At 57.3% G+C, this 56,924-nt stretch carries 59 protein-coding genes and 1 pseudogene (1 of these 60 running past the window's edge); 48 read left to right on the top strand and 12 right to left on the bottom strand.

Annotation, left to right across the window (positions count from 1 at the left end):
• The 17 genes from U1140_RS02830 to U1140_RS02750 form a co-directional block, all read left to right on the top strand.
• Positions 1–124, top strand: partial view of a hypothetical protein gene (locus U1140_RS02830; RefSeq protein WP_369845963.1) — the final stretch only. Its footprint begins 374 nt before the window's first position; the window shows 124 of its 498 coding nt (coding positions 375–498); its start codon lies off the left edge, out of view; it ends in the stop codon at positions 122–124.
• Between the two features lie 365 nt (positions 125–489).
• Positions 490–885 (top strand): 30S ribosomal protein S8, encoded by a 396-nt coding sequence (gene rpsH, locus U1140_RS02825; protein WP_369845962.1) that lies wholly within the window; start codon positions 490–492, stop codon positions 883–885.
• A gap of 18 nt (positions 886–903) precedes the next feature.
• Complete coding sequence (gene rplF, locus U1140_RS02820) at positions 904–1,440, top strand: 50S ribosomal protein L6 (protein ID WP_306515401.1); 537 nt, start codon at positions 904–906, stop codon at positions 1,438–1,440.
• A gap of 3 nt (positions 1,441–1,443) precedes the next feature.
• Entirely contained in the window at positions 1,444–1,839 is a 396-nt protein-coding gene (gene rplR, locus U1140_RS02815; protein WP_369845961.1) for a 50S ribosomal protein L18, read from the top strand.
• A 40-nt stretch (positions 1,840–1,879) separates the two neighbouring features.
• Complete coding sequence (gene rpsE / locus U1140_RS02810) at positions 1,880–2,494, top strand: 30S ribosomal protein S5 (protein WP_369845960.1); 615 nt, start codon at positions 1,880–1,882, stop codon at positions 2,492–2,494.
• 3 nt (positions 2,495–2,497) lie between these two features.
• Positions 2,498–2,683: a 50S ribosomal protein L30 gene (rpmD, locus tag U1140_RS02805; RefSeq protein WP_306515404.1), complete on the top strand. Its 186-nt coding sequence runs from the start codon at positions 2,498–2,500 to the stop codon at positions 2,681–2,683.
• Positions 2,684–2,690: 7 nt separating this feature from the next.
• A complete protein-coding gene (rplO, locus tag U1140_RS02800; RefSeq protein WP_369845959.1) occupies positions 2,691–3,143 on the top strand; it encodes a 50S ribosomal protein L15 in 453 nt (150 codons plus the stop codon).
• A 638-nt stretch (positions 3,144–3,781) separates the two neighbouring features.
• A complete protein-coding gene (secY, locus tag U1140_RS02795) occupies positions 3,782–5,107 on the top strand; it encodes a preprotein translocase subunit SecY (RefSeq protein WP_369845958.1) in 1,326 nt (441 codons plus the stop codon).
• Positions 5,107–5,652, top strand: a complete 546-nt coding sequence (locus tag U1140_RS02790) for an adenylate kinase (RefSeq protein ID WP_369845957.1) — start codon at positions 5,107–5,109, stop codon at positions 5,650–5,652. Before secY ends, U1140_RS02790 begins: the two co-directional genes overlap by 1 nt.
• A 66-nt stretch (positions 5,653–5,718) precedes the next feature.
• Complete coding sequence (locus U1140_RS02785) at positions 5,719–6,465, top strand: L,D-transpeptidase (RefSeq protein ID WP_369845956.1); 747 nt, start codon at positions 5,719–5,721, stop codon at positions 6,463–6,465.
• A gap of 260 nt (positions 6,466–6,725) precedes the next feature.
• The gene (gene infA, locus U1140_RS02780) at positions 6,726–6,944 is read left to right on the top strand and encodes a translation initiation factor IF-1 (protein WP_018121277.1); all 219 of its coding nucleotides are present in this window, start codon (positions 6,726–6,728) and stop codon (positions 6,942–6,944) included.
• Between the two features lie 210 nt (positions 6,945–7,154).
• Complete coding sequence (gene rpsM / locus U1140_RS02775; RefSeq protein WP_369845955.1) at positions 7,155–7,523, top strand: 30S ribosomal protein S13; 369 nt, start codon at positions 7,155–7,157, stop codon at positions 7,521–7,523.
• A 3-nt stretch (positions 7,524–7,526) separates the two neighbouring features.
• Positions 7,527–7,928: a 30S ribosomal protein S11 gene (gene rpsK, locus U1140_RS02770; protein ID WP_306515410.1), complete on the top strand. Its 402-nt coding sequence runs from the start codon at positions 7,527–7,529 to the stop codon at positions 7,926–7,928.
• 21 nt (positions 7,929–7,949) lie between these two features.
• Positions 7,950–8,555: a 30S ribosomal protein S4 gene (rpsD, locus tag U1140_RS02765; protein WP_369845954.1), complete on the top strand. Its 606-nt coding sequence runs from the start codon at positions 7,950–7,952 to the stop codon at positions 8,553–8,555.
• Between the two features lie 78 nt (positions 8,556–8,633).
• On the top strand, positions 8,634–9,641 hold the full coding sequence (locus tag U1140_RS02760; protein ID WP_369845953.1) for a DNA-directed RNA polymerase subunit alpha: 1,008 nt from the start codon (positions 8,634–8,636) through the stop codon (positions 9,639–9,641).
• Between the two features lie 143 nt (positions 9,642–9,784).
• Entirely contained in the window at positions 9,785–10,282 is a 498-nt protein-coding gene (gene rplQ, locus U1140_RS02755) for a 50S ribosomal protein L17 (protein WP_369845952.1), read from the top strand.
• Between the two features lie 162 nt (positions 10,283–10,444).
• Positions 10,445–10,648, top strand: a complete 204-nt coding sequence (locus U1140_RS02750) for a YgaP family membrane protein (protein WP_369845951.1) — start codon at positions 10,445–10,447, stop codon at positions 10,646–10,648.
• A 132-nt stretch (positions 10,649–10,780) separates the two neighbouring features.
• On the opposite strand, the gene U1140_RS02745 is transcribed toward U1140_RS02750, so the two are convergent.
• The 4 genes from U1140_RS02745 to U1140_RS02730 all read right to left on the bottom strand — a co-directional run bounded on the left by U1140_RS02745 (position 10,781) and on the right by U1140_RS02730 (position 14,415).
• On the bottom strand, positions 10,781–11,647 hold the full coding sequence (locus tag U1140_RS02745; RefSeq protein ID WP_369845950.1) for a metal ABC transporter permease: 867 nt from the start codon (positions 11,645–11,647) through the stop codon (positions 10,781–10,783).
• Complete coding sequence (locus U1140_RS02740) at positions 11,644–12,516, bottom strand: metal ABC transporter permease (RefSeq protein WP_369845949.1); 873 nt, start codon at positions 12,514–12,516, stop codon at positions 11,644–11,646. The genes U1140_RS02745 and U1140_RS02740 overlap by 4 nt, the downstream gene beginning before the upstream one ends.
• Positions 12,517–12,521: 5 nt before the next feature.
• Positions 12,522–13,307: a metal ABC transporter ATP-binding protein gene (locus U1140_RS02735; protein ID WP_369845948.1), complete on the bottom strand. Its 786-nt coding sequence runs from the start codon at positions 13,305–13,307 to the stop codon at positions 12,522–12,524.
• An 88-nt stretch (positions 13,308–13,395) separates the two neighbouring features.
• Positions 13,396–14,415, bottom strand: a complete 1,020-nt coding sequence (locus U1140_RS02730) for a metal ABC transporter substrate-binding protein (RefSeq protein ID WP_369845947.1) — start codon at positions 14,413–14,415, stop codon at positions 13,396–13,398.
• Between the two features lie 170 nt (positions 14,416–14,585).
• Between U1140_RS02730 and U1140_RS02725 the strand changes: the two genes are divergently transcribed.
• From U1140_RS02725 to eccB, 3 genes are all read left to right on the top strand, one after another.
• Positions 14,586–15,488, top strand: coding sequence for a metal-dependent transcriptional regulator (locus U1140_RS02725; RefSeq protein WP_369845946.1), 903 nt, complete (start codon positions 14,586–14,588; stop codon positions 15,486–15,488).
• On the top strand, positions 15,478–16,359 hold the full coding sequence (gene truA, locus U1140_RS02720; protein ID WP_369845945.1) for a tRNA pseudouridine(38-40) synthase TruA: 882 nt from the start codon (positions 15,478–15,480) through the stop codon (positions 16,357–16,359). Before U1140_RS02725 ends, truA begins: the two co-directional genes overlap by 11 nt.
• Positions 16,360–16,556: 197 nt before the next feature.
• Entirely contained in the window at positions 16,557–18,119 is a 1,563-nt protein-coding gene (gene eccB, locus U1140_RS02715; RefSeq protein ID WP_369845944.1) for a type VII secretion protein EccB, read from the top strand.
• A 21-nt stretch (positions 18,120–18,140) separates the two neighbouring features.
• Here the strand turns inward: eccB and U1140_RS02710 are convergent, their stop codons facing one another.
• Both U1140_RS02710 and eccD read right to left on the bottom strand, forming a co-directional pair.
• Positions 18,141–19,610 (bottom strand): S8 family serine peptidase, encoded by a 1,470-nt coding sequence (locus U1140_RS02710; RefSeq protein WP_369845943.1) that lies wholly within the window; start codon positions 19,608–19,610, stop codon positions 18,141–18,143.
• Positions 19,610–20,977 carry a type VII secretion integral membrane protein EccD gene (gene eccD, locus U1140_RS02705; protein ID WP_369845942.1) on the bottom strand — a complete coding sequence of 456 codons (1,368 nt, stop codon included), beginning with the start codon at positions 20,975–20,977 and terminating at the stop codon, positions 19,610–19,612. The genes U1140_RS02710 and eccD overlap by 1 nt, the downstream gene beginning before the upstream one ends.
• Positions 20,978–21,163: 186 nt before the next feature.
• On the opposite strand from eccD, the gene eccCa reads away from it, so the two are divergent.
• The 7 genes from eccCa to U1140_RS02670 all read left to right on the top strand — a co-directional run bounded on the left by eccCa (position 21,164) and on the right by U1140_RS02670 (position 29,130).
• The gene (gene eccCa, locus U1140_RS02700) at positions 21,164–25,153 is read left to right on the top strand and encodes a type VII secretion protein EccCa (RefSeq protein ID WP_369845941.1); all 3,990 of its coding nucleotides are present in this window, start codon (positions 21,164–21,166) and stop codon (positions 25,151–25,153) included.
• Entirely contained in the window at positions 25,150–26,442 is a 1,293-nt protein-coding gene (locus U1140_RS02695; RefSeq protein WP_369845940.1) for a type VII secretion-associated protein, read from the top strand. The genes eccCa and U1140_RS02695 overlap by 4 nt, the downstream gene beginning before the upstream one ends.
• A gap of 157 nt (positions 26,443–26,599) precedes the next feature.
• Entirely contained in the window at positions 26,600–26,917 is a 318-nt protein-coding gene (locus U1140_RS02690) for a WXG100 family type VII secretion target (RefSeq protein WP_306515426.1), read from the top strand.
• A 151-nt stretch (positions 26,918–27,068) separates the two neighbouring features.
• Entirely contained in the window at positions 27,069–27,356 is a 288-nt protein-coding gene (locus U1140_RS02685) for a WXG100 family type VII secretion target (protein ID WP_306515427.1), read from the top strand.
• Between the two features lie 286 nt (positions 27,357–27,642).
• Positions 27,643–28,086, top strand: coding sequence for a 50S ribosomal protein L13 (gene rplM, locus U1140_RS02680; RefSeq protein WP_306515428.1), 444 nt, complete (start codon positions 27,643–27,645; stop codon positions 28,084–28,086).
• Complete coding sequence (rpsI, locus tag U1140_RS02675) at positions 28,086–28,625, top strand: 30S ribosomal protein S9 (RefSeq protein ID WP_369845939.1); 540 nt, start codon at positions 28,086–28,088, stop codon at positions 28,623–28,625. Before rplM ends, rpsI begins: the two co-directional genes overlap by 1 nt.
• A gap of 325 nt (positions 28,626–28,950) precedes the next feature.
• Positions 28,951–29,130: an antitoxin gene (locus U1140_RS02670; protein WP_369845938.1), complete on the top strand. Its 180-nt coding sequence runs from the start codon at positions 28,951–28,953 to the stop codon at positions 29,128–29,130.
• Positions 29,131–29,134: 4 nt separating this feature from the next.
• Here U1140_RS02670 and U1140_RS02665 read toward each other — a convergent pair whose 3' ends face one another.
• Positions 29,135–30,514 (bottom strand): MFS transporter, encoded by a 1,380-nt coding sequence (locus U1140_RS02665; RefSeq protein ID WP_369845937.1) that lies wholly within the window; start codon positions 30,512–30,514, stop codon positions 29,135–29,137.
• Between the two features lie 109 nt (positions 30,515–30,623).
• Between U1140_RS02665 and glmM the strand changes: the two genes are divergently transcribed.
• From glmM to U1140_RS02645, 4 genes are all read left to right on the top strand, one after another.
• On the top strand, positions 30,624–31,967 hold the full coding sequence (gene glmM / locus U1140_RS02660; protein WP_369845936.1) for a phosphoglucosamine mutase: 1,344 nt from the start codon (positions 30,624–30,626) through the stop codon (positions 31,965–31,967).
• A gap of 227 nt (positions 31,968–32,194) precedes the next feature.
• Positions 32,195–32,521, top strand: coding sequence for a hypothetical protein (locus tag U1140_RS02655; RefSeq protein WP_369845935.1), 327 nt, complete (start codon positions 32,195–32,197; stop codon positions 32,519–32,521).
• A complete protein-coding gene (locus U1140_RS02650) occupies positions 32,505–34,091 on the top strand; it encodes a hypothetical protein (RefSeq protein ID WP_369845934.1) in 1,587 nt (528 codons plus the stop codon). The genes U1140_RS02655 and U1140_RS02650 overlap by 17 nt, the downstream gene beginning before the upstream one ends.
• Complete coding sequence (locus U1140_RS02645; RefSeq protein WP_369845933.1) at positions 34,091–34,453, top strand: hypothetical protein; 363 nt, start codon at positions 34,091–34,093, stop codon at positions 34,451–34,453. Before U1140_RS02650 ends, U1140_RS02645 begins: the two co-directional genes overlap by 1 nt.
• 31 nt (positions 34,454–34,484) lie before the next feature.
• Here U1140_RS02645 and U1140_RS02640 read toward each other — a convergent pair whose 3' ends face one another.
• The gene (locus tag U1140_RS02640; RefSeq protein WP_369845932.1) at positions 34,485–35,324 is read right to left on the bottom strand and encodes a dienelactone hydrolase family protein; all 840 of its coding nucleotides are present in this window, start codon (positions 35,322–35,324) and stop codon (positions 34,485–34,487) included.
• Positions 35,325–35,625: 301 nt separating this feature from the next.
• Here U1140_RS02640 and glmS point away from each other — a divergent pair, with 301 nt between their 5' ends.
• The 11 genes from glmS (at position 35,626) to U1140_RS02585 (ending at position 46,313) form a co-directional block, all read left to right on the top strand.
• Positions 35,626–37,503, top strand: coding sequence for a glutamine--fructose-6-phosphate transaminase (isomerizing) (gene glmS / locus U1140_RS02635; RefSeq protein ID WP_369845931.1), 1,878 nt, complete (start codon positions 35,626–35,628; stop codon positions 37,501–37,503).
• 26 nt (positions 37,504–37,529) lie between these two features.
• On the top strand, positions 37,530–38,642 hold the full coding sequence (gene alr, locus U1140_RS02630; RefSeq protein WP_369845930.1) for an alanine racemase: 1,113 nt from the start codon (positions 37,530–37,532) through the stop codon (positions 38,640–38,642).
• Positions 38,643–38,674: 32 nt separating this feature from the next.
• A complete protein-coding gene (gene tsaE, locus U1140_RS02625) occupies positions 38,675–39,196 on the top strand; it encodes a tRNA (adenosine(37)-N6)-threonylcarbamoyltransferase complex ATPase subunit type 1 TsaE (RefSeq protein WP_369845929.1) in 522 nt (173 codons plus the stop codon).
• Positions 39,197–39,298: 102 nt separating this feature from the next.
• Positions 39,299–39,769 (top strand): hypothetical protein, encoded by a 471-nt coding sequence (locus U1140_RS02620; RefSeq protein ID WP_369845928.1) that lies wholly within the window; start codon positions 39,299–39,301, stop codon positions 39,767–39,769.
• Positions 39,770–39,771: 2 nt separating this feature from the next.
• Positions 39,772–40,647 carry a tRNA (adenosine(37)-N6)-threonylcarbamoyltransferase complex dimerization subunit type 1 TsaB gene (gene tsaB, locus U1140_RS02615; protein WP_369845927.1) on the top strand — a complete coding sequence of 292 codons (876 nt, stop codon included), beginning with the start codon at positions 39,772–39,774 and terminating at the stop codon, positions 40,645–40,647.
• A complete protein-coding gene (locus U1140_RS02610) occupies positions 40,644–41,246 on the top strand; it encodes a GNAT family N-acetyltransferase (protein WP_369845926.1) in 603 nt (200 codons plus the stop codon). The genes tsaB and U1140_RS02610 overlap by 4 nt, the downstream gene beginning before the upstream one ends.
• Complete coding sequence (gene tsaD, locus U1140_RS02605; RefSeq protein WP_369845925.1) at positions 41,243–42,298, top strand: tRNA (adenosine(37)-N6)-threonylcarbamoyltransferase complex transferase subunit TsaD; 1,056 nt, start codon at positions 41,243–41,245, stop codon at positions 42,296–42,298. The genes U1140_RS02610 and tsaD overlap by 4 nt, the downstream gene beginning before the upstream one ends.
• A 233-nt stretch (positions 42,299–42,531) precedes the next feature.
• Positions 42,532–42,831: a co-chaperone GroES gene (groES, locus tag U1140_RS02600; protein ID WP_306515692.1), complete on the top strand. Its 300-nt coding sequence runs from the start codon at positions 42,532–42,534 to the stop codon at positions 42,829–42,831.
• Positions 42,832–42,847: 16 nt separating this feature from the next.
• Positions 42,848–44,467, top strand: a complete 1,620-nt coding sequence (gene groL / locus U1140_RS02595) for a chaperonin GroEL (RefSeq protein ID WP_369845924.1) — start codon at positions 42,848–42,850, stop codon at positions 44,465–44,467.
• A gap of 302 nt (positions 44,468–44,769) precedes the next feature.
• A complete protein-coding gene (locus tag U1140_RS02590) occupies positions 44,770–45,339 on the top strand; it encodes a sigma-70 family RNA polymerase sigma factor (RefSeq protein WP_369845923.1) in 570 nt (189 codons plus the stop codon).
• Positions 45,340–45,341: 2 nt separating this feature from the next.
• Positions 45,342–46,313 carry a hypothetical protein gene (locus U1140_RS02585; protein ID WP_369845922.1) on the top strand — a complete coding sequence of 324 codons (972 nt, stop codon included), beginning with the start codon at positions 45,342–45,344 and terminating at the stop codon, positions 46,311–46,313.
• 35 nt (positions 46,314–46,348) lie between these two features.
• Here U1140_RS02585 and U1140_RS02580 read toward each other — a convergent pair whose 3' ends face one another.
• Positions 46,349–46,759, bottom strand: a complete 411-nt coding sequence (locus tag U1140_RS02580; RefSeq protein ID WP_369845921.1) for a DUF5319 domain-containing protein — start codon at positions 46,757–46,759, stop codon at positions 46,349–46,351.
• Between the two features lie 87 nt (positions 46,760–46,846).
• Between U1140_RS02580 and guaB the strand changes: the two genes are divergently transcribed.
• Together guaB and U1140_RS02570 are read left to right on the top strand one after the other, a co-directional pair.
• Entirely contained in the window at positions 46,847–48,364 is a 1,518-nt protein-coding gene (guaB, locus tag U1140_RS02575) for an IMP dehydrogenase (protein WP_369845920.1), read from the top strand.
• 61 nt (positions 48,365–48,425) lie between these two features.
• Positions 48,426–49,547 (top strand): GuaB3 family IMP dehydrogenase-related protein, encoded by a 1,122-nt coding sequence (locus tag U1140_RS02570; RefSeq protein WP_369845919.1) that lies wholly within the window; start codon positions 48,426–48,428, stop codon positions 49,545–49,547.
• On the opposite strand, the gene U1140_RS02565 is transcribed toward U1140_RS02570, so the two are convergent.
• Positions 49,544–49,969 (bottom strand): EamA family transporter, encoded by a 426-nt coding sequence (locus tag U1140_RS02565; protein ID WP_369845918.1) that lies wholly within the window; start codon positions 49,967–49,969, stop codon positions 49,544–49,546. The genes U1140_RS02570 and U1140_RS02565 overlap by 4 nt on opposite strands.
• A 257-nt stretch (positions 49,970–50,226) precedes the next feature.
• Between U1140_RS02565 and guaA the strand changes: the two genes are divergently transcribed.
• From guaA to U1140_RS02550, 3 genes are all read left to right on the top strand, one after another.
• Positions 50,227–51,801, top strand: a complete 1,575-nt coding sequence (gene guaA / locus U1140_RS02560) for a glutamine-hydrolyzing GMP synthase (RefSeq protein ID WP_369845917.1) — start codon at positions 50,227–50,229, stop codon at positions 51,799–51,801.
• Between the two features lie 142 nt (positions 51,802–51,943).
• Positions 51,944–52,786, top strand: a complete 843-nt coding sequence (locus tag U1140_RS02555; RefSeq protein ID WP_369845916.1) for a flagellar biosynthesis anti-sigma factor FlgM — start codon at positions 51,944–51,946, stop codon at positions 52,784–52,786.
• A complete protein-coding gene (locus U1140_RS02550) occupies positions 52,787–54,475 on the top strand; it encodes a Y-family DNA polymerase (RefSeq protein WP_369845915.1) in 1,689 nt (562 codons plus the stop codon).
• 22 nt (positions 54,476–54,497) lie between these two features.
• On the opposite strand, the gene U1140_RS02545 is transcribed toward U1140_RS02550, so the two are convergent.
• Positions 54,498–55,313 (bottom strand): AMIN-like domain-containing (lipo)protein, encoded by an 816-nt coding sequence (locus U1140_RS02545; protein WP_369845914.1) that lies wholly within the window; start codon positions 55,311–55,313, stop codon positions 54,498–54,500.
• A 114-nt stretch (positions 55,314–55,427) separates the two neighbouring features.
• Between U1140_RS02545 and U1140_RS02540 the strand changes: the two genes are divergently transcribed.
• Positions 55,428–56,363: a sucrase ferredoxin gene (locus U1140_RS02540; protein WP_369845913.1), complete on the top strand. Its 936-nt coding sequence runs from the start codon at positions 55,428–55,430 to the stop codon at positions 56,361–56,363.
• A 56-nt stretch (positions 56,364–56,419) separates the two neighbouring features.
• On the opposite strand, the pseudogene U1140_RS02535 reads toward U1140_RS02540, so the two are convergent.
• Positions 56,420–56,924, bottom strand: a pseudogene (locus U1140_RS02535) (hypothetical protein); the annotation flags it as partial.

Below are 56,924 nucleotides of genomic sequence, written 5' to 3'. Positions count from 1 at the left end.
CACCGGGCTAATCGCTCTAGACCAGCAGGATCGCATCTCGGGTGCACTGCAGGACCGCAAGATTGCTAAGGCAGAAAAGAAAGCTGCCAAGAAGGCGGCACGGAAGGCTAAGAAGAACTCCTAAAGGTAGTTTCCCAGTGAAATCGGCATGTGGAGTCGGCTAGTCGTTCTCGAGGTTGGCCGAATCGCCTCAACCCTGCTAGGGTTGGGGCGTCTTGTGCTTTTTGGGATACGTGTGCCTAAAGCCGCGGTCCGAGAACAGATAACACGTCAATGTGATATCTCATTCTGGCGTTTATCCTGTGTGCACAGACTTGCAAGTTTTTCCTACGTTTGTTGTAGGCCCCTCGCCATCATGGCGACCGAGCTTCATCGAGGTAGCGAGCGAACATGCTATTGAGCATGCGAGCGTCGAGTTGCCCAAAACAGCCCGGTAACGCTTTTAAGGTGAGTTTGGGAACCGCAACGAGAAAGGTTCAAGGTCACCACATGACCATGACTGACCCGATTGCAGACATGCTCTCACGGGTGCGTAATGCTAACCACGCGCAGCACGACACCGTGTCCATGCCTGCATCCAAGATGAAGGCGAACATCGCTGAAATCCTGAAGCAAGAAGGCTACATCACCGACTACTCCGTGGAAGGTGAGAAGGCAAAGAAGACCCTCTCGCTGGACCTGAAGTACAACAACCGCGAGCGCGCTCTGTCTGGTCTGCGCCGCGTTTCCAAGCCTGGTCTGCGTGTCTACGCCAAGGCAACGGAACTTCCTAAGGTCCTGGGCGGACTGGGTGTTGCTATCATCTCTACCTCCCACGGCCTGTTGACCGACCGCGAGGCTGAGCAGAAAGGCGTAGGCGGAGAAGTCATCGCCTACGTCTGGTAAAGGGAAGGGTGATTATCAATGTCACGAGTTGGTTTGGCACCAATCGCCGTCCCTAGCGGCGTCGAGGTAAAAATCGATGGCCAGAACGTTTCCGTCAAGGGCCCTAAGGGCACCTTGGAAGTTGACGTTCCAGAGCCAATTTCCATCGTCCAGGAAGACGGCGAACTGCGCGTCTCCCGCCCAGATAACCACCGCAAGAACCGTTCTCTGCACGGTCTCGCACGTTCCCTGGTGAACAACTGCGTTGTCGGTGTAACCGAGGGCTACGAAATCAAGATGGAAATCCACGGTGTTGGTTACCGTGTGCAGCAAAAGGGCAAGGACCTTGAGTTCTCCTTGGGCTACTCCCACTCTGTCCCAGTGAAGGCTGATGAAGGCATCACCTTCGCTGTAGATGGCAACACCAAGTTCTCTATCTCTGGTATCGATAAGCAACAGGTTGGCCAAGTTGCGGCGAACATCCGTCGTCTGCGTAAGCACGATCCTTACAAGGGTAAGGGCATCCGCTACGTCGGCGAACAGGTACGTCGCAAGGTCGGAAAGACGGGTAAGTAAGCAATGTCTAATTCTGCAAACACCAAGCGCACTCCAGTCGGTAAGGATATCTCGTCCCGCCGTCGTGAGGCACGTGCCCGCCGTCATTTCCGTATTCGTAAGACGCTGCGTGGAACTCCAGAGACCCCACGTTTGGTCGTTCACCGCACGGCGCGCCACCTGCACGCGCAGCTGATCGACGACAAAGCTGGCCACACCCTGGCTGCGGCTTCCACCATGGAAATCCGCGATGCCGAGGGCGACAAGAAGGCACGTGGTGCTGAAGTCGGCAAGCTCATCGCTCAACGCGCCAAAGACGCAGGCATCGAAGCAGTAGTATTCGACCGTGCTGGTTACAAATACCACGGCCGCGTAGCTGCTTTCGCTGATGCTGCACGTGAAGGTGGTCTGAAGTTCTAATGATCAACGCAGTTGCAAACACCAACGGAAAGGACGCGTAATGTCGGATCGTGATCAGCGCGACGGCGGACGCTCCGCCGACAACAAGAAGAACGATCGCAACAATCGTCGTAACGATCGTCGCAACCAGGACAACGACCGCGATAAGTACATCGAGCGCGTTGTCGCCATCAACCGTGTTTCCAAGACCGTCAAGGGTGGCCGTAACATGAGCTTCACCGCTCTGGTCATCGTCGGCGACGGCGAAGGCATGGTTGGTGTTGGCTATGGTAAGGCCAAGGAAGTTCCAGCCGCTATCCAGAAGGGTGCCGAAGAAGCACGCAAGAACTTCTTCCGCGTCCCAATGATTGGCGGAACCATCACTCACCCAGTACAGGGTGAAGATGCAGCTGGCGTCGTGATGCTGAAACCAGCAGCTCCAGGTACCGGTGTTATTGCCGGTGGTGCTGCTCGCCCAGTTCTCGAATGCGCTGGCGTGCAGGACATCCTGTCCAAGTCCCTGGGCTCGGACAACGCACTAAACGTCGTCCGCGCCACCGTGGATGGCCTGAAGCAGCTGGTACGTCCTGAGGAAGTTGCCGCTCGCCGTGGCAAGTCCGTCGAAGAGGTTACTCCAGCACGTATGCTGCGCGCACGCGCAGGACAGGAGGCATAAACCATGGCTCTGAAGATTACTCAAACACGTGGTCTGGTTGGCACGACGCCGAACCAAAAGGCCAACATGGAAGCACTGGGCCTCAAGCGCATTCGCCACTCTGTTGTCCAGCAGGACACCCCGGCGATCCGTGGCATCATTCAGAAGGTGCGCCACCTGGTCACCGTCGAAGAAGTGGCAGGGGAGTAGATACACCATGAGCGATATCATCAAGTTGCACGATTTGCGCCCAGAAAAGGGTGCAAACAAGGCAAAACGTCGCGTTGGCCGCGGTGAAGGCGGAAAACGCGGTAAGACCGCCGGTCGTGGTACCAAGGGTACTAAGGCACGTAAGCAGGTAGCAGCAAACTTCGAAGGTGGGCAGATGCCTATCCAGATGCGTTTGCCAAAGCTGCGCGGCTTCAAGAACCCGAACAAGGTTGTTTTCCAGGTTGTTAACGTTTCTGACTTGGAAAAGGCATTCCCACAGGGCGGCGACATCACCGTTGCTGACCTCGTGAACAATGGTTTGGTTCGCAAGAACCAGCCAGTCAAGGTCTTGGGCAACGGCGAGATCTCTGTGAAGCTCAACATCACTGCACAGAAGTTCTCCAAGTCTGCAGTCGAGAAGATCGAAGCCGCTGGCGGAAGCACCACCGCGGCTAAGTAATCGCACATACGGTGGTGTTCTGACCGAACTGAATCGCCAGTTGGTCACCGCCACCGCAGGCGTTTCGAAAGACCCTTCGTCCCGGATAAACCGGGACGAAGGGTCTTCGTGTATGTAAAAAGATATGCGCAATGCCGAAGCGCTAAGCAATGACGTGCTGTGACTATAGATCCCAAGAGTTTCTGGATTAAGCCGACTCTGTTACCGCGTAGCATTTCCTGCCTGGCGATGAATACGTCGTTAAGAATATGCTGTTAGGGTGCGTTGCTTGGGTGCATTGCAAGGCTCGCACAATTTCGCCTGCGACTTTATAAAAAATTGCCAGCGTTTCGGTCTACTGGTGTTCTTGCGCAGGATAAGACTGTTATCCCAGCTTGTGACGAAACACAGATTTACCTGCAAAACATTAAGGTTGTCCTATCACACAGTCGCTTAATATGTCTTAGCGTTGGAATGGCTGGTAGGCTACTAAGGTCACTCGTGCATGCGCGCGTCGGTGAGCACCTCACGCTTGCTGCGTTTGAGTTAACGCCCAGTTAGCCATCCAGCACACGCGCTGGGGTGCGCTCGAATTCAGAAATTATCGGTTGCCTAAGCGTCACTACATACGGTGGCAGTGAATAGGCTAGGAGGCTTTAGTGTCTGCCATCATTCAGGCATTTAAGGATGCGGATCTTCGGCGCAAGATTTTCTTTACCATCTTGCTCATTGTGCTGTACCGCATCGGTGCGCAGATCCCATCGCCAGGTGTGGACTACCAAAACATCTCCGGACGGCTCCATGAGCTGACCCAAGAAGATGACAGCCTGTATTCCGTCATCAACTTGTTCTCCGGTGGCGCACTGTTGCAGCTGTCGATCTTCGCAATTGGAATCATGCCGTACATTACGGCCTCGATTATCACCCAGCTGCTGACGGTTGTGATTCCGCACTTTGAGCAGTTGAAAAAAGAAGGCCAGTCCGGGCAAGCGAAGATGACGCAATACACGCGCTATCTGACATTGGGCTTGGCGTTGTTGCAGTCGGCTGGCATCGTTGCCCTGGCGGACCGCAACCAGTTGCTGGGGCAAGGCGTTGAGGTACTGGATCCTGATCGCACCGTCTTCGATCTCATTTTGCTGGTTACGGTGATGACTACCGGCGCTATTTTGGTGATGTGGCTCGGTGAGCTCATTACAGAAAAAGGCATCGGCAACGGCATGTCTTTGCTCATCTTTGCGGGCATCGCTACGCGTCTGCCTACCGACGGTTACAACATCCTGCAAGACAACGGTGGGGTAGTCTTCGCAGTGGTCTGCGCTGCCGTCGTAGCATTGGTCGTTGGCATTACCTTCATGGAGCAAGGTCAGCGCCGGATCCCGGTCCAGTACGCCAAGCGCATGGTTGGACGTCGTCAATACGGTGGCTCCTCGACGTATTTGCCGTTAAAGGTCAACCAGGCTGGTGTTATTCCGGTCATCTTCGCGTCATCGCTGATCTACATGCCGGTATTGATCACGGAGATCGTGAACTCATCCAGTTCTACGCCTCCAGATAACTGGTGGATGCGCAACGTCATTGCCAACCTGCAATCGCCGTCGTCGTATGTCTACATCATTGTCTACGTCACCCTGATCATCTTCTTCTCGTATTTCTACACGTCGATCCAATACGATCCGAACGAGCAAGCCGAAAACATGAAGAAGTACGGCGGCTTCATCCCAGGTATCCGCCCCGGACGACCAACCGCGATGTACCTCAGTTTTGTGATGAACCGGTTGCTGTTCGTCGGTTCGATCTATTTGGCATTCATCGCGATCCTGCCGAACCTTGCTTTGGATTTCGGTGTCGGCTCGCAAGGCTCTGCCGGTATGACAGCTTTCGGCGGTACTGCTATCCTGATTATGGTATCTGTGGCTCTGACCACAGTGAAACAGATCGAATCCCAACTTCTGCAATCCAACTATGAAGGGCTGCTCAAATAATGCGATTGGTACTCCTTGGCCCAGCCGGTGCCGGAAAAGGCACCCAGGCTGAAATCCTCAGCGAAAAGCTCAATATTCCGCACATTTCCACGGGTGACTTGTTCCGTGCCAACATTTCCGAAGGCACTCCGTTGGGGGTCGAGGCCAAGGAATACATCGACGCCGGCAAATTAGTGCCCACCGACGTTACTGCCCGCATGGTTGAGTCACGCCTCGAAGAGCCTGACGCAGACGCAGGCTTCCTTCTCGATGGCTTCCCTCGGACTGTGGAGCAAGCGGAAATTCTGGAAGCTTTACTGGCGAAAAAGAATCTGCAGTTGGATTACGTCGTCAACTTTGAAGTATCCGAAGATGTGGTTATCGAACGCATGAAGGCCCGGGGCCGTGCCGACGATACGGAAGAAGCTATTCGCACACGCCTCGATGTCTACCATGACGAGGTCGTACCTTTGATTAAGCACTATGGTGAGGATGTCATCAACATCCAAGCCGAGGGCGAGATTGATGAAATTAATCAACGCGCGATGTCCGCGTTGGGTAAATAAAACGGCTATAGTCAATAGACGTCACATGCAGTGGCGTTAATAAATGCTAAAGGACGCACAACATCCATGAACTCTCGCTCACTCCTCGCCGGCTTGGTTGCAAGCTTGGCGATGATCGCCTCCGTAATTTTCCCAGCTGCCACCGCGAATGCCCAACAGTTGCCGAGTTCTTCGGATATTACGGATCGGATTCAGGCCCCGCAGTTGCCTGACTTCAATCAGCTTGTTCGCGAGTTTGACCAGCGCAACCGCGAGGGTGCGTGGCAGATGCGTAATCAACTTGTGGAGCAGGCTCGTACCCTTAATCCACAGTATGGTGCAGGGGTTGCACAAACGATTGACCAAGCTCTGAACTTTGTTTTCCCAGGTTTGGTTGCAGAAAAAGAGCAGGCAGAACGAGCTGCTCGTGGCCCTGCGGAACCGCTAACTCCTGCTCCAGCTCGTGGACCGCACATCGACACGGGTGCTTGCCCGGCCGATGCGCGAGTATGCGTCGACATTGACGGCCGTCGTACTTGGCTGCAGGACGGCCGTGGAAACGTGCAACACGTCGCCACGGCTATGTCGCCCGGTAAACCAGGCCAGGAAACCCCACGCGGTACATTCCACGTTAACCGTAAGGTCAAAGATGAAATCTCTTGGGAGTTTGGTAACGCCCCAATGCCTTACGCGATCTACTTCACTAACCGTGGGCATGCCTTCCACGAAGGATCCCCTGCTTATGATTCCGCGGGTTGCGTCCGTCTGCCGCACAACGACGCGGTAGCTTTCTGGAACCACCTCAATATCGGAGATAAGGTCTTCATTTACTAATTAATCTCGTCAGCTTTAGCTGCCTCATCACCTAGCTAAGACGGCTCCGAGATCCGAATTGCAAAAAGCTGCGAAAAGTTTGTTTTTGCAGTTAGTGCTCTGTATAGTTGGATTTTGGTCTGTCAAAGCTTGCATAATGCACCGACACCGGCCACGGCCGGTGTTTTGCTTTTTGTGCACTTGCATAACCGCTGTATAGGCCACCGAAGTAATAGATAAGCGATCGGCGCAGTAAAAGCTGTGCCAGGAAGCCGGAGGATATGGCTAAGGAAGGCGCAATTGAGGTCGAAGGTCGGGTTACCGAACCTTTGCCAAACGCAATGTTCAAAGTCGAGCTAGACAACGGACATGAGGTGCTTGCTCATATTTCGGGTAAGATGCGCCAGCACTATATCCGTATTCTTCCGGAAGATCGGGTTGTCGTGGAGCTTTCTCCATATGACCTGAACCGCGGTCGCATCGTCTATCGCTACAAGTAAAGACTGTAAGCCTCCCTACTCAAAACACTGTTTTTGCCCCAACGATTTGCAGGCACAGTGTTCGTTCACCTCAGGCTACGGTGGCTTGAGCCTGGCATCAGTAATCATCTACTCGTTGCAGCACGCGCTGCTCAGTGGCGTGAAGGTGAGCTGATGTATCAGGGCGGGTAGGGAGAAAACCACCGTGCATACCCCGAAAGGACTCGCCTTATGGCACGTCTCGCTGGTGTGGATCTCCCACGCAACAAGCGTATGGAGATCGCTCTCACCTACATCTACGGCATCGGCCCAACCCGTGCCCACGAGTTGCTGGAAGCTACCGGCATCTCTCCTGACTTGCGTACCGACGACATCACTGATGATCAGGTGTCCTCGTTGCGTGACCAGATCGAGGCTCAGTACACCGTCGAAGGTGATCTTCGTCGCGAGGTACAAGCCAACATCCGTCGCAAGATTGAGATTGGAAGCTACCAGGGCCTGCGCCACCGTCGTGGCCTGCCTGTCCGTGGTCAGCGCACCAAGACCAATGCACGTACCCGTAAGGGTCCAAAGAAGACGATCGCAGGAAAGAAGAAGTAGTTTATGCCTCCAAAGACTCGCCCTGGCGCACGTCGTGGCCGTCGCGTCGTAAAGAAGAATGTGGCCCACGGCCACGCCTACATCAAATCGACCTTCAACAACACCATCGTGTCCATCACCGACCCAGCTGGTGCGGTAATCGCATGGGCTTCGTCCGGTCACGTTGGTTTCAAGGGCTCACGTAAGTCCACTCCATTCGCCGCACAGATGGCCGCTGAAAACGCTGCCCGCAAGGCAATGGATCACAACATGAAAAAGGTTGACGTATTCGTTAAGGGTCCGGGCTCAGGCCGCGAGACCGCCATTCGTTCCCTGCAGGCAGCAGGCCTTGAGGTCAACTCGATCACGGATGCAACGCCGCACCCATTCAATGGCTGCCGCCCACCGAAAAAGCGTAAGTTCTAGGGGAAGGAAGAGGTTTAAAACATGGCTCGTTATATTGGCCCCGCAACCCGCGTATCCCGCCGTCTGCGCGTCGACCTAGTCGGCGGAGACTTGGCATTCGAGCGTCGTCCTTACCCACCAGGACACGCTGGACGCAACCGCATCAAAGAATCTGAATACCTGCTGCAGCTGCAGGAAAAGCAGAAGGCAAAGTACACCTATGGTGTTCTGGAGCGTCAGTTCCGTCGCTACTACACCGAGGCGAACCGCCTGACCGGCAAGACCGGTGACAACCTGGTTATCTTGCTGGAATCCCGCCTGGACAACGTTGTCTACCGCGCTGGCCTGGCAAAGACTCGTCGTCAAGCACGTCAGCTGGTTTCTCACGGACACTTCACCGTGAACGGCAAGAACATCGACATCCCGTCCTACTCGGTTACCCAGTACGACATCATCGACGTTCGTCCACGTTCGCAGAAGATGCAGTGGTTCGAAGAAGCCCAGGACTCCCTGTCCGACGCCGTAGTACCGGCGTGGCTGCAGGTCGTTCCTGACACCTTGCGCATCCTCGTGCACCAGCTGCCCGAGCGCGCTCAGATCGACGTTCCGCTGCAAGAACAGCTCATCGTCGAGCTTTACTCGAAGTAATCCAGCTTCGTTTCTTCAGCTTTTCTTTCCTTGTTGTCCTAACCGGCGTCAAATAGCGGGCGCCAAAGGAGAAAATTCATGCTTATTTCACAGCGTCCCCAGCTGACCGAAGAATTCATTGATTCTTCCCGTTCCAAGTTCGTCATTGAGCCACTGGAGCCGGGTTTCGGTTACACCCTGGGTAACTCGCTGCGTCGTACGCTGCTGTCCTCGATTCCAGGCGCTGCGGTCACTTCTGTGAAGATCGACGGTGTTTTGCACGAGTTCACCACCATCAACGGTGTGAAGGAAGACGTTTCGGAAATTATCCTCAACGTCAAAGACCTTGTGCTGTCATCCGATTCCGACGAGCCAGTCGTCATGTACGTATCCCAGCAGGGTGCAGGAAACGTCACCGCCGGTGATATCCAGCCACCAGCTGGTGTGGAGATCCACAACCCGGATCTGCACATCGCATCGCTGAACGACGACGCTCGTTTCGAAATGGAACTCGTCGTAGAACGCGGCCGTGGCTACGTTCCTGCCGCTCCTACCTCCGGTGACATCGGACGCATCCCGGTAGACCAGATCTACTCGCCGGTGCTGAAGGTCTCTTATAAGGTGGAAGCGACCCGTGTTGAGCAGCGTACTGACTTCGACAAGCTGGTCATCGACGTGGAGACAAAGAACTCGATTTCTGCCCGCGACGCCCTGGCTTCGGCCGGTGGCACTCTGGTTGAGCTTTTCGGCCTCGCCCGCGAGCTCAACAACCAGGCAGAAGGCATCGAGATCGGGCCGTCCCCACAGGAATCCGAGTACATCGCTGCTTACGGCATGCCAATCGAGGACCTGAATTTCTCCGTGCGCTCGTACAACTGCCTGAAGCGTCAGGAAATCCACACCGTCGGTGAGCTCGCAGAGTGCACCGAATCGGACCTGCTGGATATCCGTAACTTCGGCCAGAAGTCGATCAACGAGGTCAAGATTAAGCTGGCGAACCTGAATCTGACCCTGAAGGATGCTCCAGAAGATTTCGACCCAACTGTGTTGGAAGGCTACGACGCAGAAACCGGCGACTTCAAGGATCCTGCAGAAGATTCCGAGTAAAGCGCATATGTTCCGGCAGAAACGCTAACGCCCACGTGAATCTAGCTTTGGTGCAGCCCTTATGGTTTAGCCCAAGCTTTGGATCACGGCGTTGCAGCGCTTTTGCCCACGCGCTCACTTAAATAAACACGAGGAGAAACACTATGCCTACTCCAAAACGAGGCGCCCGAATTGGTGGGTCGGCTCGCAACCAGCGGCACATCCTGTCGAACTTGGCTGCAGCGCTGTTCGAGCACGATTCCATCAAAACCACCGATGCCAAGGCGAAGCTGCTGCGTCCATACGCAGAAAAGCTGATCACCAAGGCTCGCTCCGGCACCCTGGCCGACCGCCGCGAGGTTCTCGCACAGGTTCCACAGAAGGAAGCTGTTGCCCGTCTGTTTAACGAGCTGGCTCCACAGTTCGAAAAGCGCGACGGTGGCTACACCCGCCTGGTTAAGCTGGAAAATCGTACCGGTGACAACGCTCCAATGACCCAGATTTCTCTGGTCCTGGAAGAAACCGTCACCGCTTCGGCAGAACGCACCACTCAGGCTGCTGCTGCGAAGGCTGATTCCGACGTCACCGATCCATCCGACGAATCCAACATGGATTCCGAAGGTGCCGCTGCTGCCACCGAAGCAGATTCTGACGAGAAGTAATCTCGCGTCTTTCTAGCGGTGGGCTAGTGGTTGGTCTTTGACCATCCACTAGCCGACGATTAACCATCTGCCCACGCACGCAAGATTGTGTGTAGTAAAGATCACTAAGCTCTATTTCCTCCACCTCGAGGAAATAGAGCTTTTGTGCATTAAAGTGAAATTATGAAACGCAACGAATCTAACCAAGACCGTGGAATCCGTGCTGTAGTTGGCCTTATTGCTTTGCTCGTTGGGCTGTTCGCAGCCGGCGGTTTCCTCCGCGCACTGTTGATCATCGTCGGCCTCGTTCTGGTCATCACCGCAGCAGTGGGCTTCTGCCCGCTGTACCGCCTGCTGGGAATCAACACCTGCAAAGTTCGGCATTAACATAGCCCGGCATTAACACAGTGCGCCATTAACATAGCCCGCCATTAACACAGTCGGGCGTTAAAACTCAGGAATTAAAACACTGTGGCGCGTTCACCTAGCGACGATTCAGTCACCTGGCGACGATCCCACTTAGGCAAAAGCGGGCGCACGCCTGCGCCCGCGTCGCCGCAGAGACATTGCGCCGAGCGCCGCCACCAATAGCAGGGCATAAGCGATGGTGATTGCCACAGCCGCGGGGACGTCGATGCGATACGCGCTCCAGAATCCCACTAAGCTGCCAAGCAGAGCAACCACAACAGCCGTGAGCAAGATTTGGCTGAGCATGCTCAGACCTGGGATTCGCACGGACAGGGCGAGTATACGGCCGGTCGCTGCAGGCAAAACCATCATCGCGATCACCAGCATGACACCGGCGGCATAAAACGAGGCGGTGACGGTCAGCGAAGTCAGTGCCAGCATCCCCATTCGTAGAGCATTCACGGGCACGCCGGCTACGTGGGCTGCACGTTCGTCGAAAGCACACGCCCCCAGTAGCGGCAACAACCAGCCGACGAACAGCATGTTGAGCACCATGATGGGCACCAGCGTCCATAAATACGACGGCTGCTGCAGCGCTGCGAGGTTGACGTTACCCACCAACACCGTGTGCACGTCGAAATGTACGTTAGAGAAATTAAGACTCAACAGCACGACGCCAACGGCGAACATGCTCGGGAAAACCAGCCCGAGTGCGCCGCCCTCTGCGATCAGGCCTGTGTTAGCCAGCCACCGGGTGCCTAGCGCCACCAAGAACGCGGCTGCGCCCGCAAAAAAGATCAAAATCGGCGAGTTGATTGTGCCCGCGAGAAGAGCACCAACGACAATGCCGGGCAGCACTGCGTGCCCCATGCCGTCGAGCAGCATCGCGTCTTTGTTGGCGACGACCACCACTCCCGGAATTGCGCACGTTACGGCGGTGACAACGGCCAAAATGCTAACGGTAACTGCAAAACTCATTGGGCGAACACCAACCCCCGCTTCGGTGCGAAAACGATAGAAAACAGAGCAATGACGGCCTGCACGACGGCAATCAGCGGGCCGGTGGGGATCGATCCGATCACGACGGCAAGGTAGACACCGATGAAGCAGCTAGCGGCACCAAGCAGGGCCGCCAGGACGGTGACTACGCCGAGCTGATTCGACCATTGCCGTGCAGCCACACACGGTGCGATCACAAACGAAACCATCAGGATCACGCCGACTACTTTGATGCCATTGACGACGACCAAAGCAAAAGCGGTCATCGCGATGACGTGCAGCAAACGACCGCGAACACCAGAGGTGGAAGCGAAGGTGGCGTCGAAAAGCCAGCACTTCAACACGGGGAACCACCAGATAAGCCCGGCCAAAATGATGAGGGTGAGAACCACCGAAATTTTGAAGTCCGCGATGGTGATGGACGAGGCGTTGCCCAGCAAATAGTCCTGAATTCCACCTTTGCCGGGCAGTGGTTGCCGCGTAATGATGAATAGCCCAAGCATTCCCAGGGCAAAGGACACGCTCAGCGAGATCGCCATCCCCGTATCAACGGATAGTGGGGTGTGGTGAAACAGCCAATGCGAAACGCCCACCGCCAACAGCGAGGTAATGAGGGCCCCGGCTGCCAGTACCAAGGGGTTGCGCGTCGGCAGATGCAGGTACGCGGCGATGAGGAAGGCAATGGTGATTCCCGGCAGGCTGGCATGTGAGATCACATCGGAGATCAGCGCTTGCTTGCGGAAATAGACCACGGGCGATAGAGCCCCAGCGGCGATACCGATGATCATCGTGCCGAGGACCGCCATGAGATAAGTGTGAGTGGTGAATAATTCCCAGGGCATGATCATGGCGGTCACCTACGATTCGGTTGCGTCAGACCGCTGAAGGTGCCAGGCAGGTTATAAGCGGCACTGATGGCATCATCGGTCAAAGTCTTGTCGGTAGGCCCGTTGGCCGAAACCTTGCCGTTGTTGAGCAGCGTTACGTGGTCGCAGTATTGCGCGACTTCGGCGAGATTGTGGTGGACCATGATGATCGTTGTTCCATTGCGGTGTAATTCGCGCAGAATGTCGACGATGGTTTCTTGACTGAAGGCGTCGATGCCCTGAAAAGGCTCGTCGAGGACCAACAGTTCCGGGTCATTGACCAAGGTTCGAGCCAATAGAGCACGCTGGCGCTGTCCACCCGAAAGCGCGCCGATAGCCGCGTGGGAATATTTCGTCAGCCCGACGGACTCGACGGCTTCGCGTGCAGCCTTTTTATCTGCGGCGTTCGGCCACGGCCACCAGCTGCGGGCGCTGGCAGTACGCCCCATGACCGCGACATCGAGCACGGTGGCAGGGAAATCCCAGTCCACTTGTTGGCTTTGCGGCATATAGCCCAGCTTATGGCGAATGCCGTCTAAAGGCTTCCCGAAAAACTCTACGGTGGCACCGCCGCGGGTGGCTTTCGGCAAAAGCCCTAAACAGGCTTGTAACAGCGTGGATTTACCGCTTCCGTTGGCGCCGACGACGCCGGCAAAGCTGCCACGGGGGATGTCCACGTCGAGCTGATCCAGGATGGTGCCCGTGCCGTAGTTTACGGTCAGGTTGCGCACCGAAAGTGCCGCGGTAGCGGTGGGGGAAGGGGCAAGCATCATGGTCTCCTCGGGGGTATGGGAAAAGTGTGCTGCGATCACCGGGATTGGTGTCGCAGCGGGAGCCTGGAATTGCTGATGCAGCGCTGAATTACTTCAGTGCGGCAGCGATCGCTTCAAAGTTATGGCGGAATGCTCCCAAGTAGGTATCGACTGGGGCTTCGGCGCCTAGGCTGTCGGCGAACAATTCTTCATCAGAAATGGTGACTTTCCAGCCGCGGGCAGACACTGCTTCACTCAGAGCGTTGATCGCCTGTGGGTTGACCTGGTTATCGTAGAAGATGGTCGGAACCTTGTTGTCAGCGATTTTTTCCGCGAGCTCGTCAAGCTCGGTAGCCGATTTTTCAGCCTCAGTGGACACGAAGTCGGTTGCTTCTACGTCGAGGTCATAGGTATCGCCCAAGTAGTTGAAAGCATCGTGACCAGTGACCAGGAAGCGGGAGGACAGTTCGCTGAGTGCTTCTTCGGCTTCCTTGTGCAGCGCGGCGATTTCCTCGTTGTATTTGTCGGCAGCTTCTTGGTAGGCGTCAGCGCCACCAGGGTCGATCTCGGAGATGTGGTCAGCGACGATGTCGACGACTTCTTGCCACAGTTCAGGGGAGTTCCAGATGTGTGGGTCGAATTCCGGCTCGCCTTCTTCCTCAGCTTCTGGCCACGGCAGCAGCTTCGATTCGTCAAGCTGATCGCCCACGGCAACCTGCTTATCGCCGAGAGATTCTAGTTGCTGGTCCATCTGCGCTTCTAGGTGGAGTCCGTTCCACAGCACGACGTCAGAATTGCGCATGGTGTCGATGTCTTGGGTGGTTGGCTGGTAAGTGTGTGGGTCACCGCCAGGGCCGACCAGGGTGATGATTTCTGCATCGGGTGCGATCTGTTTTGCGGCATCAGCCAAGTAGCCGGTGGTAGCGAACACCGTGAGCTTGTCGTCGTCTCCGCCAGTGCCATTCGCGCTGCCTGCGGTATCGCCGGATTCGTCAGCGCAGGCGGCGAGACCACCCAAGCAGGCAAGGGCAGTAGCAGCGGTCGCTGCGGTGCGCAGGATGGTGCGGCGTGCTGGGCGTGCGGCGCGTGGTGAACGAGTGGATTCTGCCTGGGTGATCGAGTCTGACATCAGGGTTGCCTTTCGTGGATGAATCATGTTTTATGAAAGTGTGCGCAAAAAAGTTCAGCAAGTTGGATAATTAGAATCCTAGACCTTGATTTTTGATTCTTCAACTGCATTTATTACACCCATGACCCCAACCGTGCTAAGGCCTGTGACAGGCCGCTAAAATGAATCGCATGCATATTGGTGAGCTTCCGCAACGCACACAGGAATATCTGAAATTGCTGTGGGGAATTTCCGAGCGTTCGGGAGAATCCGGTGGCCAAGCATCGGTCAGTCTGTCGGATTTATCGCGCCGCGCCAAACAGAAAAATTCGACAACCTCCGAAGCCATTAAGCGTTTGCAGGCGCGTGGTCTGGTCGAACACGAACCGTATTCCGGGGTCAAGCTCACCGAACTCGGAGCTCAGCTCGCGGTCATGATGATTCGACGGCACCGTTTGATTGAGACTTTTCTCGTCGAAACCCTGGGCTATACCTGGGACGAGATCCACACCGATGCCGATTTGCTCGAACATGCGGTGACCGACCGCTTCATCAACCGAATTGATGCACTGTTGGATTTTCCGACGCGTGACCCGCACGGAGACCCAATCCCATCGATCGACGGCAGCGTCGAAGACCTTGGCGTGATGAGCTTGGCGGAATGCGTTCCGGGGGTTACCCCTGCTGCCAAGCGCGCCGCCAATGCCAACGCCGACGCCAACACTGCCAACACTGCCAATACTCCCAACACTGCGAACGCCCCCAAATCCGCTGACGGCTCAGGGCCACTAGAGCCTGGCTCGACGGATGTTGCCGCCGGCATTCCCGTGGTGATTGAACAGGTCAACGACGAAGACCCAGAGCTGCTGCGGTACTTGGCTGCCAACGACATCGCGCCGGGCTCTCGCGTCCGCGTCGCCAGCCCGTCGGTGGCTGGATTGGTCTACGTGCAGGTGCTGTCGCCGTCGACAAACGAGCCTGTGGGAGAACCCGTAGCGTTGGCGATGAAAGCGGCAGCCGATGTGAAAATCAGCGTGGATACCGGCGCGCTTGCCGACGGACCAGCCGACGGTGGCACCACCGATGGACGCTAATTCGCACACCACCGCATCCCAGCAGGTCCGGCTGCGCATCGATCTTGCCTATGATGGCACGGATTTTCACGGCTGGGCACGACAGAAACCGCAGCACGACGGACGCGAACTGCGCACCGTGCAAGGGGTTGTTGAAGATAATCTATCGCTGGTGTTGCGCGCGCCGTTGCAGCTGACGGTCGCCGGACGCACCGACGCTGGGGTGCACGCGGCGGGCCAGGTGTGCCACGTTGATGTGCCTGCAGAATCGTTGCAGCAACGTTCCATCGACGGTGAACCACACAAATTGGTGCGTCGTCTTTCGCGCTTGCTTCCCGACGACATTCGCATCAACGCCGTAGCGTTTGCCCCTGCTGGTTTTGATGCCCGGTTTTCGGCATTGCGGCGTCATTACGAATACCGGGTGAGTGCGCACCCGGGCGGGGTTTTGCCGACCCGTGCGCGCGATACCGCAGCTTGGGCTGCTCCGGTTGATTTCACCGCGATGCAAGATGCTGCCGACGCGTTGGTGGGATTCCACGATTTTGCTGCGTTTTGTAAAGCAAAACCGAACGCCACGACGGTGCGCGATCTGCAAGTGTTTCGGTGGGTGGACGTATCAAGCGCTAGCGAGCCGTCGACGTATCTCGCACACGTGGTTGCTGATGCGTTTTGTTGGTCAATGGTGCGCAGTCTCGTCGGCACGTGTTTGCAGGTAGGCGCCGGTAAACGCGAGGTCGATTTCGCTGCTGCGTTGCTTGGGGAAGCCTCGCGAAGCTCGAAAATACAAGTGGCACCCGCGAATGGTTTGAGCCTGGTGCGCGTGGACTACCCCGCTGATGCGGAATTGGCGGCGCGCGCCAGCGAAACCCGGCAGCGTCGAAGCCTCTAATCGGCCTGTCTGTGTTCTTTACGGCGGCGTATATTGTGGTATAGGTTACTAGGCTATTAAGGTATTAAGCTGCGATAGTAAGTTGCTCATCGACTTAGCTGCTAGCACACCAAGCTGCTGGGGCATATGCTCGCAGCGACATAAGCTCTCAGCGTTTCTGGGGGAGAAAATTTCGGGGGAGGAGATTGTCTGTGGCTATGGGGGATAGCAACAGTACGAACACGAGCAATAGGCGTGGGCGCGCACCACAAACCATGCTGCCGACGACAAAGGCGCAGGTGAGTGGTCATAAATTCCTTCGGCGCCGTGTCGAACACGGGGTGGTTACCGGCGATATTCGGATGATCCACGATCCGTTAGCCAGCCGTCGTCGCGCGCTGATCTTCGGCACGGTCGCCACTGCGCTCATCGGTGCTGGCGCGGGCGTGCTTGCCTGGTTGTCGCCAGAGCCGGACCCTGGAGAGGCGAGGATCGTGCGTGGTGATCACGGCCAGTTATATACCTTGCTGGATGGACGGTATCACCCGACGGCGAATTTAGCTTCCGCGCGGTTGTTGGCCGGAAGCCCGGAAGATCCAGTTGCTGTCGGTGCCGCTCATCTTGCCGAACATCCGCACGGCATTCCAATCGGGATCGAAGGCGCACCGGATAACCTGCCCACTGCGGATGATCTAACCGGAGACTTACTACCAGCGGGTGCAGCAGATTCCGTCGACCCAGCCCCTGCCTGGGCTGGTTGTGTCGACTATGACACTGCTGCTGTGAGCGTCGTTGCGGATAATCCCCAGGAGACTTTGTTGTTGGATCCTGCCGACGACGATGCGGCTGCCCTCGTCGAAGCCGCCGGGAAGCAGTGGTTGGTTACTGCCTCTGGCCGCGTGGAAATCCCCAACGATGACAGCAGCTTCTCTCGTGCTTTACGACGCGGGCTGGGCATTACTCAACAGACCCCGGTGTGGGCGGCGCCCGGAGAGCTAGTCGCGAGTTGGTCACAGCTACCGGCTTGGCGGATTCCGGCTTCCCCAGATCGACCAGAATTGTTGGAGATCGATGCTGCTGGGGAAAACCAGTGGTGGGCGGTCGTGGCGGCGCCAGGCGATGCACGGGAAACAGTCGTGCCGATTACACAGACCCAAGCACAGATTTTGCAGGAAGTTGGGGCCACGACCAGCCAGGCCAAGCCAGCGGTGTTGAATGATTATGCCGATGCAAATACAGGTGCGGGTGCTGCCGAGCTGCCATGGCATCTTCCGGAACAGGCTCCAGAATTTCTGGCCGCGGCCGACGGGCAGATCTGTGCCGACGGCGCCGGTGATACCGACGACGGTGCCGCCAAAACAGGCACTCCCGAAACAGACATTTCCGAAACAGCTGCCGCCGGTGAACTACTAGTGCTTGCCACCAGCGATTCTGGCAGCGATGCACAAAGCGGTAGTCACGGTCGTACTGGCAGTGATGGCGAGTCTGTAGATGACGAGCTGCTGAGTGCCAGCACCGTGGAACTGCCTGGTGATGCACCCGCAGATTATTTCGTGACCACCAGGACTTTCAGCCACGGCATTGCCAGCGAACACGGTTACCACCTGCTGACTCCGGCGGGCACGGTACATGATGTTGCCAGTGCAGAAAATCTGCAGGCCCTCGGTGCTGCGGTGGCTGACGATGAGATCGCTGTAGAAGAAATCTCGTGGGATATTTTGCGTCTACTGCCGAAAGGGCCGGGCTTAGACGAAGAATCTGCCCGGCAGGTCCGGCACTAGGAATAGGCATAAGCATAGACATTATTTCCGGGATTTTCGCAGTCCACAGCTGCTGAAGACCACCGCAGTAATGAAAATCGCTACCGCGAATACCACTCTGCTGCGCACGCTCACGGTGTCCTCAGCCTGCGCCACTTCTCCTGCCACTAGCCGGGGCTTCGCTTCCTGGTCATCAGTTGTGCCTGGTGTATCTCGCGTGGGGTCCGGCTCTAAAACCGGTGCCGGATGGCTAATCACCCGCGCCGGGTCGATCACACCGTGTTGTGGATAAGCAGCGGTGTGCAAAAAATCGCGGATCGCAGCTGCGCTGGCATGCGGATAGCGCTCGCGCATGAGAGCAACGGTTCCGCTTACCACCGGTGCCGCAAAACTCGTGCCCTGTAAGGCTGCTGGTTGACCATTTCGTATAGTTCCTGCCACCCATGCCTGCGAACTGGGTGATAAGCCGACGTGCACACGACCCGGCGCGGCAAACGCGTTTCCTTCGGGTTGCGGCATGGAATATTCTGCGTGCTGATGCGGGGTGGCAATAGCGCCGACGGTGATCACTGTGTCGCTATTTCCCGGGAAAACCACCGAGTCCGGTTCGCACCCGTCTCCAGCGTTTCCTGCGGCAGCGATAATGGGAACGTTGGCTGCTTCGGCGCGGGCCAGGGCGTCGTCAAGCACTTCTGTGTTTAAAATCTCTGCTTGCTCGGGTGGGATGCATGATACGACCGAGGCATTGATGACCTGCGCATCGTGGTCGAGCGCGGTATGTATGGCATGCGCAAAACTCCCCAGCGTGCCGGTTAGTGAGGTCTCTGGCGCAGCAGGATTGTCCGGGCCGGATTCGTCGTCAAGCGCGCCGCCGGGTTCGTTCGAGCTGTAGTGCGCGGAGGACTGCCGAATCGACAAGATTTCTGCATCCGGCGCCACTCCAGCATGGTTTGCACTAATAATGCCAGCGACGATGGTGCCGTGCCCGTCGCAATCGTGCAGGGGATCGTTTTCTGCGGGGGAGACCAGGTCAGCGATGGGTTCTACAGTGAGCTGTTCGTGGGCGAAAACGCCGGTATCAATCACGGCAACGCGCACCCCAGCGCCAGTGGCGAAACGGTGTGCGCTGCGGTAATCCGTCTCGATGGGTGCGGGGAGTCCTGCTGCTTCTGCTTGCTGCGAAGGCTCCGGCTGGGATGACGTGTTGTCGGCATAAGCCTCGTGCCAGGGCTGAGAAAACTCTGCGGCAGGTGGCAGCTCAGTAGGCGCTGGGGCCAGTATTGGCTCGACGCACTCTACGGTTTGGCGAACGGTATGTTCACCGGCGGTTTGCGCTTGCGCTTGCGCGAAAGGCGGGTGGGCTAGCGCTAGCGCAATCCCGACGACGAGTCCTGGACCACCGGGCAGGCCGGAAAACACGTTGGTGGTGGTGTTATCGGAATCGGAGACTTGGTGTCCGCGCTGTCGACGCAGCAGCGGGTGCACAGCCAAGTTGTGCGCTGTTGTCATCATCAACCCAACCCCCGAATCATTGCGAACACTCCCATTACCTGCAACGCGAGCGGCAAACATGCCGCGACCGCGAGTGATTCGGCGCGCTCCAACCACACCATCGTCGTGGGCTCAATATCCCTGATCCGCGGCACCCACAACGGGCTGGCAGCAGCGGCCAATCCCACGACGGTAGCCACGCCGATCGCGAACGGCTGCTGCAACCCTGCCCACACGCTGATTCCCACAGCTACTACGGCGGCAGCAACGACCAGCAATAATGCCCACACCGCCACGTTGTGGTGATGACGAGCAGCGTGTAGACAGACCGCACCGGCGACGGCTAAACACACCATTTGCGCAAAGATATCGCCAGTGCTTGCCACACTGAGCAGCGCTGGTACCACTAAGCACGCAATTCCGCTGACGATGCCGGCATGCACGTCGTGGGTGCGACGTGCGAGCGCCAATGACTTTTCTTCGGCAGATCGACTACGCGCTCCGTGCTGATCACTCACTGAAAGTTCTTGTCCAGCGGTCGGTAAACGTGGGATTGGGATCCCGGAAAATTTCGTCGCCAACATGGGCGCGAGCGCCAAGCCGAGTATCGCCAGGGCAATGATGGCTCCGGCAAAACTGCTGCGCATGCTTGCCGACGGCAGTGCCAGGCCAGAGCTTGCCAGCACCAGCAACACCGCCGCGGTAAGCAGTCCAGTGGTCGAATGCGTGGTCAGTGCCCGATAGAAGGCCATGAGCACCAGCACCAAGACTGCGACAGCTACACCTGCCAGCAGCGCCCAGGCAGTGTTAGCCGCAGTAAGCTCCGCCCATAACTTCGTCGGTGAACCTGCAGGTTGTAGCCCCCACGCCACCGCGCTGCCCGCCGTGAGCCCAGCAAAAAGCACCGAGGCTATCGCCACGGCATGGAGATTGCGTTGCCACGGGACGAGCACCGCACCGAGTACTGCCGCTAGCGCGAAGGCGAGCCACCACCAGGACAGCCCTGCGACCACAAAAGCGATTCCCAGCTGTGCGGCCAGTACCACGGTGGTGAGTTGACGCTGCGAATGCGCACCATGGGCGGTAGCGGCTAATGATTCTGCGGAATCACGCACAATCGGAGCGCGGAGCTCTTCTCGTGGATGTACTACGACGGTATCGCCGTCGGCAAGCCCAATTTCACTGACTGGCGAGCCCATATCTAATGGTTGTCCCACCACGGTGGAAGCTTGCCAGGGTTTGCTGATCCGCGGTGCTTGGCACAACTGCGCACAGCGCGGCAACAATTCCAACAGTGAGGCTTGCCGCGGGACCGCCACATCGACCTCGCGGGAAAACTCCCCCACCACAAAACATAAAGAAACACGCAAGCACTGCGTGAGAGACATGAAAATTCCCCTCCCGAAAATTCCCCTCCCGATGTGCGCACGCATTTGCTAGGGGACGTGCACACTGAATTCCTTACCCCCGTAATGTTATTGTGACCTACAATGTGGCGTGTGTCTAATGATCGGGGAGGGATCATGAACTGGGGAGGGACACGCTAAGGGGGAATTGATGCTCGGGGAGGGAATATGAGCACCACACATACAGCAAGTAACGCACCTGCGATCAACGACATCTCACGTGCGGCGGGTTCTGCAGCAGCCGGGCCGGCCGGGCCCCAAGAATTCACGATTGAACCCATCACGGCGAGTCAACGCGATCCACTGCCACCGCTTCCACAGGGAAGTTTGCAGATCGACGCCGTGCCCGCAGCACAAAAACCACAAGCGGTGCCCATGCTGCGAATTTTACTACCAGTGGTGATGATCGCCGTGTTGGTGCTGCTGGTCGGAGTGATGTTTTTCGGTGGCGGTTCTATCAACGGGGTGGGCATGTCGCCGATGCTGTTGATTTTTCCTTTGATGATGGTGATGTCGATGGCGATGATGTTCATGCCGCAGGGCCAGCAAGCAGATGCGGACGATACCCGACGCACCTACCTGCGGCACCTCGACGTCATCCGTGACAAAGCAGAAACTCATGCCGACGAGCAACGCAGACACCAACTGGCCCGCCACCCACACCCGGCCGATTTGTTTGCGCGGTTGCAGTCCAGACGCCTGTGGGAGCGAGCAGCTGACGACGAGGACGCGTTACAAGTTCGCTTGGGGCTAGGCGAGGCGGATCTGTGTACCCCGGTGGAAGTCAGTGAATCCGGTGCTCCGGAAGACCTGGACCCGGTGTGTGCCGTGAGCGTGCGTCGTACCGTCGACCAGATCTCGCAGGTAGCGGAGCTGCCGATCGTCGTCCAGCTGCAGGCATTTAGCTGCATCGGCATTTCCGGGGTGCATGCTCGCAAGCTGGCGCGGGCGTTATTAGCGCAGCTCGTGGTGCATCACGGGCCGGAGACCGTAGGCATCACCGTGATCGCTGACGAGGAAGCTGACGTTTCGCACCACGAACACACTCGCGGTGCGAGCGCACGGAGCCAGGAGTGGGATTGGTTGAAGTGGTTGCCGCATACTCGTGCCCCGGAAGACGCGCGCTACCGCATCGTGCTTGTCGACGAAGTACCGACCACGGGAACCGAGCCTTTCTTGGTTGACGACGAGGCGACAACCATCATTGACATTGGCTCGCGCAGCACCACTGCACTGGGAATCCGCGCAGACATGGAAGGCCTGGTGCTGTTTGCTGATGATGAGCTAGCCGTGCACACCGAAGCGGGCATGGAAACGCTAGGGCGCACCGATACGCTTGCCGCAGGTGAGCTGCGCGCCTTAGCGAAAGCACTCGCGCGATATTCTCGCCCTTATGCCACGACTGGTGGTGGCGAGACGAGACGCAACGAACTCGGCGCCCTGTTGGGGGTTGATGACCTGCGAGAATTGGATAACTCCACGATGTGGCCTGAGCGGCAACGCGATGACCGCCGTCTGACCGTGCCCATCGGATTAGGGCCGGAGAAAACTCCAGTGCAGCTGGATTTAAAAGAGTCCGCTCACGGTGGCATGGGGCCACACGGTCTGTGCATCGGCGCAACCGGGTCCGGCAAATCAGAGCTGCTCAGAACACTAGTCACTGCATTGGCAGCCACTCACAGCCCAGAAGAATTGAACTTCGTATTGGTCGATTTCAAAGGTGGCGCAACATTTCTAGGATTGGATACGCTGCCGCATACCTCGGCGGTGATCACCAACTTAGAAGACGAAGCCGTGCTGGTAGACCGCATGTTTGATGCGCTTTCCGGCGAGATGAATCGTCGCCAAGAAGTGTTGCGCAAGGCCGGAAATTTCGCCAACGTCAGTGAATACAACAAGGCGCGCCGGGACGGGCGCAGTGATTTGCAGCCGCTGCCTGCCTTAGTAATCATCGTCGACGAATTTTCGGAATTGTTGGGCCAGTTTCCCGATTTTGCTGATCTGTTCGTTGCGATCGGCAGGCTCGGACGCTCGTTGCATGTGCATTTACTTCTTGCCTCGCAGCGATTGGAAGAAGGTCGTCTGCGTGGTTTGGATTCGCACCTGTCTTATCGGATCGGGTTAAAAACGTTTTCGGCGATGGAATCCCGGCAGGTGCTGGGAACATCTGATGCGTATCATCTGCCGAATCAGCCGGGCGCAGGTTATGTAAAAACCGATGCCGAACAGCTGCAGCAATTTCAAGCGGCGTATGTCTCTGGGCCTGTCGAAACCGCACGCGCCGGTCGTGGTGGAAGTGTTGGTGCCGGGGGCGAAGGCAGTGGCGGCGGCAGTGGCGGTGGCGCCGAAGAGTTTCTGGTGCGTGAATTCACCAGCTGGGACGATATTGCTGAGCTTGGCGGTGAAACCGGCACCCCCGAACTAGCTGCAGGCACTGAGCTGGCTGAAGTGGGGCACGACAGCGATCGTGGGACCACGATGGATGCCGTCGTCACAGCCAGCATTGCAACAGCTCAGACGCGTGAACAGTCTGCCCACCAGATTTGGTTGCCGCCGCTACCGAAGTCCATCGAATTGGCGGCTGTGGCAGAACGTTCAGGTGCGCTGCGTACCGGCATTGGTATCGTCGATAAGCCTTATCACCAGCGCCAAGATGTGCTCGAGATCGATTTTTCTGCCCACGGCGGCCACCTTGCTATTTGTGGAGGCCCGCAAATGGGCAAGTCAACCGCGTTGCGTACGATGGTGGCTTCGTTAGCTGCCACGCATTCCACCGCAGAAACCCGCTTCTACGTCATCGACCTGGGTGGCGGCCAGTTGGAAACGCTGTCACGGTTACCGCATGTCGCCGGGGTGGCAGGGCGCTCGCAACCAGAGCGGGTGCGGCGCATCGTGGATGAAGTGCGCGGACTGATCACTAAGCACAATGGTGCTGGTCATGATGGCGCCGCTTCTACTGATCAGCACACATTCTTGATCGTCGATGGGTGGCATAACATCGGAACTTCGACCGCAGAATTTGAAGATCTCGCCGAACCGATTACCCAGATTGCAGCCGATGGCCCGAGCGCCGGGATCCACGTGATTGTTGCGACGCCACGGTGGAACACATTGCGGCCAGCGATTCGCGACCTCATCGGCACCAGGTTGGAGCTGAAACTCGCTGAATCCATGGATTCACTGTGTGATCGAAAGCTGCAAGAAAAACTTCCTGCACTGCCAGGCCGCGGGGTTGGAACAGACAAGAAATATTTGCTGATCGCGCAAAGTTCGAATCAGGATTTAGCGCACATCGCAGCTGTGAGTGCAGAACGTGGAGATCGACCAGTCGACAGTTTGCGAGTGCTGCCTGCTGCGGTCAGTCAAGCTGAGCTTATCGACGGCGAATTTGCAGAGACTACGGTGCACAGTGAACACGGGAGCAGTGTGTCCGGCTTGCCTGCGGCAGCTGGCTTCCCGTTGGCTTTGGGCGGGCCGCAGTTGGCACCACTTGCCTGGGATCCGTCGACAAGCGACCACTTCGTGTGCGTCGCCGCGCGAGGAATGGGTAAGACCACGACGTTGCGCTCGATTATCGCCGGGATCACCAAGCTCGGGAGTCAGCGGGCCCGCATGGTAGTCGTTGATCACCGTCGCGCGCATTTGGGACGCATTGACCAAGAAATGTTGGCGGCGTATGCACATTCGGCACCACAGACCGAAACGACTTTGGCCGACACGGTGACCACCTTGCGCCAGCGTTTACCGTCGGCAGAGATCACCCCGGAACAACTTGCGCGGCGCGATTGGTGGGAAGGCCCGGAGATATTCCTTGTCATTGATGATTATGACTTGGTTGCCGATAACGTGTTGCACCCTTTGGTCGAGTTAATTCCGCACGCGCGGGACATCGGTATGCACCTGGTGATTGCCCGCAAGTCTGGTGGGTTCAACCGTGCGGCGTTCGGCCCAGTGCTCAGTGCAATTCGTGATTCCCAGCCATGCATGGTGGTGCTGGGATCGGAGAAAGACGATGGCCCATTTTTCGGCATTAAACCCCCGGCGCAGCCTTCTGGTGGTCCGCATCCAGGGCGCGGTATATGGCATGACGACGGTTCGACGGTCGGAGCATGCCAGATCGCATATTCGACAGATGAATCTGAGGAGGCCCAGCCATGACCCGGACCAACAGCCATGTTGATAAAGCGCCAGACCGCGCTGAAGAGATTGCCGAAGCTCAGGTCACGGTCAATTTTTATGAGGATACGACGGTGTTCGGGATCGCGGATACCGAGGAGACCATCGTGCGCTATGACCTGCCGGCTCGCGGAATCACTGAGGGCTGGACCGTTTCTGCCGTGCTGGAACAAACCCAAGCGATGGCGCCACAGGATTGGCCGGAAGTCGTCGTCGCCGTGCTTGCCGACGACCGGGCTGTCCGCGAGGATTTCACCCGTGTGCTGAGCAAACAAGGCGTGAATGTGCTTGTCGACGAGCCCTGCGCAACAGACCATGCAGGTGGAGCTGACGGGCAAGACGATAGCGATGAAGCACGCGAAATAGTCGATGCAGACGAACCAGACCATGTAGGTGGAGCTGACGATATTGGTGATATTGACGGTGTTGACGGTATTGATGGTACTGACGATGTAGACGATCCCGGTGGCCTAGGTACTGATGGTCTAGGCGATGCTGCAGCAGAGCCAGTCGGTGTAGATGCCTTCGCGGATGCCCGTGAGGGAATTAACCAGCGTGCGATGCACAACCGTTCCTCTGGTGGCAGTTTCGTGCACCTGGTTGCACGGAAACCTCGCCGCCGTCGGCATGCCAAACGCGGCTGGCGGCCGAGTCGGGTGCAGTGCATGCTGGTTGCGGGCGTAGTGATCGCTGGTTTATCCGGGTGGTGGTTGGTTGATCGTTACAGCGGAGAACACGGTACTGGGCATAATACCGATGCAGTATTGGCGCAGACTGCTGATGTGGGCGAGACCCCTGATGCAGCCGAAAAGGCAGAGCTGAGTACGGAAAATCCTGTTCCGGAACAACTGCCGACAATGGTCCATGAGCATTCCGGTTTACGGCTAGTTACCCCACGCGGTTTTACCATCGGCGATAGCTCGCAGCCAGGCGTGTTCGCCGCCAGCGGAGAAGATCCGAATCTGCGCATTTATGTCACGAGCGATCAATTGCATGACGATCCCGCAGCAGAGGTCGATATTGATGCTGTATTCGGAGATATTTTGGACACCGTTGCTGCGAGTCCAGATTTGCAGGAAGGGCGACGGGAAGATGAACCACGCCAGCAGGTGCGCTATGTGGAAAACCCCGGGGATCAATCACGGATCAGCTGGACCAGCTGGGTCGACGGTAATCAACAACTGACGGTTGGATGCCACAGCAGATTCGCTTTTAGCCAGGAACAAAAACATGCTTGTGAACTGGTGCGAAACAGTTTAGAGAGAATCTAAAAAACTTTTTCGCGGATGAGGGAACCGGCCACGCTTTGTGTAAGTCCAATGTCAATGAGAGCGATGAGATGAAGCTGGACTAGACGTTGGAATAGATACCGAAATCTCTTATCGTTCGAGCAAATGTGAAAACTTTCTATTTCGGGGAGAGAATTTTATGGCACAGCAATTTGCCACTGAAGCAGACGTCATGGTTGCGACCGCCGGCCGTGTCGATACCGTCAACAACGAGGTGCAGTCTGAATTAACTCGCTTGCAGGGCACCGTCGATGGGGTCCGTGCAAATTGGCAAGGTAACGCACAGGTTTCATTCGATAATTTGATGCAGCGCTACCAGCAGTCTGCGAATGAATTGCAAAATGCGTTGGCAGCTATCAGCGATAACATCCGCAGCAATGCGCACCACTTCGACGATATGGAAGCGCAGAACGCGCAGGCATTCAACAACGTTGGCGGTGCAGGCCTGGCGCTGTAGCCCGTATGTGCACGCGTTGTATTTCTACGCAGGCGCAGCCCCACCGAATTCTCAATGTGTGAATGCACCACAATGGGCGCACCCTGACTCATTCATGAATGGGCGCAACCTACCGATCACAACCTACTGATATTGAAAGGTCGAAATCGTAATGTCACAAATTAAATACCAATTCGGCGCCATCCAGGCGGCCGCTGCAGATATTAATTCCACCTCTGCCCGTATCAATGGGCAACTCGATGATCTGAAAGCGCAGCTGCAGCCTATGGTTTCCACCTGGGAAGGCGAATCCAGCATCGCCTACCAAGAAGCTCAGGCGCGCTGGGACCAGGCTGCTGCAGAACTCAACCAGGTTCTGGCGACGATCTCGCGCACGGTCAGCAGCGGCAATGATGCGATGAGCGATGTCAATCGCGCTGCGGCAGCATCGTGGAGCTGATCGAGAGGTATGGAATCTTGAGTGAGGACCGTGAGTAATTAACGAAGCTTTCTCGTGTGGCGCACTCCCGTAGGCTGTTTATTGGCTACGGGAGTGTTTTTCTAGTAAGGTTAGCTAGCTGTATGCCCTGCTGGCTTGCATACCAGCTCGCGGAATTCTTACGGAGTTCCTGAGTTGACGTGAGGCAGCAACACTACCTGCAGGTCTCCACCGGCCGCTGTGGGGTATTGCGAGGCATTCGAGAGAAGTTGGCCGGCAGTCCAAGACAGACTTTCAAGGAGTCATTGTGTCTACATTCCACCCAAAAAGTGGTGACATTACCCGTAAGTGGTATGTCATCGATGCCACCGACGTGGTGCTGGGTAAGCTTGCTTCCACTGTCGCAGATCTTTTGCGCGGTAAGCACAAGCCTCAGTTTGCACCCAACGTTGATACCGGCGATCACGTCATTATCGTCAACGCTGACAAAGTTCACATCTCCGCAAACAAGCGTGAGCGTGAGATGCGCTACCGTCACTCCGGATACCCAGGTGGTCTGAAGACCATGACCCTTGGTCAGTCCCTGGATAACCACCCAGAGCGCACCGTCGAAGAAGCTATCCGTGGCATGATGCCACACAACAAGCTGACCGGTGAATCCATTAAGAAGCTCCACGTTTTCGCTGGTTCCGAGCACCCATACGGTGGCCAGAAGCCAGAAAAATTCGAATTTAAGCAGGTGGCACAGTAATGACTGATCAGAACTTTGAAGAGAACACCGTCGCCGACGCTTCCGACATCGCTGCTGCAACCGCAGCGACCGAGCAGTTCAGCAACACCATCGGTGATTCCTTGGCACCAGAATCTTCCGAAGAGGTAGAAACCGCTGCTCCGGAAATTCACGAAGGTCCAATTCAGACCGTTGGTCGTCGTAAGCGCGCTGTTGCCCGTGTACGCCTGGTTGAAGGCTCCGGCCAGATCGTTGTCAACGGCCGTAGCTTTGAGGATTACTTCCCATCCAAGCTGCACCAGCAGGACATCATGACCCCGCTGACCCTGCTCGAGCGTGAGAACCAGTTCGACATCAAGGTCACCCTTCACGGCGGTGGCCCAACCGGTCAGTCTGGTGCACTGCGTTTGGCTATTGCTCGCGCGTTGAACGTCTATAACCCTGCTGAGCGCGACCAGCTGAAGAAGGCTGGCCTGCTTACTCGTGACGCTCGTGCCGTTGAGCGTAAGAAGGTTGGTCTGCACAAGGCACGTCGTGCCCCGCAGTACTCCAAGCGTTAAGCCTTTCTCACAGCTTTTCTGCTTACGGCAGCTTCGTCCGATGCTTTTGGTATCGGGCGGCTGCACAGCCACAAGCCGCTGCTTCCTACTCGGAGGCGGCGGCTTTTGTGCGTTGCGGATTAAACTGCATTGCGGATAAAGCTCAGCCCCGGGAATGTTTGAGCTGTAGGCTCCGGAAATCACAGAGTTTACCGGTCCTAGGGGCGCAGGGGCGCAGGGGCGCATGGGTGGCATGTCAGACTCAACGTAGTTAAGTTGGGACGTGTCGCCTTGTGCGGCACAAGTTAGACAGATTCGACAGAGCTCGAAACGAAAGGAAAGCAAAATGGGAATTTTTGATAAGGCCAAAGATGCTATCGATTCGGACAAGGTCGAAGAAGCTACCAACGAAGGTCTGGACAAGGCAGAGGATTTTGCCAAGGACAAGTTGGGTGAAGATAAAGCAGAGCACGTCGACAAGGCTCGTGATGCCATCGACGATAAGCTCGGTAACAACGACAACTAGCTGATTAGCGCAGTTGCTTGCCTTTTTGTTCTGGCAATTGGAATGCGGCGAAGGCAGCGATCGCGAAACTCACTCCAAACAACACGAACAGCAAACCCTGGCCGCCGATATTGAGAACTACTGGCACCAATAACGGTGCCAGTATCGATGCCAGCCTGCCGAATCCAGCGGCAGCACCAGTTCCTGTCCCGCGCAGCGCCGTCGGATAGAGTTCTGGCCCAATCGCGTACAGCGCACCCCAGGCACCCAGGTTAAAGAAGCTGAGCAGGCACCCCGCGATAATGATCATCGCTTCGGTAGAACTGAAGCCATACAACCCGGCTGCCAGTGCAGAACCAGCCAAAAACGTCGCCAAGGTTGCCCGCCTGCCCCAACGTTCAATCAACCAGGCGGCCACGGCATAACCTGGTAGCTGCGCCAGGGTGATGATCAGCGTGAACCCGAACGATTTCACCAGGCTAAAGCCCTGGTCGTGCAGCAATGACGGGATCCAGATGAAAGCCCCATAGTATGACAAGTTGATACAGAACCAAATGATCCACAGGTTGCGGGTGCGTGAACGCAGCGACGGCGACCAGATGGATTTTCCGCCGCGCACACCAGCTTTTTCTTGCACTTCATCAGTACGTTGCGGCAGACGCTTGGCCTGCCACTTCAGGCGTGGTGAATCTTCAAACTCTTGCACCACCCTTTCGGCCTCGCGCGTTTTCCCGCGGCTTTCCAAATAGCGCACCGATTCTGGCAGCGCCATGCGGATGACTAGACCGTAGATCGCCGGGATACAGCCTAGAGCTAGTGCCCAACGCCAGCCGTTATCACCGGATGCCACCACGAATGTTCCGATCACCGCAGCCAAAATCCAGCCTACGGCCCAGAATGCTTCCAGAATGACCACCATGCGGCCACGAATCGAGCGCGGTGCGAATTCAGCCACGTATGTCGAAGCCACAGGAAGCTCTGCGCCTAGCCCAAGCCCAACGATAAAACGCAGCACGATGAGCACTGCCAGCGAACCGGCCAAGGCAGATGCGCCTGTCGCTAAGCCATAAATTAGCAGCGTGGCGGCGAAGATCTGCCGTCGTCCGAATTTATCCGCTAATAAACCGCCGAGCGTGGCACCGATAGCCATGCCCACAAATCCGATGGATCCCAGCCACGATGCCTGCCCAGGTGAGAGCCCCCACTGGGCGACGAGTGCGGCCATCACGAACGAAATCAGGCCGACGTCCATGGCATCGAGTGCCCAGCCAATCCCGGAACCGCCTAGTAATTTTCCGTGTGCGCGGGTAAGCGGTAGTCGGTCGAGTCGTTGGCTGCGGGTGAGCTGCTGTGTTCCGGAACCAGGTGGTTGCGGTACACCAGGTGAGCGGGAGGAAGAATTCATGGCTTATAGGCTACTCGGGCGATAAAGGAAAGGCTCGCATAATGGACATGAATTGGTGAACGCGCGCATATTAGACAGTGCCATCCGGTGAGGGTGCATAATTGTAGGCATGACTCGTCTATTTGGAACCGATGGTGTCCGTGGCCACGCTAATGAGGTGCTTACCGCGCCGCTTGCCCTGCGACTGGGGGCGGCGGCTGCAGAAGTGCTGACCTCACAGCGCGATATGCAGGGCCGTAGGCCCACCGCCATCATTGGCCGTGACCCGCGGGTGTCCGGAGAAATGTTGGCTGCCGCGATGGCAGCAGGTATGGCATCTCGTGGGGTGGATGTGTTGCGCGTCGGCGTCGTACCCACCCCTGCAGTGGCCTTTCTTACCGACGACTACGGCGCGGATATGGGCGTGATGATTTCCGCCTCACACAACCCAATGCCGGATAACGGCATCAAGTTCTTCTCCTCGGGCGGGCGCAAATTGCCTGATCACGTAGAAGATGAGATCGAAGACCGCATGAAAGTCTTGGACGAATCCGGCCCGACGGGTTCTGCCATCGGGCGCGTGGTCGAAGAATCTCCGGATGCGCATGAACGCTATCTGACGCATTTGCAGGAAGTGTGCTCGACGGATTTGTCGGGGCTGCACGTCGTCGTCGACTGCGCGAATGGCGCTGCTTCGAAGATTGCCCCGGAAGCCTATGCGGCGGCAGGCGCTCGCGTCGATGCGATCTATAACGCTCCCAATGCCTACAACATCAACGATGATTGCGGATCTACGCACATGGACAAGGCACAAGCCGCGGTGGTCGAATACGGCGCCGACCTGGCGCTGTCTCACGACGGCGATGCCGATCGGTGTTTAGCAGTCGATGCCGAAGGCAACGTCGTTGACGGTGATCAGATCATGGCGATTCTGGCCGTCGGCATGAAAAATGATTCTGACCTGCGCCACAACACTTTGGTTGCTACCGTGATGTCGAACCTGGGTCTGAGTTTGGCGATGCAGGAACAAGGCATCGAGGTGATCCAGACCAAGGTGGGCGATCGCTATGTCGTCGAAGCTCTCAACAAGGGCGGGTTCAGCCTCGGCGGCGAACAATCCGGCCACATCGTGCTGCCCGAGCACTGCACCACTGGCGACGGCACCTTGACTGGATTGCTGTTGATGTCGCAGATGATTAAAACCGGCAAGAGCCTTAAAGAGCTTGCCGACGTGATGACCGTGTTGCCCCAGGTATTGATCAACGTCCCAGTCTCAGATAAATCGGCGATCATGAGTAACGACGAGGTCCGCGCAGCGATTGCCAAGGCAGAAGATGAGCTTGGTGGGGGCGGTCGCGTGCTGTTGCGACCATCTGGCACCGAAGAATTGTTCCGCGTGATGGTAGAAGCAGAACAAGAAGAAACCGCACGTAAAGTAGCAGGTCAACTAGCTGCGGTGGTCTCAGCCGTGTAAACAGCGAAAAGAAATTCAAACTTTGCGGAACCGCATCTGTAATTCCACAGTCCAATAAGCGCGAGACAACGTTCAATTTGCGGCATCGTTTAATTCGTTACGACGTTTAACTCGTTACGACAGTTAATACGATGCAACGAATAATAACAGTGATCTCGTCCAGTGGAGTGATTATGTCTCATACTCACTTCATCTTCTGTGTAGTGGAAAAGGAGGTGCGGTTTTTCGTGTCTGATCTCGACTTTGATTCTGCGGCAGTGCGCGAGAGATTCCAGCACGTGGTTCTTGCCGACGACGCCCATCGAGATGCTCATTTAGCTGATCGTCCCGCTTATCCTGCCCAGGCGGCAGGGTGCGGATTTAGCCACTACGGTGCGCGTATTGCTGCGGCACTCGAAGCAGTACATGCTCAGGGTAGTGCGCGGATTTCCCGGCGCCAGCAGACCGCGCACGCGGGCATTCGTGAATGCGACCAATTCTGTGCGCAAGACGAGCGCAACGCGGCACCATTCGGTGCCCAGCAGTTAGGCGGGGCTGATGAGCATACAAGTTAACCGGTTACTCAATGATTTTCAGCACTGCCTCGCTGAACTCGCTGTGGTCTCAGGTGGTAGCTATGTGCCACCCGTGGGCGTGATCGAGACGATGCGTGAAGCCGCAGGCAAGGTTGATGGGCTTGATTCGGCACAACTGGTAGCGCAATCGTCGGCAGCTGCTGGAGCTCGGCGTGATAAAGGTGATGGTTTTCGCGCTGTGCTGGATGTGCTGTCAGCAGGGTCGGGCATGCAGCTTGCTGGAGGTGCTCTAGAAGAACTGCTGCGCCGGTTTCAGTCAGATCATGAAGAAGACCAGGCTGCCGGCCGAGAATTCGCTGATGGTGCTCAGAATTGTGGAAATGCGGTCGATGATATTCGTGACAGTTCAGAAATTGGACTCACAGAGATCCTAGGTTCCACAATCCCGGTCGTGCAGATTGTCACTCGCTTGTTGCGACTGCACCCTGTGATGCGCATGGGCGGGATAATTGCAACTCTGGCGAACATGATTATTGAACCTGCGGTTAGTTCATTTATGCGAGTCGTCGGCGATCGTGATGACGCTATTTCTGGTTGTTACGAGGAATTTCTACGGCGCTGCGAGCAGATGTGCGACAAGAAATTGGTAGATCCGCCTGCTGGAGGCTCCTGCCAGCCGGAACAGCACTCTAGCCAGCCCGGCAAGGAAGTACATTCCGGCAAAGATATGCATACGGAAAAACAGCAGGTGCAGACAGAACAGCAGGCAACGACGCAATCCGCGCAGACGCAATCGGCCCAAACGAAACAGTTTGAGACCAAGCCGTTGGACAAGCCATTAGAACCGGTGCCACCAGCGAAACCAGTGCCTGAAGCACCGACGAATCCTGCAGGACAAGCAGAACCTTGTGAACCCCAGCAGCCGTGCACCCCGCAATCGGGACAGCAGCCCGTACTAGAGCCTGAGCAAACGCAACCGGGGCAGGCACCAACGATTCGTGCGGCTAGCTCGATCCAGTCCAGTTGCGAAATAGATATTTGCTGTATCGGGCAAATGGCGGCGGCCGGGTTGGGCATGGCAGCAATTGGTGCGCAGTTGGTCATCGATACGGCAACACAGTGCTTGGAGCAGATGGATTGTGAAGTTCCGCAACCACCAGCACCTGAACCACAGCCGGTAGTAGAATCCGACTGCCCTCCGGAACCAGCCCCGCAACCGGTCGCTGAACCAGCCCCGGAACCGGAGCCCGAGCCGGAACCCTGCCCGGATCCACAAGAAAAACCGGACCCAGAACCAATTCCTGAACCAATCCCAGAACCGGACCCTGAACCGGCTCCAGAACCAGTTCCGCAGGAAGAAACTATCGAGCGCCCAATGCCGGAACATTCTGTGGATAAGAAACAATTCCATTCCGGCCCAGCGCAGGTAGCGCCAGAACCGCAGGCGCAACCGGAAACCGACGTAGAACAAGCACCGCAGCCTGCGCCGAACCCGCAGCCTGAGCCCGCATCGGCTCCAGAACAATCAACGAAGAATGATCAGGAAGTACCGGCTGCCGGAGATGAGCGAGCAGCGAATGGTAATACTCACAGGATGGGACAGTGGTAATGGAATTTGCAGAGTTCGCAGAAAAATTCCGGGAACGCACAGCCAAGCGACTGCTGGAGTTTGAAGACAAACTCGAAAAAGCACAACAGGAGCTGGAAAAACAGGCCCAACAGCAAGCACAAACGCAGGCCGGGCAACAGGCTAAACAGAATTCGCAGCAGCGGGAAGAAGTCGCCCAGCGTGAAGCCAATGCGTGGTCTGCGCAATCGCAGCGCCAAGCTGAACCAAATCCTTACCGTGCGCGGCGATACGGCAACAACGCGCCTGCTAATTCGGTTTCTGGCGTTAATCACTTGCGTGATGCGACTCGGGCGGGCAGGCCGCGCCAGGTGAAATCAGTGCTGCGCCGCGGGCCAGATTAAAATCAGCGAAATAGCCTGAGCAATAGAAAAACTAGGTCAGTTTGCTGAGCAGGCCGTCTGGTTTTTGATGCTCGTTGAGTTCTTCGCCGGTCGCACTCACAAAACCTTTGCCTGCAGCTTCCGGGTCAGAGAAATCAGCGTATTTTTTGTCGCCATTAAGCTGGTGAAGCAAAAATCCGGTCGTTAAACCGCGGGCGGTTTCAACCGCGGAGGCCTTTCCGACTCCGATACCTAAGAATAACTTCCGCAGGGTGTCTTCTGTGAAGGTCGCTTGTTTGCCATTATCTACGGCGCGGTAGCAGACTTCGCCCTTCCAGTTTTTTGCTAACTCTGGTGGGTTACCAGCGGAGAAAATATCGGATTTCTCTGGGCCAATGATCAAGCCCGGCTTGTCAATGTATTTCGCTGCTTCCTGAGATGATGGCGAAGTCTGCGCTGGGTATAAGGCGCCAACGCAGCATACCTTCTCATTTTCTAATGCTGCTAATACCGCTGTGCCACCGCCCATGCCGTGGCCAATCACGGCAAGTTTATTCGGGCTTACCGTGATATTTCCTTGACCCAATTTCACCCCAGCGGCAATTTGCAACGAGGTTTCTAAATCTGAAGCGAAAGCACGGTGGTCCGGCCACAGACCGGTTTCTGTTTCCGGTGCAACAGCCACGATGCCCCAGCTAGCCAGGTGGCGCAGGGTTTGGCGGTAATGCTTCAACGGCACCCGCCAATCGTGCCCAAACGCTACGGCAGGCAGGGAACTGCCTTCGGCCGGGGCATAAATCTTGCCGGGCAGGCCGGCATAATCTAAATCGCCAACCAGCACACGGTGCGGGCCGCGCTTGGACAGGTTTGCTAGGTGCTTCTTAAGACTCACACAGAACAGCCTAATGTATTGCGCTTGCTCGCGGTGGTTTGCCATCGCTATAAATAGGCGGTTTTGCAAAACTTATCCGCATTAGTCTTGTGTGCGAAGAATCGACAGTTCCTGCTGCGGCGCTTTCCAACCGCACACTGGATTCCTGTGCCCAGCAAGACCACGCTGGATTCCCGTGCCCAGCAAGACCACGCCGTATGCCCGCTGAGTACGCACACCGTGAGCACCAAGTACGCACAAAGTGCGCACAGAGTGTTTGCCGAGTGCCCCGGATTTTGCTCAATAATGTAGTATCCAGCTCATGTGTGGAATCGTTGGATATGTGGGACACCCCGGCGCTGACCGTGACTTTTATGCTCTTGACGTGGTGATGGAGGGCCTATCCCGGCTGGAATACCGCGGCTATGATTCCGCAGGTGTTGCGGTGTATGCCGACGGCGACATCGCGTGGCGCAAAAAAGCCGGTAAAGTTGCTTCGCTGCAAGCTGAACTGCAAAAACGTCCACTGCCGGATTCGGTGCTGGGTATTGGCCACACGCGGTGGGCAACCCACGGTGGCCCAAGCGATGTTAATGCCCACCCGCATGTCGTCGGCAATGGCAAAGTGGCTGTCGTCCACAACGGCATCATTGAGAACTTTGCCGAAATTAAACGCGAGCTCAAGGATAAGGGCTACAATTTCGTCTCCGATACCGACACCGAAGTTGCTGGCACCTTGCTCGCCGACGTTTTCGCCAATGATCCGCAAGTTGGTGGTGACCTCGCCACCGCAATGCGCCTGACTGCGAGCCGCTTCGAGGGTGCTTTTACCTTGCTGGCTATGCACGTCGACCAGCCAGACCGTATCGTCGCTGCCCGCCGCGATTCACCGCTGCTGATCGGTCGCGGTGACGGCGAAAACTTCCTCGGCTCGGATGTCTCGGGCTTTATTGATTACTCCAAAGACGCCGTGATCATCGATAATGACCAGGTCGTGACGGTTACTGCCGACGAGATCACGATTACTGATTACGAAGGCAACCCCGTCGAGCCGCGTGAATTCAAGGTTGAATGGGATGCAGAATCTGCCGAAAAGGGCGGGTACGCGTCATTTATGGACAAAGAAATCCATGACCAACCCGCCGCAGTGCGCGATACCTTGATGGGGCGATTCGACGAAAATGGTCACCTGTCGCTTGACGAGGTGCGTATCGACGAAGCGATTTTGAAATCCGTCGACAAGATCATCGTGATTGCCTGCGGCACCGCGGCCTACGCTGGCCATGTCGCTCGCTACGCTATCGAGCACTGGTGCCGAATCCCCACCGAAGTCGAGCTCGCGCATGAATTCCGCTACCGTGACCCCATCGTGAACGAAAAAACCCTGGTGGTCGCGCTGTCGCAGTCGGGTGAGACGATGGACACACTCATGGCCGTCCGCCACGCTCGCCAGCAGGGGGCGAAAGTTATCGCGATTTCCAATACTCGTGGCTCGTCGATCCCGCGCGAATCCGACGCCGCGCTTTACACCCATGCCGGCCCGGAAATCGCGGTGGCATCGACCAAGGCATTCCTCGCTAAGATCGCCGCGACCTATTTGTTCGGTCTCTACCTCGCACAGCTGCGTGGCAACATGTTCTCCGATGAGGTTCATTCGGTGCTCGCAGAACTGCGCCAGATGCCGGAAAAGATCCAGCACGTCATCGACAGTGAAGACGACATCAAAACCATCGCGGAAAAGATGCAGGATGCTCGTACCGTGCTGTTTTTGGGCCGCCACGTCGGTTTCCCCGTTGCGCTGGAAGGTGCACTGAAGCTTAAAGAGATCGCTTATTTGCATTCGGAGGGCTTCGCCGCTGGTGAGCTCAAGCATGGTCCGATCGCCTTGGTGGAAGAAGGCCAGCCGGTATTCGTCATTGTGCCGTCCCCGCGTGGGCGCGACGTGCTGCACTCTAAGGTGGTCTCGAATATCCAAGAGATCCGTGCGCGTGGTGCGGTGACCATCGTCATTGCTGAAGAAGGCGACACCGCCGTGGAGGATTACGCCAACCACATCATCCGCATCCCGCAGTCGCCAACACTGATGCAGCCGCTGCTGGCGACGGTTCCGCTGCAGATTTTTGCCTGCGCAGTTGCCGAAGCGAAAGGCTACGACGTTGACCAGCCGCGTAACCTAGCGAAATCCGTGACCGTCGAATAAACCGTCGAATTAGCGAGGCTAAAAGCATGAATATGCTGCGCACCCGCATCGATCTAGATGCCATCGCCCACAACGTCCGCGTTCTCAAGAAAGCGGCGGGGGATGCGCAGCTGATGTGCGTTGTGAAGGCGGATGCGTATGGTCACGGTGCGAGCAGGGTGACCGCGGTGATGGCGGAGGCAGGCGCTGATCTGTTTGGCGTGGCTACGATCGCTGAGGCGCGTCACCTGCGCGCAGTTGGTGTTGAGTTGCCGGTTATGGCGTGGTTGTGGGATGCTGCGGGAATCGGTGCTGCCGACGAGATCGCGGAAGCGCTGGCAGACGATATCCAATTGGTGGCGCCGTCATTGCAGCATCTGCAGGCGCTTGTCGACGTCGACATCCCCGCGACGATCACCTTGAAAGTCGAAACCGGGATGCACCGCGGTGGAATCGAGCCGGAAATGTGGCAGCGAGCTTTTGCCCTGGCGAAATCGGCTCCGCATCTGACTGTCCGCGGGCTCATGTCGCACCTGGCTTGTGCAGACGAACCCGAGCATCCGGCCAACGACGCGCAGATTCAGCAATTTCGCGACGCGATCGCACAAGCGAAAGAGGCCGGCTTGGAGGTTCCGGTCAACCACATCGCGAACTCCGCGGGCACGTTAGAACAGCCGGACTCACATTTCGACCAAGTGCGCACGGGAATTGCCTGTTATGGGTTAGAGCCCGCGGCTGGCTATGCGCATGATCTGCGCCCGGCTATGACATGGGCAGCGACCGTGCTGGCGGTCAAACCTATCCAAGCTGGTGAGGCTACCTCATATGGGCTGACGTGGACGGCCCAGGAGGATGGCTATCTTGCGGTGATTCCGTGCGGCTATGCCGACGGTCTGCCGCGCAGCGCGCAGGGGCTTGTGCAGGTTGGAATTTCGGGTAAACGCTACCCACAGGTTGGCAGGGTGTGTATGGATCAGATCTTGGTGGATCTGGGGGAGAACGCATTTGGCGTCCAAGCTGGCGATGAAGCCATTTTGTTCGGTGAACGTGGCATGTCGGCGACAGAATTTGCGGACGCAACTGGAACCATCAATTATGAGATTGTCACCAGCCCTAGTGGGCGGACTGTGCGCGAATACGAAGGGGGAGTTGCACTGTGAGTTGTGCTGAGAAATCTACGGAGAAATCTACTGTGACTTCCGTTGGTGCACCCGATTTTGCCTCCTCTGGACGTCGCGAGCTTGCCACGGCCGAAGCCACTCGCGAGTTTGGAGCGCAGCTGGGCGCGATTTTGCGTGCCGGAGATGTCGTTATTCTCTCTGGCGCATTAGGCGCTGGCAAGACCACGCTCACTCAAGGCCTTGCGAAAGGCATGGACGTGCGCGGCAGGGTGACCAGCCCAACGTTTACTATCGCCCGAGTTCACCGTGCCCGCGAGTCTGCGCAACCAGATTTGGTGCATGTCGACGCCTACCGTTTACTTGGCGATACCGCCGCGCCGGAACACGCACCTGCCGACCCCTGGGGTGAGCTGGATGCGCTGGATCTTGATACCGACCTGGAAACGTCCGTCGTCGTCGCGGAATGGGGTGCGGGCCTGGTGGAAGCACTGACGCAACGCTATTTGCTCGTCGAGTTGGACCGCGAGAGCGCCGTTGCTGCAGATCCGGACTCCCACGCGCGCATCGTTACCTGGGCTTGGGTGGAAAACTAACGACGGCAAACCCCGTTCGTGAACTGTTCGGTGACGCGCTATCCTGGGAACCAGACTGCACTTCAGACTCCCATGTCTGTTTTTATTTTTTAAGGAGCTTGTATGCCGAAAAACGGCGGCGCCATTATCGGTACTGTGGTCGCACTGTTCTGTCTCGCCTTGGCGACGATGGTTGGTGCAGCTGCACTGGCGAAAGACGATTCCGCCCCGAAGGAATCGTTCGCCGGAACCTTGCACAAGATTGATAACCAGGGCTTGTCGACGACCGGTATTTCGCCTGCGGACTTGTTCGGCGAAGAATGGGTCGCCGGTACTTTCGTGTGCCCGGGTGTCAATGAGCAGCAACTGGCTGCCAATGGTTTGAACCCGGCTGAATTCAACCTGGTGGAAGGTGAGATCGACAAGCACGATAACTACCTGCTTCTGGTGCAAGAATCTGGTGATTATCACGTCGAAAAGATGTCGATCCACAACGTCAACCTGTGCACAATTCCGTTGCAGGGGCCATTTAACACCCAGGCGATTATCCACCTGGAAAAAGATGACGAAGGCACCTGGAACTTCATCGGATAAATATGTCCACTAGTGCTCACGGGCCGGTTTTGGCCCTTGATACTTCAACGCCCAGTTTGGTTACCGGCTTGGTTACTGGCCTGGTTATTGGCCGAGTAATCGGTGCGGATGCGGATTCTGTGGCAACGGCTCAAAGCCTACACACAGCCCGGGCCGTAGAGAATACGGTGGACAATACCCGCGCGCATAACGAATTGCTGATGCCGAAAATTATGGAGTTGCTCGACTCCACTGGCACGCAGATGAATGAGCTTGCTGCGATCGTTGTTGGTTGCGGTCCGGGGCCATTCAGTGGGTTACGCGTCGGAATGGCGACAGCGTCTGGTCTCGGTCACGCTCTGGGCATCAAGGTGTATGGGGTGTGTTCGCATGATGCGATTGCCTGGCGCGCCCTTAATGAGCCCCTTAATGAGCACAGCGGCGCAACAAACAACGGTGCGCCTGGTGTGCTTGTCGACGGCACTGCTGGGCACGATGGCGGACTATTGGTGGCCACGGATGCGCGTCGTCGGGAAACCTATTGGGCGCGTTATGGTGCCGTCGGCGACGTGCTGGACGAGGCCAAAGGCACTCCAGGTGCAGGGCGGGGAATACCGCGGCGCACCGCCGGACCGGAGGTTGGCCCCGCAGAAGAATTGCTCGCAGGCGCCTCCCGTGTGGTGGCACACCCCACCATCGCTGCGCGAATGCCGGAGAAACTGCGCGCCCGTGCAGAAGCTGAAACCATCCCCGCGGTGCCGAGTGCACGGGGGCTGGTAGCGGTAGCTGATTTTGCTGCAGAACCGCAGCCGTTGACGCCGTTGTATCTGCGCCGTCCGGATGCCAAAGAACCCGCAGCCAAACCTGTCTCTGCAGCGCTGCGCTGGGCGGATCGATGACGGCCGAATTTCCCCAGCGCGAGCAACGGCAATTGCATCTGCGCGAACTTGGTCCTGCTGATGCTACTCGCTGCGCGCAACTAGAACGCGTGCTGTTCGCGGACGAGGGCCCGTGGCCAGAACACGCTTTCCTCGCAGAATTTGCTGCTCCGAATACTTTTTATCTCGGTGTTGAAGAAGTGTTCACAACTGAAGCAGCAAAGCCTCCGGCGCGGATACTACTTGGCTATGCCGGGTTGGCGCAGCTGGGTCCGGCAGAAGACCCAGAATTTGAAATTCACACCATTGGGGTAGATCCACGTGCACAACGACGCGGTATCGCGCGCATGTTGATGGATAATTTTTGCTTCGTTGCAGACCGCACCAATGCACCGATCTTCCTGGAGGTGCGCACCGATAATGAGCCAGCTATCACCATGTACCGCACCTATGGGTTTAGCACTATCGGTACGCGCAAAAAATACTATGCCGGTGGCGGAGATGCCTACACGATGCAGAGACTGCCGCAACCCAGCGCTGAAGCTAACGGCAGCGAAGAAGCTAACGACAGTGAGCAAGCAGTCGATAACGACGGAAATGCCGAAAGGACTACACCATGATCATCCTCGGAATCGAATCCTCGTGTGATGAGACCGGCGTCGGCATTGTTCGCTTGCATACTCCCGAACCAGGAACTAACCCGCAGCAACCACGCATCGACGTGCTGGCGAATGTCGTGGCAAGTTCGATGGAACAGCACGCGCGGTTTGGTGGTGTGGTCCCAGAGATTGCCTCACGTGCCCATCTCGAAGCACTGCCGCAGGTGATGCAGCAGGCGTTGGACGATGCTGGAATCGAAAAGCCGGATGCCGTTGCCGCCACGATCGGCCCGGGCTTGGCAGGCGCGCTGCTGGTCGGGGTGGCTGGTGCAAAAGCCTATGCCGCGGGCTGGGGTGTTCCGTTTTACGGGGTTAACCACCTCGCTGGTCACGTCGCGGTGGCCAATCTGGAAGGCGAGCCGTTGCCGCATGCGGTGGCCCTGTTGGTCTCTGGTGGCCACACCTCGTTGTTGGAGGTCGATGACGCCAACCACCGCTACCGGGAGCTGGGCGCCACGCTTGACGACGCAGCGGGGGAAGCCTACGACAAGGTGTCACGTTTGCTGGGATTGGGTTACCCGGGCGGGCCGCTGATCGACAAGCTGGCCCGGCAAGGGCAGGTGACTGTGGATTTCCCTCGTGGACTCTCGCGCGCGGAAGATTTGCGCGGGGAGCACCGTTACGATTTCTCTTTTTCTGGCGTGAAAACCTCGGTCGCGCGATTCGTGGAAAAGGCGGAACGGGATGGCGAATCGATCAATGCAGAAGATCTGTGTGCGTCATTCCAGGAAGCCGTCTGCGATGTGTTGACAAAAAAGGCAGTGATGGCCTGCCAGGATACTGGGGCGACGACGTTGCTGTTGGGCGGGGGAGTCGCGGCAAATTCGCGGCTGCGTGCGTTAGCTCAGCGGCGCTGTGATTCCGTCGGCATCACGCTGCGGGTGCCACGCTTTGAATACTGCACGGATAACGGGCTGATGATTGCGGCTGCGGGCGCGCAACAGATTGCGCATGGGCAACAACCTGCAAGCTGGGACGTGGCGACGGATCCGTCGTTGGAATTGGGGTCCTAATACGCGCGTGCCGCATCTTCGAGATTGTTCAGCCTGCGCCCAGAACTTGCTAGCATGACGCTCAAGATAGTTGTCACTTAGCACTTGGATAGGTAGAGTGCTAATAGGTTGTTTGACCCACAGTTGTTCACCCGCGACGACGGCTGTGCTGGACATCCACAACCGGCACATAACAGCTTCGCGTGCTGGTCAGAATGGTGATCGCACGCATTGGACCTGATTTCACGAAAGGAATCATCGTGGCAAACATCAAACCGCTCGAAGACAAAGTTCTTGTGCAGATCAAAGAAGCAGAAACCACCACGGCATCCGGCCTGGTTATCCCAGATTCTGCTAAGGAAAAGCCACAAGAAGCCACCGTCATCGCTGTCGGCCCAGGCCGCACCGACGACAAGGGTGAGCGCGTCAAGCCAGATGTGAACGAAGGCGACACCGTCATCTTCTCTAAGTTCGGCGGCACTGAGCTGAAGTACGAAGGCCAGGAATACCTGCTGCTTTCGGCTCGTGACCTGCTGGCAGTTATCGAAAAGTAAGGAGGAGTAAGCCGCTATGGCAAAACTCATTGCTTTTGATCAACAGGCGCGTGAGCATCTGCAGGCCGGCGTCGACACGCTCGCCGATACCGTCAAGGTCACCCTCGGCCCACGTGGTCGCAACGTGGTGCTGGACAAAGCATTTGGCGGCCCGCTGGTCACCAACGACGGCGTGACCATCGCGCGTGACATCGACCTGTCCGAGCCTTTCGAAAACCTTGGTGCGCAGTTGGTGAAATCCGTTGCGGTGAAAACCAATGACGTCGCCGGTGACGGTACCACCACCGCGACGCTGCTGGCCCAAGCGCTGATCTTTGAAGGCCTGCGTAACGTTGCTTCTGGCGCGAATCCGGTAGAGCTCAACCGCGGAATCGCTGCGGCGGCCGAAAAGACCGTTGAAGAGCTCAAAGCACGGGCGACGCAGGTCAATTCCAGCGCAGAAATCGCTCAGGTCGCCACGGTCTCCTCGCGCGATAGCGAGGTCGGCGAGATGGTCGCCGGTGCAATGGACAAGGTCGGCAAAGACGGTGTGGTCACCGTCGAAGAATCGCAATCCATGGATTCTTCCGTCGAGGTCACCGAAGGTGTTGCCTTCGACAAGGGCTTCTTGTCGCCGTATTTCGTCACCGATCAAGAAACCCAGCAGGCCGTGTTGGACGATCCATACGTGCTGCTGGTGCGCAACAAGATTTCCTCGTTGCCAGATTTCTTGCCGTTGCTGGAAAAGATCGCTGAGGCCGGCAAGCCAGTCCTGATCGTCGCTGAAGACATCGAGGGCGAAGCCCTGCAGGCACTGGTGGTCAACGCGATCCGCAAGACGCTGAAGGTGGCTGCCGTGAAGGCTCCGTACTTCGGTGATCGTCGTAAAGCGTTCATGGATGATCTGGCAGTCGTGACTGATGCAACCGTCGTGGATCCAGAAATCGGCGTCAACCTCAACGAGGCTGGCCTGGAAGTGCTGGGCTCCGCGCGTCGTATCACCGTCGAGAAGGACGAGACCGTGCTCGTCGACGGCGCCGGTTCCGACGCAGCGTTGGAAGAGCGTCGCGAAAAGATTCGCCGCGAGATCGAGGCCACCGATTCCACCTGGGACAAAGAAAAGGCCGAAGAACGGCTGGCGAAACTGTCCGGTGGCGTGGCTGTCATCCGCATTGGTGCCGCTACCGAAACGGAAGTCAACGAGCGCAAGCTGCGGGTAGAAGACGCCATCAACGCCGCCCGCGCGGCTGTGGAAGAAGGTGTCATCGCTGGTGGCGGTTCCGCGCTGGTACAGATTGCTGAAACGTTGAAATCTTATGCCCAGGAATTCGATGGCGAAGCCCGCGTGGGTGTGGAATCTGTCGCTCGCGCGCTGACCAAACCGGCATTCTGGATTGCCCACAATGCCGGTGAGGATGGCGCTGTGGTCGTCTCCCGCATCGCAGAGATGGCCAACGGTGAAGGCTTCAACGCCGCCAACCTGGAATATGGCAACCTCATTGAAAACGGCATCATCGACCCAGTGAAGGTCGCGCACTCGGCTGTGGTTAATGCTTCCTCAGTCGCCCGCATGGTGCTGACTACTGAGGCCTCGGTCGTCGACAAGCCAGCGGAATCTGAGGATTCCGAGGGCGGCCACGGCCACCACCATCACTAACCACTAGCTTTGGCAGTGCTGGCTCTGACAGTGTCGACTCTGACGGTGTTGACTCTGGCTGTGTCGGCTCTGACGGTGTCGGAGTACGACAGCTAGCTGCCTAATCAACTGCAAAAGCCATCCCAGACGAAACCTGGGGTGGCTTTTTGTGTGTGAGGCCCTAATGTGAACTAGATAACAGTGCCAACAAAATATGGGGCGAGCCGAGAAACGAATAAGCCTAGCTGAATTCCCCAGGCGTGTGCCTCCGGCGATAAGATAGACCGGAGAAAATGACGCGAAGTCAACGAAAGATGTGGGACGTGAGCGATTCTGACGACGAACTCGCACGGTATGTTCCCCAAGCAATAGATGGGGATCGCCGTGCCATGCAGCATGTCATGCGGATTATTCATCCGCAGGTGCTGCGCTATTGTCGCGCCCGCATTGGTGGCGGGAAAACCCCGACGGCCGAAGACGTCGCCCAGGAGGTATGCCTTGCGGTAGCGACGTCGATGCACAAATTCGTTGATCGCGGTCGGCCTTTCATGGCTTTTGTCTACGGCATCGCATTCAATAAAGTCGCCGATGCTCATCGCTTCATGGGCAAAGACCGGTTGCACCCTGCAGAAGAGATGCCGGAAGAACCAGACAGGCTTCCCACCCCAGAAGATGCTGCGTTAGAATCGGATGGTTGTAACACAGTTCGCGAGATCCTCGATACGTTAAATGACAAGGCACGGGACATCATCATTATGCGTGTATTCGTGGGGCTGACTGCAGAAGAAACAGCACAAGCACTGGGTAGCACCCCCGGTGCGGTTCGAGTGGCACAACATCGTGCGCTAGCGCAATTGCGTGCGCGTATAGATGAAGAGAATTCAAGGGAGTGAATGTGAACCGACAGGACTGGGAGAATGACGATTTCTTCCTGGATCAGTTGTCGCAGGGAATTGACCCCTCGCAGGGGCACGATCCTGTGGCGGCAGCACTGTTGGGTTTGCGCGCCGAGATTGAATCCGACATCCCGGCCGCCCCTGAGCTTTCCGACGCTCCAGCGGGCGATGCCACGGGCGCATCCGATAACGTGGTTGTGCTGAACTCTGTTCGCCGCCAACCCTCTCGCCGTCGATCCTTTGGTCACGGGCGGGGCAATGAGCCTGCGAAACATCGAGCCGGTACTGGTTCTGGTTTTGGAGCTTCTCGACGCTTCGGCTGGGGTAGTGCCCTGGTGGGTGCAGCCGCGGCCACGGCGCTGTTTGCCGTCGGCAGCCTGAGTGTTTATCACGCCACCCCGAATTCCCCACTCTGGGGCGTGCACGAGTCACTGTTTGACGATGAAGAAGCAACCCGCGTCGAGCTCGCCACTACCCTGGAGCAATTGGAAGACAGCGCTCACCGCGGTGACGAAGAAACCACCCGGCAGTTGATCGCTGAAGCCCGCACCTTGCTGGATAATCTGCAGGAGAGCAAAGAAGCCAAGCAAAATAAAGAGAACAAATCCTCGAAGCCGCGGGCGACGGTGACACGGGTGCGCCCACAGCCGGAAGAAGATCGCGCACCCGAGACCGTTACGGAAACTAAAGAAGTCACCGTCACGAAGACCGAATCGCCAATGCCGCAGGCTCCGCAAATAGCACCGGATGCCGACCAAGAACCTGCCCCACGTCCGTCGGCAAGTCGTCAGCCGTCGGCGAGCCAGCAGCCAGGGCAATCAGGCGCCGATGGTGCGGGCCAGCTGCCGTCGCAGGTACAGCCGCAGCCACAGGTACCGGGGCAAGGAGAACAAGGTCAAAGCGCAGCAGATAACAACGACGCCCCGGTGGGTCGGGAAAACCGGACCAACAACCAGGGCGCCGAAAATTAGAGCTCCGAAAACTAGAACACGTCGGCTAGTTCACATTAATTCAGACGCCGACGGTTTAAGCCGTCGTAGAAGCCCACGGCGTATTCCCACGGGACATACTTATCCATGTCTGGCTGTGCTGAAGGCTCGTGCACGGGCGCGAGTTCGCCATTAAGCGTCGAGCGCATGTTCGCGGCCATGATGTCCCAGTCGTAATAGTGCTGCTCTTCGCAGTCTTCGCAGATGAAAAATATGCCGTCGATGCCGAAAGGCGGCAGCATGCTCGCCATGCCGCGGACCATGCGGAGGTCCTTTTCCAACATCATGCGTTCTTCGTCGGAAAGCTCCGGCATGGGCTCGTCAGCATCGAGGAACGACGCCGGATCGTTGGGATCATCGGCGAAGGGATCGCGGGGCATATTCGAATCAAAGTCCACATAGCACACACTATTGTCAAAACCATTCATATTCAATTCCCCCGGCTACCCGTTTTGCATGTGAGCAACTACGATGAAAGCCACGAAGCTGCAAGCTGGAAAAGGAGAATCTTGGGAATGACTGACCAACGCGTACACACTGGTGGCGATGACCCAGCCAAGGTCGCGCTTTATGGCCTGACATTCGATGACGTGTTGCTGCTACCTGCAGAATCCAACGTTGTTCCTTCTGAGGTTGACGTGTCCTCGCGGTTCAGCCGCAACATCAATTTGGGCCTGCCGGTGGCATCGGCTGCCATGGATACTGTGACTGAGGCTCGCATGGCCATCGCCATGGCTCGCCAAGGTGGCATTGGCGTCCTGCACCGCAATCTGTCCATCGAAGAGCAGGCTCAGCAGGTCGAGATTGTGAAGCGCTCGGAATCCGGCATGGTCACCGACCCAGTGACCGCTCGCCCGGACATGACGATTACCGACGTGGATGATCTCTGCGCGCGTTTCCGCATTTCCGGCCTGCCGGTCGTCGACGGCGAAGGCCACTTGGTGGGTATTTGCACCAACCGTGACATGCGTTTCGAGGCAGACCCGAACCGCTTGGTCCAAGACGTGATGACGCCGACGCCGCTGGTGGTTGCAAAAGAAGGCGTGAGCAAGCAGGAAGCGCTGAGCCTGCTGAGCGAAAACAAAGTGGAAAAACTTCCGATCGTCACCGATGACAACAAGCTCGTCGGGCTGATCACGGTCAAAGATTTCGTGAAAACCGAGCAATTCCCGCACGCTTCCAAGGATAAAGAAGGCCGCCTGCTGGTCGCTGCAGGTATCGGCACCGGTGAGGAGTCCTTCCAACGCGCTGAAGCCCTGGTTAAAGCGGGTGTGGACGTGCTAGTCGTCGACTCGGCCCACGCGCACAACAACCGGGTTCTCGAGATGGTCTCGCAAGTAAAAAAGACTTTCCCGCAGGTCGACGTCGTTGGCGGCAACTTGGCCACTCGTGAAGCCGCGCAAGCGATGATCGACGCCGGTGCTGATGGCATCAAGGTGGGTATCGGGCCAGGTTCGATTTGTACGACGCGTGTGGTCGCCGGCGTGGGCGCCCCACAGATCACCGCGATTTTGGAAGCCGCTGCAGTCGCAGGCCCGGCGGGGGTTCCCGTCATTGCCGACGGCGGCATGCAATACTCCGGCGATATCGCGAAAGCCCTGGCGGCAGGCGCAGACTGCGTGATGTTGGGCTCCATGCTTGCTGGAACTAAGGAATCTCCTGGCGATGTCGTCGTCGTCGGCGGTAAGCAGTACAAGCGCTACCGCGGCATGGGATCGATGGGGGCGATGCAAGGTCGCGGCCTGACGGGCGAGAAGCGTTCGTATTCCAAGGACCGCTACTTCCAGGCCGATGTGCGCAGCGAGGACAAACTGGTGCCAGAAGGTGTCGAAGGCAAGGTTCCATACCGCGGCGAAATTGATGCGATCACCCACCAGATCATTGGTGGTCTGCGCGCATCGATGGGCTATACCGGTTCTGCTTCGATCCCGGAGCTGAAAACCAAGCGTTTTGTACAGATCACTGCGGCTGGCCTGGCGGAATCGCACCCGCACCACTTGCAGCAGACCATGGAAGCTCCGAACTACCGCTAGGGCAATGACAGCTAGAGCAACGACAGCTAGAGCAACTACCGCTAAAGGAAGGTAATTTTTCGTGCGCGAATATGCAGAGATCGGTATCGGCCGCGAGGCGCGTCGTACCTACGAGCTCGCGGATATTTCGATTATCCCGACTCGTCGCACCCGCTCGTCGAAAGACGTCGATACCACCTGGAGCATCGACGCCTACAACTTCGATATCCCGGTGTGCTCGCACGCTTCCGATGCTTTGGCGAGCCCGGAGTTCATCATTGAGATGGGTAAACAGGGCGGCCTGGGCATCATTAACGCTGAGGGCTTGTGGGGGCGTGTCGACGACCTCGCAGGCCAGCTCAAGGCTGTCACTGAGGCGGCGAATCCGACGGAGTACTTGCAGAAACTGCACGCACTCCCGCTGAACGAGGAGCTGCTGGCCAGCCGTATCGCGCAAGTTCGAGAATCTGGCGTGACCGTCGCCGTGCGCGTCTCGCCGCAGCGCGCTCGCAAATTGGCGCCGACGGTGATTGCCGCGGGAACCGAGATCCTGGTTATCCAGGGCACACTGATTTCTGCCGAGCACGTTTCTGCCGACGGTGAGCCACTGAACCTGAAAGAATTTATCGGTTCTCTGGAAGTTCCTGTTATTGCTGGTGGAGCAGTGGATTACACCACCGCGTTGCACTTGATGCGCACGGGCGCGGCTGGCGTGATTGTCGGTGGTGGCGTGAACACCAATGATGTTTCGTTGGGCATCAACGTGCCGAAAGCCACCGCGATTGCTGATATCGCTGCCGCGCGCCGGGACTACCTGGATGAAACCGGTGGGCGTTACGTGCACATTCTTGCCGACGGCTTGCTGCTCAGTGCTGGCGATATGGCCAAGACTATTGCTTGTGGTGCCGATGCCGTCGTCCTGGGTCCCTTGTTGGCACAAGCACAGGAAGCCGCCGCTGATGGCTGGTTCTGGCCTTCGGTGGCTGGGCACCCGAGCTTCCCACGCGGTTTTGTGGAATATACTCGCGATGATGCGCTTGCCGAAGGCAGCGATGCGAGCTTTAGCCTAAAAGAGGTGCTGCATGGTCCGGCCTCGGACCCATTTGGCCGACAGAATCTTGTCGGTGGTTTGCGTCGTGCGATGGCAAAATGCGGCTATACCGACCTGAAGTCCTTCCAGAAGGTGGATCTGGCTGTGCGCTAGTCTGCACCGCCCACGCTGCCAGCCTCATCGAGGTTGACAGCGGACCGCTCTTTGCCTGTCGAAATGGTTTGCAGTACGGATGCCGCAATCACCACCGTGATAGCCAGCAGTTTCAAGGTACTAATGTGTTGCGCTAACAGAAGCCAACCAAAGAATGCGGCGAAAACGGGCTCGAGCGCGATCAGGATGGAAAAGGCGTTGGGCGCTAGCCCACGTAGGGCAATCAATTCGAGCGAATACGGCACCAGCGAACCCAGAATTCCGGTTCCTACAGCGAACCACAGGGTTTCGGTGGAACTGGCCAGGTTGCACGCGCCGCGTGCTCCGGCGGTCCCATTCGCGAATGCGAGGCCGCGAAAACAATAGCAAGATTGTACCGGCGACGAGCAGCCGTACCGCTGTGGTTCCCCAGGTGCCGCCATCGTCGAATAGATGGATGGCTAGTGCTGCACCGACCTGCAAAGAAATACACGAGCCGATGATGCACAGGACAGAAATGGGGTTTGCCGAACCCGTCATGGGCATGATTATTCCGCGTGCCTAAATCTCTCGTCTAGTCGGTGAACACCAGTCGGGGCGCTGCTAACCAGCAACCAGGCGCGGGGTGCAGACAAGCTTTAACAAGCTTGCGCATAAGCGCGCGTGTCGTCTGACTAGCTGGTGGGTTAAACTATGGGGCGTGACTGATGCAGCAACTCCACGTCCTGTCCTTGTCGTCGACTTTGGTGCGCAATATGCGCAGCTGATCGCGCGTCGTGTGCGCGAGGCGCAGATGTATTCCGAGGTCATCGCCCATGATGCCCCGATTGAACAGTTCCGGGAGAAAAACCCGGCCGCGCTGGTGCTCACCGGTGGCCCGAGCTCTGTGTATGCCGATGGTGCGCCGTCGTTGCAGCCTGAATTGCTGGAGCTGGGCGTTCCAGTATTCGGTATTTGCTACGGCTTCCAGGCGATGACGCACGCGTTGGGCGGCACCGTCGCCCAGACCGGTAAGCGCGAATATGGTCGCACCGATCTGACGCTTGCCGACGGTTGCGGCGTGTTGCACGAAGGTTTGGCGGATACGCACAAGGTGTGGATGTCGCACGGCGACTCTGTCTCGCAGGCACCGGAAGGCTTTGAGGTCACCGCAACTTCGGACGGCGCACCGGTGGCGGCATTTGAGTGTTTGGAAAAGAAGATGGCTGGCGTGCAGTATCACCCTGAGGTTTTGCACAGCCCTCACGGCCAGCAGGTGCTGGAACGCTTCTTGACGCAGGTTGCGGGATTGCAGCCGACGTGGACTCCAGGCGCTATTGCCGAGTCCCTGGTAGCAGATGTCCGGGCCCAGATCGGGGAAGGCCGCGCGATTTGTGGTCTGTCCGGTGGCGTGGACTCCGCGGTGGCCGCTGCACTGGTGCAGCGCGCGATTGGCGACCGGTTAACTTGTGTTTTCGTTGATCACGGTTTGCTGCGTTCCGGTGAGCGCGAGCAGGTGGAAAAGGACTTCGTCGCCGCGACGGGCGCCCGTTTGGTGACGGTCGATGAGCGTGAGGCATTCTTGCAGAAATTGGCTGGGGTGACCGATCCGGAGGCCAAGCGTAAGGCGATTGGTGCGGAGTTTATCCGTTCCTTCGAGCGCGCCGTGGCTGGCGTGTTGGATGATGCACCAGAAGGTGCCTCCGTGGACTTCTTGGTGCAGGGCACGCTGTACCCGGATGTGGTGGAATCCGGTGGGGGATCGGGTACTGCGAATATTAAATCGCACCACAACGTCGGTGGTTTGCCGGATGATGTGGAATTTGAACTCGTTGAGCCGCTGCGTCTGCTATTCAAAGATGAAGTCCGCGCCGTGGGTCGTGAACTGGGCTTGCCGGATGAGATTGTTTCGCGCCAGCCGTTCCCGGGCCCTGGTTTGGGTATCCGCATCATTGGCGAGGTTACCGCGGATCGCTTGGAAACCTTGCGTGCTGCCGACCTGATTGCCCGCGAAGAGCTGACGGCTGCCGGCATGGATGCCGAGATTTGGCAGTGCCCAGTGGTTTTGCTTGCCGACGTGCGCTCTGTCGGCGTGCAGGGCGATGGCCGTACCTACGGCCACCCGATTGTGCTGCGCCCGGTGTCCTCGGAAGATGCAATGACCGCCGATTGGACGCGCGTGCCATATGAGGTGCTGGAGACGATCTCCACGCGTATCACCAATGAGGTTGCGGAGGTCAACCGAGTGGTCGTCGACGTGACTTCCAAGCCACCAGGAACTATCGAATGGGAATAATCGCCAGAATCTAGTGCCTAGCGCAGCCCCGCTACACCAACTGTAGGTGTAGCGGGGCTGTTTTGCGTGCGGGGGATTGTTTATCAGCCTCAAGTGTTCGAACATGGTTGCTAGTTTAGAAAACCTGTGCCATACTGTCGCTATGATTCAAACAGGTATTCGTGCGCAGGAAGGGCAAAAGCGGCAAGAATCTGTAGCTGTTCTTGCCGACGTGCGTGCGGAGCGTGTGGCGGCATTGCGGAATAAAATTGCTGGTTTAGAGTCCGCAGCAAACTTAACTCCTGTTCAACAAAAACCGCGCCTGCTCAGCAATGATTCCGTTCCTGAAGGAAATGAATCTTCTGTAGGCCCATACCGTGTGGTGGAATTGTCCGGTCAGCTCGCTGGCGTTATTCCCGCCGGTGGGTTGCCGAAAAGCTCTGTGTCTCATTGTAATGATTGCCCTGCACTCGTCGCTGAACTTATCGCACAAATTAGCGCACAGGGAAAAACAGTCGCTATTGTGAACTGGTCAGAACTTTCCTTGGCGCAGGTCGCGGAAAGCGGGGATCTCTCAAAAATCATCACGGTTCCCAACCCGGGCAAAGAGTGGATAACGGTGCTCGGCGTGCTGGCAGAAGGTGTAGATGTGTTGATTTATCGCAGCCCTCGTACCCATACTTTGAGCCCTACGCAAGCACGCCCGCTACTGGCGAAAGTCCGCAAGGGTAGGGCGGCTGTGCTCACCGTTGGTGCACAAGTGCCCTCACCTGCGTTGACAATTAATGCTCAGGTGACTGGTTTTTCTGGCATCGGTTGTGGTACTGGGCGCATCAGAAATGCAGAAATTGCGGTCAGCTCCTACAGCAAAACCCACCGGAATGGGCCTGTCATGCTCACGTGTGGTGCGCGCTCCAGCGCCGTACCTAATACCGCCGGACCTGGCGTCGCAGTACCAGTCAGCGCAGTACCTGGCAGCGCCGAGCCACTACAGGCGGTGCAGTAAATGACTGCCACGGTTCCGTCTCGCATTCAGCCGGCAGCAGAGCGAAGCATTCGGTCTGCAGTAGAGAGACAACAGCATTCCCGCAGGGTAGATAACCGCATTGCCGTGTTGTGGTTTCCAGACTGGCCAGTGCAAGCCGCATTGCTGGAAGAAACCCGCCAGGCCATGAGCGCAGAAAGCCCGGCTATCGCATTGGCCAGCAACTATCGCATCACAGCGTGCTGCGATAAAGCCCGCGGTCATGGGGTGCGCCGTGGCATGAAACTGCGCGCAGCCCAAGCATTGTGCCCATCCATGGTGGTGCGTGATACCGACCCGCAACGTGACGGCCGCCTGTTTAGCGCCATTGTCGAGGAACTGGAGGATGTCTCTGCATCTCTTGAGGTGCTACGCCCTGGGATGGTTGCGCTGAACCTGACTGCCGCCACGCGTTTCTACGGCAGTGAACACGCTGCCTTGGAACATTTCATTGATGCTGCTGCACACGAGGGAATCGATGCCACCGCTGGGGCTGCCGACGAGCTACCCACTGCCATCATTGCTGCCCGGCACCGTGTACTTGGATCAGTTGTCCAGCCCTGTGCGTCCGCTGCATTCTTGCGGCAGCAACCATTGTCTGTGCTGCTCGCAGAACCCGCGCTGGGCTGTCAGAAAGACACCGTGGAAACCCTTGCTGGTCTGGGTATTTCCACCTTGGGGGAGCTTACTGAACTACCTACCACTGCGATTAGCACTCGCTTCGGCAGCGCGGGCCTGCACTGCCACCGCATCGCTAGCGCGCAACAGCAACGCAAAGTCGCTCCCGATGCAGCAGAGCTGGACCTGTCGGCTACCATCGCACCGGAAGAGCCCATCACGCGTGTTGATGAAGCCGCCTTTATTGCGCGCATGCTCGCCGACCAGGTGCACCAGCAACTGGCCGCACAGGGACTGAATTGTGTGCGCATCAAAATTGCGGCAGAAACTGACGACGGAACGACGATTTCTCAAGTCTGGCGCACCACCACGGCACTGACAGAACACGCCACCGCCGAACGGGTGCGCTGGCAACTCGATGGATGGCTTTCCAGCGGTGGGGCCGGGGCGATCGTGGAATTATCCCTGATTCCACTGGAAACCCAAACTCCGACAACCACCGGCTCCATCATTGAAGCCGATACTGCCGTGGAAGAAGAAACCACTACCACCGTGGTCTCCCGGCTGCAGTCCATATTTGGCTTTGATGCGGTGCAACAACCACACGCTGCTGGTGGCCGGGGAGTCGCCGAGCGTGTGCGCTTTCTGCCCTACGGGCAAGCCCCAGAAAATACCCCAGAACACGATAAACACACCACCGGCGTGATCGGCTCCATCCCTACACCATTGCCGACACGGCTTGGCGGCGGGCTAGAACATCCAGCTAGCTGGGTGCGTTTAGTCGATGAGTACGGCACTGAGGTGTTTGTCACTGTAGAAGCCGTGCTCAGCGCAGATCCCGTCGGTATGGCTTGGGGCAATAAGAGATTCCGTGTGCTTGGCTGGTCTGCGCCCTGGCCCGTGGATACCGGGTGGTGGGACAGTGAGACGGAAGCAGAGGAGCAGCGACTCGCGCGGATGCAGCTCGTCGGCAAGAGCCCTGGTGATAAGTACCCGAAAGCTTGGTTGTTGGTGTGGTGGCGCCGCAGCTGGCGCATCGAGGCTATGTACTGAGGCTATGTATTAAGGCTGTGTATTAGTGCAAAATATCGATGACCAGCCGCGTCGGCCCGCGCAAAACTTGCACAGAAAAGGGTTGTTTCATGTCCAGCGCCAAGAAATACTGCGAACGGCCATCATGCATGCCACCAGGGATGAAATCCTTAATAACACCCAGCTCTTGCTCTGATTCACTAGCCGAATCGTTGGCTTTGTCGATGAGTTTGTCCAAATCTGGGCCGGAAAGCTTCTTGTCAATGGTCTCTGGCCGCACCGTGCCGTCGATATTGATATTCAGTGCAACGAGATGATCAATCTCTACAGGCCTGCCTGAGCCCTGGTGGAAAGGCTGCTCGGTATACGAGACATACCAGCCCGGCATCCCATTACCTGCCATCTCAAACACGATGCGGTCGAAGCCATCATGGCCAGCCATGCGAATATCGGTGATAGCAAGCTCAGCAGGGGCTTCTACACGTTCTGTCTTTGGCGCACCATCGGCATCACCCAGAGCCGTCAATCCCGCGGGTGCAGAATGCTCGGGCTGAGGTGACGCCGGAGTTTGTGGCGGCTGGGAAGGGGCAGTCGAGACCGAACTAGCCGTGGAATCTGCATTCCGCGGATCATGTGCACCCGCCAAATGCGTATCTGGGTTACGCAGATCATAAGCAGCTGAATTTGCACTGTCCCTCACGCCTGCAGCCGCTGCATCCGTATTGGTAGGAGAAGAATACCCAGCGTGGGTGTCCCCAGCAGCGCCAGAACCAGAATCCGTGTTCGCGCACGCACCCAGCAGCAAGCTACTTACCACCACGATGGCAAGGCTTGTTTTGCGCTGCTGAAAGGAAAACATAACCAACACCGTAGCCGTTTCCGCACGTCGGTTCCAAGGTAACGGTGGTAGAAAAACAAAGAGATAAAAAGACTCAACCAAGTCGTTACACAATTGTGTTCTAGGCTAGATGGCATGACTGAGTCGCAGAAAACTGCATCGCAATCCCAAGCCCCACGTTGTTCCGATGTACAGGTAGAACCCATGCCGGGTACAGCCAAACGCGACCGTATGTATGTCATTTTTGAATGGCCCGCCGGCTGGAGTCACGATGTGCTCGACGGCGATACCTTCGGTGTGCAGCTTTCCGCGCAAATCAAAGCGCACCTGGGTTCTGGTGTGGGGTTTCAACTTATCCGTAAACCCGGCCGCGCCGGGCACCAGATGCCGCAACGCCATCGTGCATACCTGGTGTATCCGGAGCAAGCCTATGCAGAACTGCTCTATCTCGACGGGCCGGAAGATATTCTGCAGTTGGATCTGACAGGACCCGGCAATAATCAGCAGTTCGGAGCCCGCCCCAGCCACGATCCGCTGGTGCTGGTGTGCACCCATGCCAAGCGGGATGTCTGTTGCGCGGTGAAAGGCCGCCCACTGGCTGCGCATTTAGATCAGCAATCGCCGAACCCTGACGTGGTTTGGGAAACTTCACACACCAAAGGCCACCGTTTCGCCCCAGCGATGTTGTTACTGCCTTGGGGGTATAGCTTCGGTCGAATGAATGAACACGCAGGCGAGCAGTTGGTCGCTAGCGCTCTAGAAGGGAAGTATTTTCATCCCGCCAACCGGGGCCGCGGGCTGTACGACGAGCCCAGCCAGGCCGCAGAGGTCGCCGTCGCTGGCCAGCTAATCGGGGCAGGAGAAACACTGTATTACCAGGATCTTGTCTCTGCGCAGCAGGTAGAAACTCTTGACGACGACGCTGCCGTGGTGGAAGTCTGCCACCGTGATGGACGAGCGTGGCACGTGACGCTGGCCCAAGAGCTTTTCGACGGCGTTGTGGCTTCCTGCGGGAAAAACCCTGCGACGAAGCCGGGCTGGGTAGTTACTGGTATGACGATGTCTTCTTGATGACTGTCATCTTGATGACTTTTACGGGCACAGGTTCCACGGTTATTTCCTGCCGGTTATTTCACTTCTTTTCCGAATGTGGTTGCGATTTTCCGTGCGGTTTCTTTGGCGAAGGGGCCGACTCCAGTGATCGTTGCTGACCCGGGGCCAGTCCAGTCACCGTAACCGACTAAGTGTAGATCGGCATATTTTGGAGTCGTGCCATTGAGCAGATGCCTAATCGGGTTCAGCGCGGGTCGGAAACCGGTGCACCAGATCAGATGTTCGGCGCTGACTTCATCGAGAGAGTCAAACATTGGCGTTGCCTGCAACCGCCCGGAATCACGAGCCTCGCGCACTTTCGGCAGGGCGACGATGTCGCCCAGGTTGCTATCAGCCCCAGGGTCTTCGTCGCCACGTTGCAGGGCTAGGGTTCGTTTTCTATTGCGGCGAAATGAAGTGTCCCAGGTTTTGTTCCGTTTGAGTAGATGGGAAAATCTGGAACATGCCCAAAAAATTTGACCAGGATGCAAAGGACCGCGTGGTCCGTCTCGTGGAAGACCGCATCTTGGCGGAAAATAT

The sequence above is a fragment of the Corynebacterium drakensteinense genome (genome assembly GCF_041224285.1).
GTDB lineage: Bacteria > Actinomycetota > Actinomycetes > Mycobacteriales > Mycobacteriaceae > Corynebacterium.
The sequence above is the reverse complement of the archived record's forward strand: the minus strand, read 5'-3'. Positions and strand labels throughout refer to the sequence as shown.

Coding starts and splice junctions, on each gene's coding strand:
- U1140_RS02565 (WP_369845918.1), bottom strand. CDS start 49,969: ATGGCGGCACCTGGGGAACCACAGCGGTACGGCTGCTCGTCGCCGGTA.
- glmM (WP_369845936.1), top strand. CDS start 30,624: ATGACTCGTCTATTTGGAACCGATGGTGTCCGTGGCCACGCTAATGAG.
- rplR (WP_369845961.1), top strand. CDS start 1,444: ATGTCTAATTCTGCAAACACCAAGCGCACTCCAGTCGGTAAGGATATC.
- U1140_RS02670 (WP_369845938.1), top strand. CDS start 28,951: ATGGGAATTTTTGATAAGGCCAAAGATGCTATCGATTCGGACAAGGTC.
- alr (WP_369845930.1), top strand. CDS start 37,530: ATGAATATGCTGCGCACCCGCATCGATCTAGATGCCATCGCCCACAAC.
- U1140_RS02790 (WP_369845957.1), top strand. CDS start 5,107: ATGCGATTGGTACTCCTTGGCCCAGCCGGTGCCGGAAAAGGCACCCAG.
- U1140_RS02745 (WP_369845950.1), bottom strand. CDS start 11,647: ATGAGTTTTGCAGTTACCGTTAGCATTTTGGCCGTTGTCACCGCCGTA.
- U1140_RS02725 (WP_369845946.1), top strand. CDS start 14,586: ATGCATATTGGTGAGCTTCCGCAACGCACACAGGAATATCTGAAATTG.
- U1140_RS02685 (WP_306515427.1), top strand. CDS start 27,069: ATGTCACAAATTAAATACCAATTCGGCGCCATCCAGGCGGCCGCTGCA.
- eccCa (WP_369845941.1), top strand. CDS start 21,164: ATGAGCACCACACATACAGCAAGTAACGCACCTGCGATCAACGACATC.
- U1140_RS02645 (WP_369845933.1), top strand. CDS start 34,091: ATGGAATTTGCAGAGTTCGCAGAAAAATTCCGGGAACGCACAGCCAAG.
- U1140_RS02750 (WP_369845951.1), top strand. CDS start 10,445: ATGAAACGCAACGAATCTAACCAAGACCGTGGAATCCGTGCTGTAGTT.
- U1140_RS02710 (WP_369845943.1), bottom strand. CDS start 19,610: ATGATGACAACAGCGCACAACTTGGCTGTGCACCCGCTGCTGCGTCGA.
- rpsM (WP_369845955.1), top strand. CDS start 7,155: ATGGCACGTCTCGCTGGTGTGGATCTCCCACGCAACAAGCGTATGGAG.
- rpsK (WP_306515410.1), top strand. CDS start 7,527: ATGCCTCCAAAGACTCGCCCTGGCGCACGTCGTGGCCGTCGCGTCGTA.
- U1140_RS02555 (WP_369845916.1), top strand. CDS start 51,944: ATGATTCAAACAGGTATTCGTGCGCAGGAAGGGCAAAAGCGGCAAGAA.
- U1140_RS02580 (WP_369845921.1), bottom strand. CDS start 46,759: ATGAATGGTTTTGACAATAGTGTGTGCTATGTGGACTTTGATTCGAAT.
- U1140_RS02785 (WP_369845956.1), top strand. CDS start 5,719: ATGAACTCTCGCTCACTCCTCGCCGGCTTGGTTGCAAGCTTGGCGATG.
- U1140_RS02760 (WP_369845953.1), top strand. CDS start 8,634: ATGCTTATTTCACAGCGTCCCCAGCTGACCGAAGAATTCATTGATTCT.
- U1140_RS02545 (WP_369845914.1), bottom strand. CDS start 55,313: ATGTTTTCCTTTCAGCAGCGCAAAACAAGCCTTGCCATCGTGGTGGTA.
- eccB (WP_369845944.1), top strand. CDS start 16,557: ATGGGGGATAGCAACAGTACGAACACGAGCAATAGGCGTGGGCGCGCA.
- U1140_RS02735 (WP_369845948.1), bottom strand. CDS start 13,307: ATGATGCTTGCCCCTTCCCCCACCGCTACCGCGGCACTTTCGGTGCGC.
- rpsE (WP_369845960.1), top strand. CDS start 1,880: ATGTCGGATCGTGATCAGCGCGACGGCGGACGCTCCGCCGACAACAAG.
- rplF (WP_306515401.1), top strand. CDS start 904: ATGTCACGAGTTGGTTTGGCACCAATCGCCGTCCCTAGCGGCGTCGAG.
- U1140_RS02540 (WP_369845913.1), top strand. CDS start 55,428: ATGACTGAGTCGCAGAAAACTGCATCGCAATCCCAAGCCCCACGTTGT.
- infA (WP_018121277.1), top strand. CDS start 6,726: ATGGCTAAGGAAGGCGCAATTGAGGTCGAAGGTCGGGTTACCGAACCT.
- rpsD (WP_369845954.1), top strand. CDS start 7,950: ATGGCTCGTTATATTGGCCCCGCAACCCGCGTATCCCGCCGTCTGCGC.
- eccD (WP_369845942.1), bottom strand. CDS start 20,977: ATGTCTCTCACGCAGTGCTTGCGTGTTTCTTTATGTTTTGTGGTGGGG.
- U1140_RS02695 (WP_369845940.1), top strand. CDS start 25,150: ATGACCCGGACCAACAGCCATGTTGATAAAGCGCCAGACCGCGCTGAA.
- rplO (WP_369845959.1), top strand. CDS start 2,691: ATGAGCGATATCATCAAGTTGCACGATTTGCGCCCAGAAAAGGGTGCA.
- rpmD (WP_306515404.1), top strand. CDS start 2,498: ATGGCTCTGAAGATTACTCAAACACGTGGTCTGGTTGGCACGACGCCG.
- U1140_RS02650 (WP_369845934.1), top strand. CDS start 32,505: ATGAGCATACAAGTTAACCGGTTACTCAATGATTTTCAGCACTGCCTC.
- tsaB (WP_369845927.1), top strand. CDS start 39,772: ATGTCCACTAGTGCTCACGGGCCGGTTTTGGCCCTTGATACTTCAACG.
- U1140_RS02620 (WP_369845928.1), top strand. CDS start 39,299: ATGCCGAAAAACGGCGGCGCCATTATCGGTACTGTGGTCGCACTGTTC.
- glmS (WP_369845931.1), top strand. CDS start 35,626: ATGTGTGGAATCGTTGGATATGTGGGACACCCCGGCGCTGACCGTGAC.
- U1140_RS02740 (WP_369845949.1), bottom strand. CDS start 12,516: ATGATCATGCCCTGGGAATTATTCACCACTCACACTTATCTCATGGCG.
- U1140_RS02665 (WP_369845937.1), bottom strand. CDS start 30,514: ATGAATTCTTCCTCCCGCTCACCTGGTGTACCGCAACCACCTGGTTCC.
- U1140_RS02550 (WP_369845915.1), top strand. CDS start 52,787: ATGACTGCCACGGTTCCGTCTCGCATTCAGCCGGCAGCAGAGCGAAGC.
- guaB (WP_369845920.1), top strand. CDS start 46,847: ATGACTGACCAACGCGTACACACTGGTGGCGATGACCCAGCCAAGGTC.
- U1140_RS02610 (WP_369845926.1), top strand. CDS start 40,644: ATGACGGCCGAATTTCCCCAGCGCGAGCAACGGCAATTGCATCTGCGC.
- rplQ (WP_369845952.1), top strand. CDS start 9,785: ATGCCTACTCCAAAACGAGGCGCCCGAATTGGTGGGTCGGCTCGCAAC.
- U1140_RS02730 (WP_369845947.1), bottom strand. CDS start 14,415: ATGTCAGACTCGATCACCCAGGCAGAATCCACTCGTTCACCACGCGCC.
- tsaD (WP_369845925.1), top strand. CDS start 41,243: ATGATCATCCTCGGAATCGAATCCTCGTGTGATGAGACCGGCGTCGGC.
- rpsI (WP_369845939.1), top strand. CDS start 28,086: ATGACTGATCAGAACTTTGAAGAGAACACCGTCGCCGACGCTTCCGAC.
- rpsH (WP_369845962.1), top strand. CDS start 490: ATGACCATGACTGACCCGATTGCAGACATGCTCTCACGGGTGCGTAAT.
- truA (WP_369845945.1), top strand. CDS start 15,478: ATGGACGCTAATTCGCACACCACCGCATCCCAGCAGGTCCGGCTGCGC.
- U1140_RS02690 (WP_306515426.1), top strand. CDS start 26,600: ATGGCACAGCAATTTGCCACTGAAGCAGACGTCATGGTTGCGACCGCC.
- groL (WP_369845924.1), top strand. CDS start 42,848: ATGGCAAAACTCATTGCTTTTGATCAACAGGCGCGTGAGCATCTGCAG.